The sequence below is a fragment of the Nostoc sp. DedSLP04 genome (genome assembly GCF_034530775.1).
Lineage (GTDB): Bacteria > Cyanobacteriota > Cyanobacteriia > Cyanobacteriales > Nostocaceae > Nostoc.
On record NZ_JAVRCL010000008.1, the window covers coordinates 57,672 to 114,290 of the forward strand.

58 protein-coding genes, 2 tRNA genes and 2 pseudogenes (1 of these 62 cut by a window edge) are annotated in these 56,619 nt (G+C 42.3%); 27 read left to right on the forward strand and 35 right to left on the reverse strand.

Annotated features, from left to right (window positions below):
• Both RMX89_RS06945 and rpsF read right to left on the reverse strand, forming a co-directional pair.
• On the reverse strand, positions 1-413 hold the 5' portion of the coding sequence (locus RMX89_RS06945; protein WP_322688402.1) for an Npun_F5560 family protein. It extends 148 nt beyond the left edge of the window; only the first 413 of its 561 coding nucleotides appear in the window; the start codon lies at positions 411-413; its stop codon lies beyond the left edge, outside the window.
• A gap of 227 nt (positions 414-640) precedes the next feature.
• Positions 641-997 (reverse strand): 30S ribosomal protein S6, encoded by a 357-nt coding sequence (gene rpsF, locus RMX89_RS06950; protein ID WP_322670290.1) that lies wholly within the window; start codon positions 995-997, stop codon positions 641-643.
• A 382-nt stretch (positions 998-1,379) separates the two neighbouring features.
• On the opposite strand from rpsF, the gene RMX89_RS06955 reads away from it, so the two are divergent.
• The gene (locus RMX89_RS06955) at positions 1,380-2,153 is read left to right on the forward strand and encodes a fumarylacetoacetate hydrolase family protein (RefSeq protein WP_322688403.1); all 774 of its coding nucleotides are present in this window, start codon (positions 1,380-1,382) and stop codon (positions 2,151-2,153) included.
• Between the two features lie 3 nt (positions 2,154-2,156).
• On the opposite strand, the gene RMX89_RS06960 is transcribed toward RMX89_RS06955, so the two are convergent.
• The gene (locus tag RMX89_RS06960) at positions 2,157-2,633 is read right to left on the reverse strand and encodes a Tic20 family protein (RefSeq protein ID WP_322670288.1); all 477 of its coding nucleotides are present in this window, start codon (positions 2,631-2,633) and stop codon (positions 2,157-2,159) included.
• Positions 2,634-2,713: 80 nt separating this feature from the next.
• Positions 2,714-2,911, reverse strand: coding sequence for a hypothetical protein (locus RMX89_RS06965; protein WP_094348028.1), 198 nt, complete (start codon positions 2,909-2,911; stop codon positions 2,714-2,716).
• 603 nt (positions 2,912-3,514) lie between these two features.
• Here RMX89_RS06965 and RMX89_RS06975 point away from each other — a divergent pair.
• Positions 3,515-6,922, forward strand: coding sequence for a hypothetical protein (locus RMX89_RS06975; protein WP_416211967.1), 3,408 nt, complete (start codon positions 3,515-3,517; stop codon positions 6,920-6,922).
• Positions 6,923-7,156: 234 nt separating this feature from the next.
• Positions 7,157-7,306 carry a photosystem I reaction center subunit VIII gene (psaI, locus tag RMX89_RS06980; RefSeq protein ID WP_322670286.1) on the forward strand — a complete coding sequence of 50 codons (150 nt, stop codon included), beginning with the start codon at positions 7,157-7,159 and terminating at the stop codon, positions 7,304-7,306.
• Positions 7,307-7,476: 170 nt separating this feature from the next.
• On the opposite strand, the gene RMX89_RS06985 is transcribed toward psaI, so the two are convergent.
• From RMX89_RS06985 to RMX89_RS07010, 6 genes are all read right to left on the reverse strand, one after another.
• The gene (locus tag RMX89_RS06985; protein ID WP_012411803.1) at positions 7,477-7,596 is read right to left on the reverse strand and encodes a photosystem II reaction center protein J; all 120 of its coding nucleotides are present in this window, start codon (positions 7,594-7,596) and stop codon (positions 7,477-7,479) included.
• A 69-nt stretch (positions 7,597-7,665) separates the two neighbouring features.
• The gene (locus RMX89_RS06990) at positions 7,666-7,788 is read right to left on the reverse strand and encodes a photosystem II reaction center protein L (RefSeq protein ID WP_322670285.1); all 123 of its coding nucleotides are present in this window, start codon (positions 7,786-7,788) and stop codon (positions 7,666-7,668) included.
• Positions 7,789-7,796: 8 nt separating this feature from the next.
• On the reverse strand, positions 7,797-7,934 hold the full coding sequence (psbF, locus tag RMX89_RS06995) for a cytochrome b559 subunit beta (RefSeq protein ID WP_015115279.1): 138 nt from the start codon (positions 7,932-7,934) through the stop codon (positions 7,797-7,799).
• 9 nt (positions 7,935-7,943) lie between these two features.
• Positions 7,944-8,192 carry a cytochrome b559 subunit alpha gene (gene psbE / locus RMX89_RS07000; protein ID WP_094348030.1) on the reverse strand — a complete coding sequence of 83 codons (249 nt, stop codon included), beginning with the start codon at positions 8,190-8,192 and terminating at the stop codon, positions 7,944-7,946.
• 179 nt (positions 8,193-8,371) lie between these two features.
• Positions 8,372-9,391 (reverse strand): photosynthesis system II assembly factor Ycf48, encoded by a 1,020-nt coding sequence (locus tag RMX89_RS07005; protein WP_322688404.1) that lies wholly within the window; start codon positions 9,389-9,391, stop codon positions 8,372-8,374.
• A gap of 141 nt (positions 9,392-9,532) precedes the next feature.
• Complete coding sequence (locus RMX89_RS07010; protein ID WP_094348032.1) at positions 9,533-9,868, reverse strand: rubredoxin; 336 nt, start codon at positions 9,866-9,868, stop codon at positions 9,533-9,535.
• A gap of 398 nt (positions 9,869-10,266) precedes the next feature.
• On the opposite strand from RMX89_RS07010, the gene ndhC reads away from it, so the two are divergent.
• The 3 genes from ndhC to RMX89_RS07025 are packed head-to-tail and all read left to right on the forward strand — an operon-like array spanning position 10,267 to position 11,880.
• On the forward strand, positions 10,267-10,629 hold the full coding sequence (gene ndhC / locus RMX89_RS07015) for a photosynthetic/respiratory NAD(P)H-quinone oxidoreductase subunit C (protein WP_012411797.1): 363 nt from the start codon (positions 10,267-10,269) through the stop codon (positions 10,627-10,629).
• Positions 10,620-11,357, forward strand: a complete 738-nt coding sequence (ndhK, locus tag RMX89_RS07020) for a photosynthetic/respiratory NAD(P)H-quinone oxidoreductase subunit K (protein WP_322670283.1) — start codon at positions 10,620-10,622, stop codon at positions 11,355-11,357. Before ndhC ends, ndhK begins: the two co-directional genes overlap by 10 nt.
• A complete protein-coding gene (locus RMX89_RS07025) occupies positions 11,350-11,880 on the forward strand; it encodes an NAD(P)H-quinone oxidoreductase subunit J (protein ID WP_322688405.1) in 531 nt (176 codons plus the stop codon). Before ndhK ends, RMX89_RS07025 begins: the two co-directional genes overlap by 8 nt.
• A gap of 402 nt (positions 11,881-12,282) precedes the next feature.
• Here the strand turns inward: RMX89_RS07025 and RMX89_RS07030 are convergent, their stop codons facing one another.
• Positions 12,283-12,867: a Uma2 family endonuclease gene (locus RMX89_RS07030; RefSeq protein ID WP_322688406.1), complete on the reverse strand. Its 585-nt coding sequence runs from the start codon at positions 12,865-12,867 to the stop codon at positions 12,283-12,285.
• 153 nt (positions 12,868-13,020) lie between these two features.
• Between RMX89_RS07030 and fni the strand changes: the two genes are divergently transcribed.
• From fni to RMX89_RS07045, 3 genes are all read left to right on the forward strand, one after another.
• Positions 13,021-14,070: a type 2 isopentenyl-diphosphate Delta-isomerase gene (fni, locus tag RMX89_RS07035; RefSeq protein WP_322688407.1), complete on the forward strand. Its 1,050-nt coding sequence runs from the start codon at positions 13,021-13,023 to the stop codon at positions 14,068-14,070.
• A gap of 110 nt (positions 14,071-14,180) precedes the next feature.
• Positions 14,181-16,016 carry a signal peptide peptidase SppA gene (sppA, locus tag RMX89_RS07040; RefSeq protein ID WP_322688408.1) on the forward strand — a complete coding sequence of 612 codons (1,836 nt, stop codon included), beginning with the start codon at positions 14,181-14,183 and terminating at the stop codon, positions 16,014-16,016.
• 505 nt (positions 16,017-16,521) lie between these two features.
• Positions 16,522-16,761, forward strand: coding sequence for a hypothetical protein (locus RMX89_RS07045; protein ID WP_104909601.1), 240 nt, complete (start codon positions 16,522-16,524; stop codon positions 16,759-16,761).
• A 117-nt stretch (positions 16,762-16,878) separates the two neighbouring features.
• Here the strand turns inward: RMX89_RS07045 and RMX89_RS07050 are convergent, their stop codons facing one another.
• The 5 genes and pseudogenes from RMX89_RS07050 to RMX89_RS07070 all read right to left on the reverse strand — a co-directional run.
• Positions 16,879-17,163, reverse strand: coding sequence for a WYL domain-containing protein (locus RMX89_RS07050; protein ID WP_322688409.1), 285 nt, complete (start codon positions 17,161-17,163; stop codon positions 16,879-16,881).
• 160 nt (positions 17,164-17,323) lie between these two features.
• Positions 17,324-17,539 carry a hypothetical protein gene (locus tag RMX89_RS07055; protein ID WP_322688410.1) on the reverse strand — a complete coding sequence of 72 codons (216 nt, stop codon included), beginning with the start codon at positions 17,537-17,539 and terminating at the stop codon, positions 17,324-17,326.
• A gap of 37 nt (positions 17,540-17,576) precedes the next feature.
• A complete protein-coding gene (locus RMX89_RS07060) occupies positions 17,577-18,116 on the reverse strand; it encodes a universal stress protein (RefSeq protein ID WP_322686439.1) in 540 nt (179 codons plus the stop codon).
• 58 nt (positions 18,117-18,174) lie between these two features.
• Complete coding sequence (locus RMX89_RS07065) at positions 18,175-18,327, reverse strand: hypothetical protein (RefSeq protein WP_322688411.1); 153 nt, start codon at positions 18,325-18,327, stop codon at positions 18,175-18,177.
• Positions 18,328-18,446: 119 nt separating this feature from the next.
• A pseudogene (locus RMX89_RS07070) lies at positions 18,447-18,794 on the reverse strand (transposase); the annotation flags it as partial.
• A gap of 193 nt (positions 18,795-18,987) precedes the next feature.
• Here RMX89_RS07070 and RMX89_RS07075 point away from each other — a divergent pair.
• The 3 genes from RMX89_RS07075 to RMX89_RS07085 all read left to right on the forward strand — a co-directional run bounded on the left by RMX89_RS07075 (position 18,988) and on the right by RMX89_RS07085 (position 22,558).
• On the forward strand, positions 18,988-20,433 hold the full coding sequence (locus RMX89_RS07075) for an MFS transporter (RefSeq protein ID WP_322688412.1): 1,446 nt from the start codon (positions 18,988-18,990) through the stop codon (positions 20,431-20,433).
• Between the two features lie 89 nt (positions 20,434-20,522).
• On the forward strand, positions 20,523-20,645 hold the full coding sequence (locus RMX89_RS07080) for a hypothetical protein (protein ID WP_322670270.1): 123 nt from the start codon (positions 20,523-20,525) through the stop codon (positions 20,643-20,645).
• Between the two features lie 314 nt (positions 20,646-20,959).
• Positions 20,960-22,558, forward strand: coding sequence for an Hsp70 family protein (locus RMX89_RS07085; protein ID WP_322686441.1), 1,599 nt, complete (start codon positions 20,960-20,962; stop codon positions 22,556-22,558).
• Between the two features lie 206 nt (positions 22,559-22,764).
• Here RMX89_RS07085 and RMX89_RS07090 read toward each other — a convergent pair whose 3' ends face one another.
• The 6 genes from RMX89_RS07090 to RMX89_RS07115 all read right to left on the reverse strand — a co-directional run bounded on the left by RMX89_RS07090 (position 22,765) and on the right by RMX89_RS07115 (position 26,530).
• Positions 22,765-23,109, reverse strand: coding sequence for a PIN domain-containing protein (locus tag RMX89_RS07090; RefSeq protein WP_322688413.1), 345 nt, complete (start codon positions 23,107-23,109; stop codon positions 22,765-22,767).
• Entirely contained in the window at positions 23,093-23,383 is a 291-nt protein-coding gene (locus RMX89_RS07095; protein WP_322688414.1) for a type II toxin-antitoxin system prevent-host-death family antitoxin, read from the reverse strand. The genes RMX89_RS07090 and RMX89_RS07095 overlap by 17 nt, the downstream gene beginning before the upstream one ends.
• A 131-nt stretch (positions 23,384-23,514) precedes the next feature.
• The gene (locus RMX89_RS07100) at positions 23,515-24,078 is read right to left on the reverse strand and encodes a Uma2 family endonuclease (RefSeq protein ID WP_322688415.1); all 564 of its coding nucleotides are present in this window, start codon (positions 24,076-24,078) and stop codon (positions 23,515-23,517) included.
• 177 nt (positions 24,079-24,255) lie between these two features.
• Entirely contained in the window at positions 24,256-24,780 is a 525-nt protein-coding gene (locus RMX89_RS07105) for a L,D-transpeptidase (RefSeq protein ID WP_322686444.1), read from the reverse strand.
• A gap of 489 nt (positions 24,781-25,269) precedes the next feature.
• Positions 25,270-25,785 carry a L,D-transpeptidase gene (locus RMX89_RS07110; protein WP_322688416.1) on the reverse strand — a complete coding sequence of 172 codons (516 nt, stop codon included), beginning with the start codon at positions 25,783-25,785 and terminating at the stop codon, positions 25,270-25,272.
• Positions 25,786-25,897: 112 nt separating this feature from the next.
• Positions 25,898-26,530 (reverse strand): bifunctional 4-hydroxy-2-oxoglutarate aldolase/2-dehydro-3-deoxy-phosphogluconate aldolase, encoded by a 633-nt coding sequence (locus RMX89_RS07115; protein WP_322686446.1) that lies wholly within the window; start codon positions 26,528-26,530, stop codon positions 25,898-25,900.
• A gap of 268 nt (positions 26,531-26,798) precedes the next feature.
• Between RMX89_RS07115 and RMX89_RS07120 the strand changes: the two genes are divergently transcribed.
• The 7 genes and pseudogenes from RMX89_RS07120 (at position 26,799) to RMX89_RS07150 (ending at position 33,101) form a co-directional block, all read left to right on the forward strand.
• The gene (locus tag RMX89_RS07120) at positions 26,799-27,062 is read left to right on the forward strand and encodes a hypothetical protein (protein ID WP_322688417.1); all 264 of its coding nucleotides are present in this window, start codon (positions 26,799-26,801) and stop codon (positions 27,060-27,062) included.
• A 484-nt stretch (positions 27,063-27,546) separates the two neighbouring features.
• The gene (locus RMX89_RS07125; protein ID WP_185584679.1) at positions 27,547-27,819 is read left to right on the forward strand and encodes a GlsB/YeaQ/YmgE family stress response membrane protein; all 273 of its coding nucleotides are present in this window, start codon (positions 27,547-27,549) and stop codon (positions 27,817-27,819) included.
• Between the two features lie 200 nt (positions 27,820-28,019).
• Positions 28,020-29,348, forward strand: a pseudogene (locus tag RMX89_RS07130) (IS701 family transposase).
• A gap of 324 nt (positions 29,349-29,672) precedes the next feature.
• A complete protein-coding gene (locus RMX89_RS07135; protein WP_322688418.1) occupies positions 29,673-30,101 on the forward strand; it encodes a DUF262 domain-containing protein in 429 nt (142 codons plus the stop codon).
• A complete protein-coding gene (locus RMX89_RS07140) occupies positions 30,073-30,849 on the forward strand; it encodes an HNH endonuclease family protein (protein WP_322688485.1) in 777 nt (258 codons plus the stop codon). Before RMX89_RS07135 ends, RMX89_RS07140 begins: the two co-directional genes overlap by 29 nt.
• A 358-nt stretch (positions 30,850-31,207) precedes the next feature.
• Positions 31,208-32,035: a metallophosphoesterase gene (locus RMX89_RS07145; RefSeq protein WP_322688419.1), complete on the forward strand. Its 828-nt coding sequence runs from the start codon at positions 31,208-31,210 to the stop codon at positions 32,033-32,035.
• 232 nt (positions 32,036-32,267) lie between these two features.
• Positions 32,268-33,101: a metallophosphoesterase gene (locus RMX89_RS07150; RefSeq protein WP_322686448.1), complete on the forward strand. Its 834-nt coding sequence runs from the start codon at positions 32,268-32,270 to the stop codon at positions 33,099-33,101.
• Positions 33,102-33,727: 626 nt separating this feature from the next.
• Here RMX89_RS07150 and RMX89_RS07155 read toward each other — a convergent pair.
• The 3 genes from RMX89_RS07155 to RMX89_RS07165 form a co-directional block, all read right to left on the reverse strand.
• Positions 33,728-34,483: a hypothetical protein gene (locus RMX89_RS07155; RefSeq protein WP_322688420.1), complete on the reverse strand. Its 756-nt coding sequence runs from the start codon at positions 34,481-34,483 to the stop codon at positions 33,728-33,730.
• Positions 34,484-34,800: 317 nt separating this feature from the next.
• Complete coding sequence (locus RMX89_RS07160) at positions 34,801-36,249, reverse strand: DnaJ domain-containing protein (protein WP_322688421.1); 1,449 nt, start codon at positions 36,247-36,249, stop codon at positions 34,801-34,803.
• Positions 36,250-36,358: 109 nt separating this feature from the next.
• The gene (locus RMX89_RS07165; protein WP_322688422.1) at positions 36,359-36,970 is read right to left on the reverse strand and encodes a DnaJ domain-containing protein; all 612 of its coding nucleotides are present in this window, start codon (positions 36,968-36,970) and stop codon (positions 36,359-36,361) included.
• Between the two features lie 29 nt (positions 36,971-36,999).
• Between RMX89_RS07165 and RMX89_RS07170 the strand changes: the two genes are divergently transcribed.
• From RMX89_RS07170 to trxA, 5 genes are all read left to right on the forward strand, one after another.
• Positions 37,000-38,097 (forward strand): tocopherol cyclase family protein, encoded by a 1,098-nt coding sequence (locus tag RMX89_RS07170; protein ID WP_322688423.1) that lies wholly within the window; start codon positions 37,000-37,002, stop codon positions 38,095-38,097.
• 43 nt (positions 38,098-38,140) lie between these two features.
• Positions 38,141-38,214, forward strand: a tRNA-Arg gene (locus RMX89_RS07175).
• Between the two features lie 410 nt (positions 38,215-38,624).
• On the forward strand, positions 38,625-39,155 hold the full coding sequence (locus tag RMX89_RS07180; RefSeq protein ID WP_322688424.1) for a YdcF family protein: 531 nt from the start codon (positions 38,625-38,627) through the stop codon (positions 39,153-39,155).
• A gap of 148 nt (positions 39,156-39,303) precedes the next feature.
• On the forward strand, positions 39,304-40,467 hold the full coding sequence (locus RMX89_RS07185; protein ID WP_322670253.1) for a GuaB3 family IMP dehydrogenase-related protein: 1,164 nt from the start codon (positions 39,304-39,306) through the stop codon (positions 40,465-40,467).
• Positions 40,468-40,832: 365 nt separating this feature from the next.
• Positions 40,833-41,156 (forward strand): thioredoxin, encoded by a 324-nt coding sequence (trxA, locus tag RMX89_RS07190; protein WP_094348071.1) that lies wholly within the window; start codon positions 40,833-40,835, stop codon positions 41,154-41,156.
• 295 nt (positions 41,157-41,451) lie between these two features.
• Here trxA and RMX89_RS07195 read toward each other — a convergent pair whose 3' ends face one another.
• Complete coding sequence (locus tag RMX89_RS07195; protein ID WP_322670252.1) at positions 41,452-42,045, reverse strand: MarC family protein; 594 nt, start codon at positions 42,043-42,045, stop codon at positions 41,452-41,454.
• 210 nt (positions 42,046-42,255) lie between these two features.
• Here RMX89_RS07195 and RMX89_RS07200 point away from each other — a divergent pair, with 210 nt between their 5' ends.
• Positions 42,256-43,068 (forward strand): carbon-nitrogen hydrolase family protein, encoded by an 813-nt coding sequence (locus RMX89_RS07200; RefSeq protein WP_322688425.1) that lies wholly within the window; start codon positions 42,256-42,258, stop codon positions 43,066-43,068.
• A gap of 252 nt (positions 43,069-43,320) precedes the next feature.
• Here the strand turns inward: RMX89_RS07200 and fba are convergent, their stop codons facing one another.
• From fba to pdhA, 4 genes are all read right to left on the reverse strand, one after another.
• Positions 43,321-44,400, reverse strand: a complete 1,080-nt coding sequence (fba, locus tag RMX89_RS07205) for a class II fructose-bisphosphate aldolase (RefSeq protein ID WP_229485451.1) — start codon at positions 44,398-44,400, stop codon at positions 43,321-43,323.
• 326 nt (positions 44,401-44,726) lie between these two features.
• Positions 44,727-44,798, reverse strand: a tRNA-Lys gene (locus RMX89_RS07210).
• A gap of 62 nt (positions 44,799-44,860) precedes the next feature.
• Entirely contained in the window at positions 44,861-45,730 is an 870-nt protein-coding gene (locus RMX89_RS07215) for an aldose epimerase (protein ID WP_322688426.1), read from the reverse strand.
• 102 nt (positions 45,731-45,832) lie between these two features.
• Complete coding sequence (pdhA, locus tag RMX89_RS07220) at positions 45,833-46,867, reverse strand: pyruvate dehydrogenase (acetyl-transferring) E1 component subunit alpha (protein ID WP_322688427.1); 1,035 nt, start codon at positions 46,865-46,867, stop codon at positions 45,833-45,835.
• Positions 46,868-47,631: 764 nt separating this feature from the next.
• Here pdhA and RMX89_RS07225 point away from each other — a divergent pair.
• Positions 47,632-49,923 carry an IMS domain-containing protein gene (locus RMX89_RS07225; protein ID WP_322688428.1) on the forward strand — a complete coding sequence of 764 codons (2,292 nt, stop codon included), beginning with the start codon at positions 47,632-47,634 and terminating at the stop codon, positions 49,921-49,923.
• A 10-nt stretch (positions 49,924-49,933) separates the two neighbouring features.
• Here the strand turns inward: RMX89_RS07225 and dhaL are convergent, their stop codons facing one another.
• The 3 genes from dhaL to RMX89_RS07240 all read right to left on the reverse strand — a co-directional run bounded on the left by dhaL (position 49,934) and on the right by RMX89_RS07240 (position 52,737).
• On the reverse strand, positions 49,934-50,563 hold the full coding sequence (dhaL, locus tag RMX89_RS07230) for a dihydroxyacetone kinase subunit DhaL (RefSeq protein WP_322688429.1): 630 nt from the start codon (positions 50,561-50,563) through the stop codon (positions 49,934-49,936).
• Positions 50,564-50,576: 13 nt separating this feature from the next.
• Positions 50,577-51,650, reverse strand: a complete 1,074-nt coding sequence (gene dhaK / locus RMX89_RS07235) for a dihydroxyacetone kinase subunit DhaK (protein ID WP_322688430.1) — start codon at positions 51,648-51,650, stop codon at positions 50,577-50,579.
• A 211-nt stretch (positions 51,651-51,861) separates the two neighbouring features.
• A complete protein-coding gene (locus RMX89_RS07240; protein WP_322688431.1) occupies positions 51,862-52,737 on the reverse strand; it encodes an MBL fold metallo-hydrolase in 876 nt (291 codons plus the stop codon).
• Positions 52,738-53,173: 436 nt separating this feature from the next.
• Between RMX89_RS07240 and RMX89_RS07245 the strand changes: the two genes are divergently transcribed.
• Complete coding sequence (locus tag RMX89_RS07245; RefSeq protein ID WP_322688432.1) at positions 53,174-55,063, forward strand: glycoside hydrolase family 15 protein; 1,890 nt, start codon at positions 53,174-53,176, stop codon at positions 55,061-55,063.
• 16 nt (positions 55,064-55,079) lie between these two features.
• On the opposite strand, the gene RMX89_RS07250 is transcribed toward RMX89_RS07245, so the two are convergent.
• Both RMX89_RS07250 and RMX89_RS07255 read right to left on the reverse strand, forming a co-directional pair.
• Positions 55,080-55,277, reverse strand: coding sequence for a type II toxin-antitoxin system HicB family antitoxin (locus tag RMX89_RS07250; RefSeq protein ID WP_322688433.1), 198 nt, complete (start codon positions 55,275-55,277; stop codon positions 55,080-55,082).
• Positions 55,278-55,421: 144 nt separating this feature from the next.
• Positions 55,422-56,375, reverse strand: a complete 954-nt coding sequence (locus tag RMX89_RS07255; protein WP_322688434.1) for a heme o synthase — start codon at positions 56,373-56,375, stop codon at positions 55,422-55,424.
• Positions 56,376-56,619 lie beyond the last annotated feature (244 nt).

Genomic DNA, 56,619 nt, shown 5'->3' on the forward strand with positions numbered 1-56,619 from the left:
TCCCGTTGTAGCGTTGCTACCTTTTCTCTCACTGGCGTCATCCGCTCCTCAAACTTCCGACGGTAAATTTGAGGCAACTCTTGTACTACTTGCTCCAACATCCGAGTGCGATCGGTAAGTTCTTGAACTGACTGTCGCAATTGGTAAATTTCGGAGTCACGAGTTGTAATTTGCTCTTGGTAAAACGCCACCTGCTGTTCCACAGCTTGGAGTTGTTCTTGTAAAGTGTGTAACTGAGTCAGATCGCGCTCCAATTCCGGCTGCTGAGGCATAAAACTAGTGTTACCCTTTACCAGCCGGAAAAGTTCTTGAGATAGTTGTTGCACTAATTGATCGCGAAGTTGCAACTCTTGGCGTAGCTGCGATACTTCCGTTGAGAGAACTTGAATATTAGGTGTATCAGATTGGCTCACAGTAGCTTAAAGCTCCCATTCAGAATCTTGTCCACTTTTAGGTATAACTGCGGGAGTACTACCTTTGGCAAGTATTTGTTAATTTAGCATTCCCAAACAAGTGACGAAAAAAGAAAAAGACAAAATTTTATTGAATGGGAGTGGGGATTGGGGAGTGGAGAGTTAGGAGTTAGGAATTCTTCTCCTGCTTCCCCTACTCCCTCATCTCCCTCATCCCACTCACCTCCCTACACTGTTGCAGGTGCAGCTACTTTAGTAGGCTTTTCTTTTTCCTCTTTAGGGGGTTTTTCTTCTTCAATGTCCTGCTTAATTGTCAAATAGCGAATCACTTCTTCACTCAAACGCATAGCGCGTTCAAAAGGAGCGATCGCAGTTGCAGGCGCGCTGTAGTTTAATTGGATGTAGATGCCATCCCGGTGTTTTTTGATTTCGTAAGCTAGACGGCGCTTACCACGATTTTGAATTTGGATCTCTTCAGCACCCTGTTCGCGAAGCAAATTCTGATATTTAGTAACTGCTTGCTCTACCTGTTCCTCTCCCAAGTCAGGACGGAGGATGTACATTGTTTCGTAATTTGTAGTCATATTTTTCAGTTTCCTCATGGACAAAAGTGGCTGCTGACATTAATTTATACCTGACTTTTATTTAAAATGCCAGTATTAATCAACATCTGAAGCAACAAGGAACTATAATCTTACCAGTTTTCAATTTTGTTTCATTAGCCAAATCGCCAAAGTTTGGATTTTTTGCATGTCCCTAATGAAAACTAGGTTGAGAGGCAATCCTGATATTTCTTTCACAAGATCGATCGAGCTATCAGCTTCGCTAAGGGGTATCTTTCTTTAAAGGGCATCTTATAGCGATCGCTTTTTTGCTCAAGGCTCAATCGGTTGGCTAAACAGCTAACTGACGATTGCTAGGTACTCACAGCAACTAAAAAGCAGAAAAAAGGTATTTATCAAGGTTATGGCGCAGCGCTACGTGCGAATTCAAAATCCAGAAGGACAGATTTACTATGGGTTACTACAGCTATCCCTGAATGTACAGGTGCTAGATGCTCCACCCTGGTTACAAGGACAACCCACTGATTTAACTTTGACGCCAGAAAATTACCAAATTCTGGCTCCCTGCGCTCCCTCAAAAATTGTGGCCGTGGGTAAGAATTATGCAGATCATGCAGCCGAAATGGGAACTCCAGTACCTTCTGAGCCATTAATCTTTCTTAAGCCACCTACGTCAATCATTCCATCTGAAAAAGAAATTAAGTATCCTCCCCAGTCACATAGAGTTGACTATGAAGGAGAGTTAGCTCTAGTGATTGGCGATTACGCTTTTGAATGCACGCCAGAGGTAGCCCAAACCAAAATTTGGGGCTACACCATCGCCAATGACGTAACAGCGCGGGATTTACAAAAACAGGATGGTCAGTGGACGCGAGCCAAAGGTTTTGATACTTTCTGTCCTTTGGGACCTTGGATTGTGCGGGAATTAAATCCAGGAGCGAGATTGCAGACTTTTGTGAATGACGATGCTAATCCAGTTCAATCTGCCTGTATCGATCGGATGGTGTTTTCCCCCGATGTTTTAGTTTCCTATATCAGTCAGGTGATGACGCTACTTCCTGGTGATTTGGTGCTTACAGGTACGCCGGAGGGTGTAAGTGCTTTGCATCCAGGCGATCGCGTCCGCGTAGAAATTGAAGGTATCGGTCGCCTGGAAAACACCGTAGCGTCCCGTTAACTTCTAACGCACTTGCATATACACTGCATCAGAAATCGCTGGAATTTCTGCATAACGTCCGCTCACAGACTGGATGACTGAATATGCTGCTGCTCCCACTATGCCGATAAAAATGGTTGTGGATAGAGTTTGGATTGCAAAACCACCGGAAGGAACTAGTCCCACAACATCAGTTAGGATGCTAAACAAAAAGATAATGATATCCAAAAGGATTGCTTGCATGGTGTTGAAACGAATAAAATGACTAATTTTTTCATTTCTTACTACCAGCAAAAATAAAGCAAAGAAAATAATCATTCCTGCATAACGCACGCCGTAGTAAATTCTTAATAATGGCAGAAGCGGTAAAAACAGTAGTTGTAACGGTGGAAACTCTGATAGTAAATATCTACCAAATACAAAAACTTCAATTAGAGGAAGCAAATAAGGCAAGGAAGCAAAAATCCGATCTGAAACTGTTGTAGACCCGCGCCAAGACATTATGCGTTCTCCTGTGGTTAAATTTTAATAGTTACTTGAGCATAGGATAACGCAATTGCTGGTCTTGCTGAGAAATTCAACTATTCTATATGGGCGATGCGAAAGCCCATCATACATTCATATTGGTCTGGCTGCTGTTGAGTAAGTTTGCGAATGGCTTGGCCACAGCGCAGTTGACCCCCACGCCAACGGGGTTGACCGCTCCCGTCAGCGAGTAAACAAGACTGGCAAACTTGCTCAGGGGCAAGGATTTGCTCGTCCATTAAAATGACTAGCATCGAATCCCTCCTGTAAATCCTCATTGTCAACCCACATTTCACTCCGGGGAAGACGTGTTTTGTAGCGCTTCAAAGAGCCACTTCAGATAGATTGGATGCGTTTTGCGTGGTTAAGTGTTGTAATTTGCAATCTCGCTTTGCGCCTAACTTGGGCGATCGCAGAGGACACTTAAGAACCGCATCCTACCTCTTTGTAGCAAAAATGTGGGCAATTACGATTCAATAACAATTCTCAAGCGAATTTTAATTTATTGTACGTTGTGTCTATTGCAAAGTGGAAATTCTAGTAAAAAATAATACAAAAATTTTTGCATTAAGTTGAGCAAAGACAACTAACGCTATCCATTGCATCCCTGTTAATTTAGCACTAGAATCTGTCAAACTTAATATTTAGAAAACAACAAAAGCTTTACGCACAAGCAACACGGCGACTTATCGAAATTCCCTTGAGGTGAGTAGTTAAAGTGTGAGAAGTCAAGTCAGTAAAATTGAGTTAACTTGATAGCCATTTAAGTGAGGCATTTCTAAAATACTGAGGTAAACTTGCAAGCAAGTTAATACACAATATTACTCAGCGGCTCGTCGGTCTGGGCATCACTTACAATGGAACACTGGCAATTTCTGATACAGAAACAAGGCGCTCGCTCGTGGCATATCCTAGAATCGCCAAATTTGGAAATTTTGGAAGGGCAGTATAGAGTTTTGGCTCGTTCTAACCTTCTTAATACAGACGTGGAAGTGCGGGTAACTCACTCTTCAACCGAGGAAGTTCAACCAACGCGGCGAATTTTCAAGCGATCGCGTCGCACTAATTCAGAAGGCATAATGGCGGTAATTCCTTTTACCTACTTCCAACCGGGAGTTTGGGAGTTGCGGTGTTCCGGCGATTTGATGTCGGATCTGCTCGGTAAATCTTGGCAATACAGCGTGCAAGTACAAGTCTTCTCGCTGTTAGCAGAGAGAGAGCCGAGGAAAAATTTAGGATCGAGTTCACCCGACGATGGCGTAGATACTGTTTCTGAAAACTTGGAATCTAATGCCCCAGCAGAAACTGCAATTACGTTATTTACGTTTGAGAAAGCGATCGCAGTTTCTGAAGGACTGGCAATTACTACAGATGGCAACCTCACTGTTGCACCAGATGAAGAGAACTTGGAATCTAATGCCCCAGCAGAAACTGCAATTGAGCCAGAGCAAGCGATCGCAGTTTCTGAAGGACTGGCAATTACTACAGATGGCAACCTCATTGTTGCGCCAGATGAAGAGAACTTGGAATCTCATGCCCCAGCAGAAACTGCAATTGAGCCAGATCGAGCGATCGCAGTTTCTGAAGGACTGGCAATTACTACAGATGGCAACCTCATTGTTGCGCCAGATGAAGAGAACTTGGAATCTCATGCCCCAGCAGAAACTGCAATTGAGCCAGATCGAGCGATCGCAGTTTCTGAAGGACTGGCAATTACTACAGATGGCAACCTCATTGTTGCGCCAGATGAAGAGAACTTGGAATCTCATGCCCCAGCAGAAACTGCAATTGAGCCAGATCGAGCGATCGCTGTTTCTGAACTGGCAATTACTACAGATAGCAACCTTGTTACCACTGTTGCCTCAGATGAAGAGAACTTGGAATCTAATGCCCCAGCAGAAACTACAATTGAGCTAGATCGAGCGATCGCAGTTTCTGAAGAATTGGCAATTACTACAGATGGCAACCTTGTTACAACTGTTGCGTCAGATGAAACGGAAGAAGATGAAGATATAGTTATCGATCGGCCTGTAAGTCCTGTATGGCTCAAAGGAGAGACGGCAGAGCAGATTTTACAAAATTTAATAGATTTAGCTTTACCCACCTCTGAACTGCTGCCGCAAGATGAAAAAGTTACAGATTCTTCGGCAACACAACTACCGCCACCATTACTGCTAATTTTAAGTCAGGATAATTATATTGCTCGTTGGGGACAAGCTCTTATAATCAACGGGTATATAGAATTCCAAGAAAAGACAAATCTAGATTGGGATGAAACATCATCTTCAAAAAGCTTGCGGGCGCTTGCAGTAGAAATTGAACTGCGATCGCCCAAGAACTCGAAAATATTGACCAAAGTACGGCAACCCTTATCAGATAAGGAGTTGCCCTTTACCATCAATACCTCAATTGATATTCCTGCTGATTGTGAATCTAAGCTAATTTTGGCAGATATCAGTTTGTATGGGAAATTCGCCGATGCTGGCGAAGTCATGCCGTTAGCTACCCAGTCCTTCACCATTACAGCAGATGTAACAGAATTACTGGCAATCACAGCCGCAGCAAAATCTAGTACATCTTTAAATCACCTCATAGCAACATCGGACTCATCTGCTGCTTTCACAGAAACAGAGACACCTGTTAGGCTCGATTTAAAACTATTAAATCTGGTCAAAACTCCAAAAACAGACCAGTCTCAGATAGTTAATCCATCCCCAAACACACCTTTACCACCGCAAATTAACCTGCAAGTTCTGCGAGAAGCTAACCTGCGGACATCTAAGTTCAAGAATTCAAGCATTTCGTTGCCTCAATTACCGAAACTGCCCCCTATTCAAAGTGATGCCAACCTTCCCACAGATGTTGTTGCAGAACCACAGACACCGGAGGAGCTAAAAAAGGATGCTACTATAGCCACCATAAATTTAGAGCAGTTGGTCATCAAGCAACGTCGAATGCCAATAATCGAGACTACTTTGCCATACTTGAAACGGCTACAAGCTTCACTAAATGATGCCGAAGAAAAAGTAGAAAATAATGTTCCTCCAGATACATTGGAAGTTAAAGCGGCTGAAGACTTAGCAAAATTGGACGCAACTGTGGCTGAAGATGAAAATATACTTGAATTAGGAGTAGGTGACGCACAATTCCAGGAAGAATCTGTTGCTGAAGGTGAAGCCCCGCAAAATTCACAATTCCAGGAAGAATCTGTTGCTGAAATCGAAGTCCCGCAAAATTCACAATTTCAGGAAGAATCTGTTGCTGAAATCGAAGCCCCGCAAAATGCACAATTAATTACAACCGGAAACCTTTATTCATCTCCCCTGCTCAGGAAGTGGATGCAGAGCCAAGGATACTCCTTGCCTGAATATATCAACCATCTGCAACCTCAAGATTACAATAACTATGTTCCACCGCAGCAGATACCCCTTCCTCCTAGTACAGAAAATGCGAATGTTGATGTTAACTTGCCATTAGACCTAAATGCCAACACGGAGAATAATCTGAACGAAAATTGGAGCCGTTCACAACTTATGTTGGCTGAAATGCCCAACGGACAAGAGACATGCGAAGAAGTCGAAGGATTGGCTCCTGAACTGGAGAACTTTGGGGAAGATATAGACACAGCGCAGGAAGTGGAACTAGGGATTGGAGAAAATACGGAAATAGAAAAAGTACTAGAAGAACCAACAATCTCATCGGCTCTGCTAACACAAGTACCGCCCCCTCCCCCTCCGATAAAAATAAATATAGCGTCAGCTTGGTTGGCGCAAGAAATCGTTGTAGATGATACAGATAGCGAACTGGAAGGCGATGCAAAAGAGAGTGACACCTTTGAAGAAAAGGAGCAACCACTGTTATATTCATCTTCTTCCTTACCTCTAATTGCGGCAGCCACTGAGCCTTTGCCAACTCCACATTTGTATGTGCCAGAAGGTGAATTAATTGCTGGCAAGTCTGTCATAGTGCGCGTAGTACTGCCGGAAGTACCTCTGCAAGTTGTTGTCAAGTTATGGCTTGAAGATTATCAAACTCGCTACTTACTAGATGGTCCGCATTTATTGACAAATTTACTTCCTAATGCATCGGGAGATTTGGAAGTGATGACACAATTAAACATCCCCTTTGGCTGTTTGGAAATTCGCTTAGGAGCGATCGCACTCGATCTAACAACCCAACAGGAGAGTCACAAAGTCACAATAGTGCGAACTGTGATTCCTCCAGACTTGCCAAGTTTACAACTAGATGAACTCCTGGGTATGTAACTCAGGTATGAGGGGCATTGGGCATTGGGCATGGACGAGAGACAAGGTAAACAAGGAAGAGGGCAAAGACAAAGAAGAGACTTGTTCTAATAATTCCCTCTTGTCCCCTTGTCCCCTTGTCCCCCACCTCCCAATTTCCTCTGTGTTAAAAATATGAAAGAATTTCAAAAATTTGGCAGAATTTGCAGTAAGCTCATCTTGAATTGTAGTGTGATTTCATAGGAACCTTTAACTATGGCAGCATCTTTTTTACCTACTGTCTTGGCTAGTACTTCGTACTTGTCTGCGATCTTCGTGCCCATAATTGGTTGGGTTTTGCCAGGTGTGGTCTTTGCGTTTCTGTTTTTATACATTGAAAACGACGATATCAGCGATATCAACTGATACTGATGTAGTCATTAGTCATTAGTCATTTGCAAAAAACAAAAGACAAAGGACAATTGACCAAAATTAATACCGCCCATCTCATAGAGACAGGCGGTTTTTTTAACGTTGATTTCTCAACAAATGCTAGAAAGTTCTAACTTATAGTATTCGGTTCAAACTAACTAATGTTAAATCGAAGAACCGAGTCCGGCGTAGGCACCATAAAAGAAAATGCCCAAGACTGTAATTATACCTAAACCTGCGATCGTAGCGACGACCCACAGGGGAATTCTCCCACTTCCAGACACAGCTTCTCTCCTCCCTTAACAACAAATCAACACACGTTCATAAACCAAGATTAACAACAGTACTTCTAATTAGTTAAAGAAGTAACTAGAAAACAGAATACCCAGAACGAAAATCATTAGTAATCCCAGGTATAGAGAAGTCCGGTTTAGTTCAACCGGCTGATTATTGGGATTAGGCGATCTTTCTACCATAATTGCTCCTAACGTTGAATAAATTGCATTGCGGCGATCGCGCCTAAAAAGAATACAGTTGGTACACCTAAGGTGTGTACTGCCAGCCATCTAACGGTAAAAATTGGATAGGTAACTGGTTGATTGATGTTGTTTCCGCTAGTCATGATCTCAAACTACTTTCCAATAAATTCTTCAACTTGTTTTTTAGCTTCAAAACGGTTCTTCACAATGGGCACTTCCTGCCGCGCTGGTGTGAAATACTCGTTGGGACGGGGTGTACCAAAAGCATCATAAGCCAGTCCGGTGCTGACAAATAGCCAACCAGCAATAAATAATGCCGGGATGGTGATGCTGTGGATTACCCAGTAACGAACGCTAGTAATAATGTCCGAAAACGGACGTTCTCCAGTGGTACCTGACATTTAGATCCCTACCTTATACATAGAGTGTTATTGAGTTTATTATCCTACAAAGTTAAGAAAGAGTTACAAGTTGCAAAGTTCTTCTCAGAAATAGGTATTGGGGATTGGGTACTGGGCATTGAGAAAACTCTTACCTAGTCCCTAATCCCCAGTCCCTAGTCCCTAGTCCCCAGTCCCCATTAAGCTGCTTCTGGGGAAGTTGTTTCAGGATTTGGTAGATATTTGAGCAAAACGCCGCGATCGCCAATTATAAATCCCCGCTCTGGCTCTAAAAACACAATCTTGTACAAATTAGCTGCAACTTCTTCAACCTCACGGTCTTTTTCCCAGGTTTTGCCACCGTCGGCACTGCGTAGCAAATTACCGCTACCGCCACCTACCCAAATTTCATTGGGTGTGCGATATGCCAAATCCAGTAAACCCCAACTGGTGGATAACTCTGGATATTTTGCTTCTTGCCATTCTTCAGGTTTAGTTGGGTCACTAAACTGAACTTGACCTCCTCTAGCTAGCAACCACAATTGCCCATTGTCACCAAAGCCCATGTTTTCTACTCGCCGAGAACTATTGCGGTTATGGGGAACCCAAGCATCTTGGCCTGGTTCCCAAGTCGAGTAGAAACTCCCCTTAGCGGAAACAGCAACATACTTACCATCAGCAGAACGCTCTAAGTTACGCACCACACCCACTGCTGATTCCACTTGGGCTTTCCAGTTTTTGCCGCCGTCTGTGGTCTTATATATAGCTCCAACATTAGTAGCCATTTCTGCTGTATTGCCTGCTAGCGCCTTAACTGCGATCGGACTACCTGGTAGCTTTTCGCTCAGGGGGATACGCGACCAAGAAGCACCTTCATCGGTAGTGTGTAGTAAAAGTCCAGGCTCTCCGGCAATCCAGCCTTCTTTCCCTGCAAAACTTACTGAGTCAAAGCGATACTTTTGCTCATCCAGTTGTAGTGTTATTGGTTTCCAGGTATTACCACCGTCATTGGTTTCCAATAGTGTGGCATTGCTACCGACTAAGTAGCCATGCTCAAGGTTATCAGTAAAAGCAATATCCAATAAATTTGAGTCTGTTGGCACAGAAATGACTTTCCAAGGGTTGTAGCTAACAGAGGGAACTTGGCTACAACCTATGCAGATCGCGACTACTATTAACAAGGCAAATATTCGTTGCCAACCTTTCACAATTGAATGCATCAGTATTTCTTAGTTATTTCTAAATTTTGGTAGCAGTTGGCAGCCAGGATGCTGTAAAGTCCTGGCTTTTTCATTTTGAATTTTGTTAGCGCAGTGTAAAGCCTCTGGTAGAGAGCGTTATTTGGAATTGCTTAAAGGCTGTCATTGTAAGCCGTAAAGACTGATAAAAAACAAGAAGCCAAGAGCCAAAGCACCAAAAATTAGGATATTCTTTTGGGTTGGCGTTAGGTTGTTAACACCCAAACCATAACCGAGATTTTCTTTAAAGCCGGATGCAGTACCGGCAGGGCCGATGTTGGCAAAAGCAGTCTTTTTAGCAGAACAAACTGGACAACGCCAATTTATGGGCAGTTCTGCAAAGCTTGTCCCTGAAGCAATATCATCTTTGTCGTCTCCCTTTTCGGGTTCGTAAACATAACCGCAGGCGCGACACTCGTAGCGGTCTAACACCGTAGTCTCAACAGCTGGTTCGCTCATGGCTAAGGCCTCGCAAAGGAGAAATCTTAAATATACGTTAAAAATTATGACATAATTGTTAGGCTTTTCTATCACTAGCAAAAGCGAATCAAATACCTAAAGTGCGTCTGTTTCCCAGATTTCAGAAAAACCAAACAGATATAATGTAAAAGAAAGTTACGCAGTTAAGGGATTGGGCATGGGGGCATTGGGCATGGGGCATTGGGTATGGGGTATCAAGAGGCAGAGGTGCAAAGGGGCAGAGGGGCAGAGGGGAAAGAACTTATACAAGAACTCTCCCCTGCTCCCCTGCTCCCCTGCTCCCCTGCTCCCCCACTCCTAAAATCCTTAATCTCTAGTCATCAGTACTCAATCTCCACTCACTACTTAAAATACTCCATAAGCGGTAGATACTCATTGTGTTTGTCCTCAGCGGTTACGAGTACCTTCTAGGTTTCTTCATCATCTGTAGCCTAGTACCTGCCTTAGCGCTCTCAGCTTCCAAGCTCCTACGACCCAGTGGTTACGCTCCAGAACGTCGCACCACTTATGAATCTGGCATGGAACCCATCGGGGGAGCCTGGATTCAGTTCAACATTCGCTACTACATGTTTGCTCTGGTCTTCGTCGTCTTTGATGTGGAGACTGTTTTCTTGTATCCTTGGGCGGTAGCTTTCCACCGTTTGGGGCTATTGGCTTTTATTGAAGCGCTAGTCTTTATTGCAATTCTTGTAGTCGCTTTAGTTTACGCATGGCGTAAAGGAGCTTTGGAATGGTCTTGAATTCTAACTTAACAACCCAGGGTAAAGAACGAATCATCAACCCCATTGAGCGTACCAATGTCACTCAAGACCTTTCAGAAAATGTCATTCTGACGACGGTTGATGACCTCTACGACTGGGCGCGGCTTTCTAGTTTGTGGCCGTTGCTGTTTGGTACTGCTTGCTGCTTTATTGAGTTTGCAGCCTTAATTGGCTCTCGATTTGACTTTGACCGTTTTGGGCTAATTCCCCGTTCTAGCCCCCGCCAAGCCGATTTAATTATTACGGCAGGGACTATCACGATGAAGATGGCTCCGCAACTAGTGCGTCTTTACGAACAAATGCCAGAGCCAAAGTATGTAATTGCGATGGGTGCTTGCACAATTACTGGCGGGATGTTTAGCGTTGATTCCCCCACAGCAGTACGCGGAGTCGATAAACTGATTCCTGTGGATGTGTACTTACCTGGTTGTCCTCCCCGTCCAGAAGCAATTATCGACGCAATCATTAAGCTGCGGAAGAAAATCTCCAATGAGTCGATGCAAGAGCGGGGTAAAATTAAGCAAACTCACCGCTATTACAGCACGACTCATAACCTGAAGCCAGTAGAGGAAATCTTAACTGGTAAGTATTTGCAGTCAGCAACTCGCTCTGCACCACCGAAGGAATTGGCGGAAGCGATTGGTATGCCAATACCACCTGCACTGCTGACAGAAAAGGCGCAAAAGGAGGAACAAACCCGTGGCTGAAGAAGAATCTAAACCAGTACCAGCAGCGAAAGAAGAGGCATTGGTACAAGCGGGTAAAGTTTCCCAGTGGTTGACGGAAAATGGCTTTGACCATGAGTTTTTAGCACCGGATAAGAATGGTGTAGAGATAATTAAGGTGACGGCAGATTTTTTGCTTCCTACCGCTACAGCCCTTTATGCTTATGGGTTTAATTATCTCCAGTGTCAAGGTGGTATTGACCTTGGCCCAGGACAAGAATTGGTGAGTATGTATCACTTGATTAAAGTCGGTGATAATAGCGATCGCCCCGAAGAAGTTCGAGTTAAAGTGTTCTTACCACGGGAAAATCCTGTAGTGCCTTCTGTGTACTGGATTTGGAAGACCGCAGATTGGCAAGAGCGCGAGTCTTACGATATGTTCGGCATTATCTACGAAGGACACCCAAATCTCAAGCGCCTTTTGATGCCGGAAGATTGGGTAGGTTGGCCTTTGCGGAAAGATTACGTCTCACCCGATTTCTACGAGTTACAGGACGCTTATTAGAGATTGCTGAGTTTTAGCAGTAATTAACCCCTTTCCGGTGGCGGAGAGGGGTTATGTTTTTGGTGTTTCATGTCAGGGACTTCCAAAGAATAAATTTTTTTGTCAGCTTGACCCCAATTTCATAGGTTTGAGTGACTAATTGAACAAATTGTTAGTGGCATAGTTTATTTTCTGGAAGTCCCAATTTAATCGATTGCAGCACATTAATCAAAATTTGCAGTAAGAGATATTCGGCAAGACTCAGTTGACTTTTCAGATGTGTTGGTAAAATTTAGGTAAAATTATCAATCTTATTGGTCTTATTGACAAAAGTAGACCTATCTTTTTTTACCATATATTGCTGCACTCTTTATTTGATAAGCTTTTTAGCCCATTTCGCCCCGTCAGCAAGCGGATATGATATTATTCCTCAATCAACTCAAAATTCACTCGTTCGTAAATATCACGCAAGGTAATTTGAAATTCGATAGAATCTAAGACTAAAACTGCATCTTCACCTTCATATTCCTTAAAAATCCATTGACCTTCTGCTTGCTTTGCAAATTGTTCTACAGCAAAACTATACTGGTCAATCATAATATATTCCTGAAAACCAGGAATTGAGCGATAATATTTAAACTTATCTGTTTTGTCATAATTTTTAGTTGAATTTGATAAGATTTCAACAATTAACAAGGGATTAGTAATAATTGTTGTACCTGTTCCTTCGTAAATAGGCTTACCTTTGATGACGATTAGATCAGGATAAGTATAAATGCGATGACGAGGTATTGATAATTTTACATCGCCTATGTAAATCTCATAATCTTGTCCTTGCACTGTCAAGGGAAACCTTTTATAAAAATTACCTGCAATCTTATTGTGGTTGGTTGTCCCCCCTGTCATAGGTATAATCTCTCCATCTCTGTATTCATTTTTATATTCAGCGTTCTCTTCTAATTCCAAATATTCTTCAGGGGTGTAGCGCTTTTCTGTTTGTAAAACCATATTAATTAACTCACCAAATGGGGGAATGGTTCTGTTATCAATAGCGTAACGTACCCGAAAGATAGCGAAAATAAATATTTTTGTTATATAAATACGGTTGCAGACAATGTAACAATAGCGATCGCAAGCCAATACTTTGAGCCATACCCACCAGTGAACGCCCCTACCAATATCTCTGCACAAACTCAGAATCGCAAAGCCGATCACATTCGCATCTGTTTAGAAGAAGATGTTCAATGCGATCAAATCACCAATGGACTGGAACGTTATCGCTTTACCCATTCTTGCTTACCCGAACTCAACCACAACGATATTGATATCAGTACAACTTTCCTGGGGAAACATCTTGGCGCACCCTTGTTAATTTCTTCCATGACTGGCGGAACAGAACAAGCCGCAATCATTAACCAACGTTTAGCCCAAGTCGCGCAACGCTACAAAATTGCAATGGGTGTCGGTTCCCAGCGTGTAGCGGTAGAAAAACCCCAGGTAGCTGATACTTTTGCTGTCCGCAAGTATGCCCCTGACGTTCTGCTATTTGCAAACTTGGGAGCTGTGCAACTTAACTACAAGTACGGTTTAGATGAATGTTTGCGCGTAGTTGATATTTTAGAGGCTGATGCCTTGATTTTACACATTAACCCTTTACAAGAGTGCATTCAACCCAAAGGTGATACTAATTTCCGGGGTTTGATTGACAAGATATCTGATTTGTGCAACAAACTGCCAGTACCAGTGATTGCGAAAGAAGTTGGTAACGGCATTTCAGCAGCGATCGCCAACAAACTAATCGCTGCCGGGGTAACAGCAATTGATGTCGCTGGTGCGGGGGGTACTTCTTGGGCAAAAGTGGAAAGCGAACGGGCAGAAAATCCCTTACAACGTCGTTTAGGGAGGACATTTGCCAATTGGGGTTTACCGACAGCAGAGTGCATTACAACTATTAGAGCGATTGCCAAAGATGTTCCCTTAATTGCTTCAGGAGGTTTGCGTCATGGATTGGATGTTGCAGCTGCGATCGCTTTGGGAGCAGATATAGCTGGTTTAGCAATGCCTTTCTTGCAAGCCGCAGCAATATCAGAGACAGCAGTTGCAGAACTCGCTGAGGTATTAATCGCTGAAATCACCACAGTCTTATTTTGTACTGGCAATGCCACCTTGTATCAGTTAAAGCACTCTGGCAGTTTACAGCGCATAGAATAAGTAAATAGGTCATTAGTCATTAGTCATTCGTCATTTGTCCTTTGTCATTTATAAATGCCCAATGCCCAATGCCCAATGCCCCATGCCCCATGCCCAATGACTAATAACTAATGCGTAATTTTATCAAACAAACTTTTGCTAGTTTAGTTGGCACTTTACTAGGACTAATTATTTTCGCTGGTCTGGGAACCACTGGACTGTTCTTGCTGATATTGGCTGCTAGCTCGTCTAAAGATACTGGGCCAAATGTAAAAAATAAGTCAGTGTTGGTTTTTGACTTGTCAATGAAAATTACTGATGGCGAACCTAGTTCAGGCGAACTGTTTCAAAACACAATCTCAGGTGTGGATGAAGATAGAATGGCACTCCGCAAAGTTGTGGAAACTTTGGAAAAGGCGCGGCGCGATCCGCGCATTGTCGGGATCTATGTGGATGCAACGAACACAAGCCAAACTGGTAACGTTGGCTATGCTTCTCTGAAAGAAATTCGGAAAGCGCTGGAGGAGTTTCGCGCTGCGGGGAAAAAGGTTGTCGCCTATGGCAGTGATTGGAGTGAAAAGGAATATTATGTTAGTTCAGTGGCAGATTCCATTGTCCTTAATCCTCTGGGAATGATGGAAGTCAACGGTTTGAGTTCACAACCAATGTTTTTAGCAGGAGCATTGCAGAAGTATGGCATTGGCGTTCAAGTCGTGCGAGTCGGGAAATTTAAGGGAGCTGTTGAGCCGTTTATTCTCAACAAGTTGAGTCCAGAAAACCGCGAACAAACTCAGAAATTGTTGGATGATGTTTGGGGAGAGTGGCGCACTGCTGTCGGCGCAAGTCGGAAAATTGAACCCAATAAGTTACAAGCGATCGCAGATAATCAATCGTTACTAGAAGCCACGCAAGCCAAAACTAGCGGTTTAGTCGATCGAGTCCAATACCCCGATGAAGTTGTCGCTGACCTGAAAAAGTTGACAAATAGCGATAAAGAAGACAAAACATTCCGACAAATTAGCCTGAATAGCTACGCACAAGTTTCTGGTAAATCTTTGGGTGTAGAACGTAACTCCAAAAATCAAATAGCTGTTGTTTATGCTGAGGGCGAGATTGTCGATGGTAAAGGAGAAGATGGGCAAGTAGGAGGCGATCGCTTTGCGAAAATCTTCAACAAGCTGCGACAAGATAAAGATGTGAAGGCTGTTGTATTACGAATTAATAGTCCTGGTGGTAGCGCTACCGCAGCCGAAGTCATGCAGCGAGAAGTGAAATTAACTCGTGAAGTAAAACCAGTTGTAGTGTCAATGGGTGATGTCGCCGCCTCTGGTGGTTATTGGATTGCTAGCGACTCTAATCGCATTTTTGCAGAACCAAATACCATTACAGGCTCCATAGGGGTGTTTGGGATCTTATTCAATGGGGAAAAGCTGGCCAGTAATAATGGTATTACTTGGGATTCAGTGAAAACCGCACGCTATGCTGATAGTCAAACAGTTTCGCGTCCGAAATCGCCTCAAGAGTTAGAAATTTATCAGCGCAGTGTTAACCGGATTTATAATATGTTTCTGAATAAAGTTTCTCAAGGTCGGAAACTCTCAGAACAAAAAGTAGCAGAAATTGCCCAAGGAAGGGTTTGGTCGGGTGAAGCGGCCAAAGAAATTGGTTTGGTGGATGAGATTGGTGGTTTGAATACTGCGATCGCTTATGCTGTCAAGGAGGCGAAACTAGGAGAAGACTGGGAAGTGCAAGAATATCCTCGCACTAGCAGCTTTGGAGAACGCTTTTTTGGGCGTGCAACAGAAGAGGCGCGGACTGCTTTCGGGATTGAGTCAGCGCAACTCAAATCAGCCAATCCCCTCACCACCGAATTCCAAAAATTACAACAAGAAGTTGAGATTCTGCAAAAGATGAACGATCCACAAGGGGTGTATGCCCGCTTGCCTTTCAACTTGAAGATTGAGTAGATATTTTTTTGAGCATCAATCAACAGTTCAGATCAACCCAAAACGCAGATTGTAGAGACGCGATGAATCGCGTCTTGAAAAACCAATCATCTACACCAAACCCTTAACCCAAGCCTATGAGGCAAAACTTACCGAATACTAATTTGTGAAACTAGTTTTGAGGCTTTGTAGTCAGGATTTTAGTGCTGAGAAAATAAAAACCAAAGTTCTTACTACAAAATTCTTTACCCATAATTTAAAGACAGACCAGTACGGCGAAGCCCATGAGTTTGCCTCGCCAGCCATAAACCAGCTGACATTTGCTGCTCGGATGTGTAAAGTAGTTGAGAGTCAACTACGATTTCCAACCTTTGACAGAATTTTAGATTTGGAATTTTGCTGAAACAGCCCGATTAAACAGTGGCTCAAGTATGGAAAAATCTAAAATCTTTTATCCAAAGCAAGTGTATTTACATACCGGGCTAATTTAAAGTCTAAAATACAAAATTGAGTAAAACATCCATCTATGGCTAGAAAAACACAACGTCTTTTACTGCTAATTGTTTCTTGTAGTATCACTGGTGTAATTTTAGGAGGTACTGCTGGTTGGGCAGAAAGTAGTCTCTGCCTGGAAGACAGTAAGGTTACAAGTGAGTGCCTAACTCAAGATCCATTCCAAAAAACTATCCAAGGAATGAGTACTGGATTGTTAGCTGGGGCTGGAGCAGCTTTCGGTGCAGTCTGGCAGTTACGGAATGAAGATTGAGTATGAACTACTACTAACCCGGAACTCCGGGTTAGATTAGGTTTCTGTACTAATTAGCCAGTGCCTTCACTTTGACTTTCGCCCAGCATTAAAGTCATGTGAGTCAACTATCCTAATTTATGTGGCTTTAGAAGAATAGCGATCTATTAATGCACGAGCAAATTTCTGGTGTTGTTCAGCTAGATATTGAGGAGAGATAAACTGAGCATTACCCATGAAGCGATACACCCAGCGACAAAACTCCTCCAGCGATCGCTCAGGCAATCTAATAATGTAATCTATCGCTAAGTGCGCCATCTTTGCAGAGCTAAGGAGTTCCTGAAAAGCTTGCGGCTGCAACTCTGGGCTAATCCAAGCCAAAACACTAGCAGTCTGATATGAAGAAGCTAAATCTTTGTGCAATGCTTCTTGTGCGTTTGCTCAATAATTCTATGTTCACTTTAGTTCTCCAAACAGCGTAGATCGTTAACGCAGATGGATTGACAATGAATTAATCATCCCTTGCTGTAATTTTCTTTCCTTGGCTAGCAATGCCGTTAAAGTGCATAATAATGATTTAACTTTACGCATATTCAACCTTGGGAGTCGGTTCAGTTTCGTACATTAAGCTACTTTTGTGCCTTTTATAATTGCAGGTCGAGGCAGCTAGTAGGTTATTGTCCTTGAAGCGATCGCGTCCTGCTGCCTTTGCCTGATATAATGCTCTATCCGCTACTGCAATTATTTCTTCAAAGTTAGAACCAAGCTCAGGAATTATTGTGACCAACCCAGTACTCATCCAACTCTATAGTAGTTTGAGTTTCGCTTTAATTATATTAATCCGATGCACTAACTCTGCTTGATTCGTCTTCAGCAGATTCAGTATTCATTTTTGGGTGTTGCATAGTCAGGACTGAGCAGGGAGCATTGTGGAGTACGTAATTGCTGACACTACCCAAGGCTAACTCACTCCAACCAGATAGACCCTGACGTCCAACTACGATTAGGTCAGCACCCCAAGTGGAGGCTAATTTACAAATGGTTTGACCAGGATTACCAGGGGATTGGATGAATTCTGTACTCACGCCTGTTAGAGTTGCTTCATTTGTACACGATTGTAGTAGCTCTAGACCTTGCTTTTCCAAAACCTCCCACTGCTGTTGATTGAACTCCAAAGTTTTTTTACTCATCACCGGATATGGATAGTAATCCTGCCTGGGAAGTATAGGTATATTTACTTTGGCCTGTTCTTCACCCGACAGAACATGCAACAGCATAAGGCTGCCCTTGCTCGCTTTTGCTAAGAACAAGGCTTTATCAAAGACATCCTTGGCGGATGCAGAGGTGTCGATTGCAACTAGAATCTTGTGAAACATATAGACTTCCTCCAAACTGTTGTGACTCCATATAAGAGCTGATTTATAAAGGTTCTCTTTAGGCAGCAAGGCGCTTCAACATCAAGCGCACCATTGCTGTTTCGCCCATCAACTCGCTCACGCCTGACAATAGTTCATAGTCCGTGGCTTGTGCGATGCAACCAGCGAAAGCACCCAAATGTACACTCGACAACCCAGGTTTTGGCAACACCTGAAATTATGCTTCGGTTCGCTTGATAATTTCAACTTTGGCACCACAAATCTGCAAAAATGCTTGGGTGAACTTCTCCTTACTGTAGCCCTAGTCTATCTAAATCACAACTAACATAGATCAATCTTAGTTCCTTTCTTTCTATCTCCTGTCTCATCAATAATTAAAATGATTTGTCTACCTTTTAGTATCTATAAAATTAATTAGTTCTAAACACAAAGCTCTTAACTTCTCTATATCCCAAGATGATTTGTTAAGAAATGATGTAGCCCTTAATACTTATCTAATCCAACAATCTTTGCTATTTCTAGAGGCTTTTCGTTTTAAATCAGAAATACATCCTATATTCCTATATGTAGATACTTAAATGCTTCAAAAAGCCTAACATCTAAAAACAGCTTTTTATACAACAGACAATATTCGTCCACAAAGTTGATGGTTTGTACGGGTGAGCGAGGCTCTCCCATACCCTGTATATTAATTCTATTTTATGTATATTATTATACTATTTTTGAGGTGACACAACAGGGCTAATAACCCCTCATTCCCTAACGTATCTTTCAAAAAGATTGTCTCAGTAGGCTGATGCGCGCCTACTGTTCTCTACATTAAACCAGCAATTAAGCCCGCGTTAACCTTTTTAAATTTTGGCTATTCAGTATGTTCCAGGAAGTAGAAGACGAAAGCTTACTAAAAAAGATCCCTCTCCCCATTCAGGAAATCTCAGAGGATAGGGAATTAACACAAACGGTAATTCTTCCCACAAATCTGCCTATTAAACTTTCCAAACCGCAAATTCGCACAAGTCTCAGGGCATTAACTCTCGAAAGTCTTTTTGCTGCGGTTTTTTACAGTATCATCGGTTCAGCGTTGCTCAGTAATTTCTTGCTAGAGCTGGGTGCCGGGCCAGTAGAAATTGGTCTGCTCGCCTCTATTCCTCAGCTGGTGAATCTGCTCCAACCACTGGGAGCTTATTTGGTAGAACGAAGTAGCAGCTTCAACTGGTATTGCATGAGCATTTTCATCCCGGCGCGGCTACTGTGGATAATTCTCGTGCCAGCGATTTGGTTGGTCAGCTCATCTAACCATATCACTAAGCACCAAGTGGTGCTGTTGACATTGGGAATTATGTTAGTGGCTAATATCATTGAAGCTTTCGCCCGTGCTCCCTGGATGACCTGGACGGCTGTGTTAGTACCTGGGCGGTTGCGGGGGCGGTATTTTGGCTTTCGCAATAGTGTTCTCAGTTTGATGAATCTCATCGGTGTGCCGTTGCTGGGTCTAGCAGTATCGATCTGGCCTAGTGGAACGCTCCAAGGCTACGGTGCAATCTTGGTTCTAGGAATTGTGCTTGGGCTGCTTAGTCAAGGCTGTCAGTTCTGGATGAGCGATGTGAACCCGCAGCTTTTAAAAGTCGTGGGGTCAGAGCCACCCCAACCATACCGCAGCGGGATACATCTTCGCTTCCTTAATGATGCCAATTTTTTGAAGTTACTGATTTACCTTGCCATCTGGTGCTTTGCCGTTAACCTCAGCGCTCCCTTCTTTAACCTCTATATGCTAGATAACCTGGATATAGATGTCAGCCTAGTAACAATCTATAACGGCTTAGGAGCTGGTGCTAATATGCTGCTGCTGGTTTTCTGGGGCAAACTGTCTGACCGGATTGGGAATCGTCCCATCATGTTATTAGTAGGAATCTTGGTGGCGGTGACGCCTGTATTATGGTTAGTAGCTGGCAATGATTCAATTTCCCTTTGGATATGGTTACCCTTTTTACACGTGTTGGGATCTGGGACGTGGGCGGCCATAGACCTGTGTACCAACAATCTGATGATGGGAGTGGCACCGGTGACTAATCAATCCACTTACTTTGCGATCGCCGGGGCGGTTGCTGGTGTCACTGGAGCAGTGGGAATCATAGCTGGTAGCTTTCTTGCGACTCTGCCTGGTGCCGGTGGCTTACTGGGACTGTTTGCTCTTTCAACCGTCCTACGGACAGCTGCTCTCTTGCCCTTGGTTTTTGTTCAAGAGCAAGGCTCTGTACCTCTGGGTCAGCTTTGGCGAGTCCTATTCTCAGTCAAGCAGCAAAGAGTACCGATTTAACAATATTGAACGTCAACCACTTGAGGCTTTGTTAATTGCTGTAGTTTTCATAATGAATCAGAAGATGGATTTACGCAAAAAAATATTACTTGGCAATATATAAGGAGTGGTATACAGAAAATCCAGATATTGCCAAGGAAGCTTTTAGTCAATCTGCTTGTGAGGTAATTGACATTCTCAAGAATATCGAGAAAGTTCTTGCAAAGCATTAAAAGATAACATATCACCAGAGCCGAACAGCGAGAAGTAATTGCTTGATATTCATTTGCTACTTGTGTAGGCTCAGTTCAACCGTTATGTGGCTTAGTCCGTTGATGGGAGGCTACAAATGGTACAAAACCCAGGATCATTGTCTAACTGTGCTATCCATTACAGCTAACGCTTCGCTGCAACAGACTGAATCGATATCTGGGTTGGGATGCAAAGAAGTAAGCCTATGGGTGCATTTGCTTTCTTGGTAACTTATAGAGAATAATCACAAATAAAGCAGCTTTGGCATCTTCGTGCGAGAGAATAAATATAAAATATGGCGATCGCAATCGATTTTGGTACTAGCAACACAGTCATTGCTCGTTGGAACCCTGTAACCCAGCAGCCAGAAACCCTGACTCTACCAGGTTTATCAATCAAACAAAGTCTCAATCCGCCACTGATTCCCAGCTTGGTTTATGTTGAAGACGCAGCCCAAAATAAAGTCTTAGTCGGGCAACAAGTACGCGATCGCGGTTTTGACCTCAAAGGCGAAACGCGATTTTTCCGCAGCTTCAAACGCGGTATTGGTGCAGATATTCAAGGTTTCTTACCCGAACTAGATGGGCAAATTGTCACCTTTGAACAAGTAGGGCAATGGTTCCTGACTCAAGTAATTGAAGAACTAGCACCCCTGGAAGGTGGGTTAGATTCTCTGGTGTTAACCGTACCTGTAGACAGTTTTGAAGCCTATCGTCATTGGTTGGGAACAGTATGTCAAAGCCTCCCTGTCGAACAAGTACGAATGCTGGATGAACCCACAGCCGCCGCCTTGGGTTATGGCTTGGCAGATCGAGAAAATCTTTTGGTGATTGACTTCGGCGGTGGTACTTTGGATTTGTCCCTTGTTCGGTTGGATCAAAGCGTGCAAGCAAGCACAAAGCCCTTGGGATTTCTCCTCAAATGGGGTAATAAGTCCTTGGCTGAAGATTCAAAACAAAAAGTCAAAACTGCCCGTGTTCTGGCGAAAGCAGGGCAAAATCTAGGTGGTACTGATATTGATAATTGGTTGGTAGATTACTTTGCTAAAACTCAAGAATTGGCGGTAAGTCCCTTGACAACACGATTGGCTGAACGGGTAAAAATTCAGCTATCAACTCAAAACCAAGCTAGTGAAGTTTATTTTGACGATGAGACATTTGAAAGTTATGAACTGGAACTAAACCGCGACACTTTTGACGATATCCTCAAAGAACACGCCTTTTTTGAGTTATTGGATGAGTCGATGACCACACTGTTGCAGCAAGCAAGACGGCAAGGGATAGAACTTCCAGATATTAGTGCAGTTTTGTTAGTTGGTGGCACAGTGCAATTGCCAGCAGTGCAGACATGGATCAAACAGTATTTTGAGCCAGAAAAAATCCGTTGCGAACGTCCCTTTGAAGCGATCGCTCAAGGTGCATTACAGTTAGCACAAGGGATACAAATCAAAGACTTCCTCTATCATAGTTATGGTATCCGCTACTGGGATCGTCGCAATCAGCGCCACAAATGGCATTCTTTAATTAAAGCTGGACAAGCATATCCGATGACTCAGCCAGTGGAATTAGTCTTAGGTGCTTCTGTAGAAAATCAACCCAGTATTGAACTAATTATGGGAGAATTGGGAGCAGATACAGGTAGTACTGAAGTTTATTTTGATGGCGATCGCTTGATTACTCGCCGTATGGACAATAATGAAACCAACGTCAAACCCCTCAACGATCGAGAAGGTGCGAAGACAATTGCCCAACTGACACCAACCGGATATCCTGGAAGCGATCGCATCAAAATCCTCTTTCAAGTTGATGAACAACGCTTTTTACGAATCACTGTTGAAGACTTGTTAACTAATGACACGCTGTTGGAGAATCAACTTGTGGCACAGTTGAGTTAATTAAGTAAAAGGATTTAAAAGTGGGATACCGCAGCCATCGAAATCCCAGATGTTGCCCGTTACTAAGAGGATGTCTGAAAACTTTTTGGTGTTGTATTCGAGACTTGTAGATCCCCCTAAATCCCCCTTAAAAAGGGGGACTTTGATTCCAGTTCCCCCCTTTATTAAGGGGGCTAGGGGGGATCAAGCGAAATATTGAATACTTCTCAGACGTCCTCTATGGTCAATTGATGAATTTGAGCAGTAGCAGCAATCATAATATCTGCTTGGGTGTGTGTTTTCCCACTTAATCTTAGTTGACCTCGCAATTCACCGAAGCGCTTGGCAATTTCAATGGTGATGGGCAATACTTGACAGTTATTTTCTAAAAAGTTATCAAACCATATTTGAATTCTAGGGTTGGGTTTGGATGTCAGCCTATAAAATATTTCTTCAACAGTGATGGCACTCAGAACTATCGAGAAATCTCCTTCTGCCCATTTCACTACACCAGAGTTAGGTTTAAGTTTTACTAATTCGCTGATAATATTAGTGTCACAAAGAAAAGTCATCTATGGCATCAGCGAAAGAGTTAGGACGGTCTTGGCGGGAGGGTATTTCGAGGATATAATCTTCCTCAGCAGCTATCTGACGTAGTTCTTTGAAGGCATCAGCTAAAGAAAACTTTTCGTGTTGCTTGCGCCACGTCAAGAAATCCTCAAACATTTCAGCTTCAACAACAACAGCCACCAGTTCATTTCGGTTGTAGATGAGTTGCGGTTCTTTAGTTACAGAATGAATTAATTTGGAGAATCTCTGTTTCGCTTCTGCAATTCTCCAGTTCATTCTCCTACCTCTTTTATTCATAATCATGTCTATAATAGACATGATTTATATCTATATTTGCTATTCGCCAGAGAGCTATGTCTACGATGGGGTATTTGGCGCCGCACCTTATCATTCCAGGCGAGTTATTTCTAACCACCCATCTTTAACCATCCAAAAACTTGATTGACGGTTAGTGCAAGTTGAATTTCTGGTAATACAGGCAAAAAATCTTCTCCCTGGAGTAATACTGGTTGTTGGTCCGAACGGAAAACCAAAATTGAGCGATCTGTTGGATCAATTAACCATCCTAATCGGCAACCATGTTGTAAGCAGTAAAGGATGTTGCCAATTACTCGGTTTGAACTCTGTTCTGGAGAGAGGATTTCAATTGTCCAATCTGGCCACAACAAAAAATCGTTGGGAACTTCCCCATCAACATCAAATGGAATTCGTAACCAGTTAAAAACTGCTACATCAGGCACAATTGAGCGGATACCAAAGCTACAACGCAACTCTGGAAATGCATAAGCAATTTTTTGGCTTTCTGTTACTTCGTTAATAGTATTACAGAGTCTTAGCTGCAATCGACTATGCTTCCCTTTCGGCATTGGCTTAGGAATAATCTCACCGTTAATATATTCATTTGCAGGCTTTGTTTCTGGGAGCTTCAGAAACTCATCCAAGGTAAGTAGTTGAGTCATTGGGTAGCTCATAGCTCCTAAATCCCTCGAAGATGTGTTTTTAGTCTAGCAGTGATGTAGGGTGCGTTACATTCGGTAAACGCACCTGTCAAAGGCAGAATTGCAACTCTTAATTACGTTAGCGCAGCGTTAGCGAAACCTTGAGCGTCATTACGTAGCTTGCTTCTCGCCAGAGGCGAGTATTACGAATTATTTCCGCACCACTACTAAAGTTCCATTCTTAGCCCAGTTGTAAAGATTGCGAGCTTGTTTAACAGGTAAATTTACACAACCGTGGCTGACTGGAGTGCCAAAACGATTATGCCAGTAAGCGCCGTGGATGGCGTAGCCTCTGTAGAAATACATTGTGTAAGGAACGTCAGGAATATTGTAGCCTCTGCCTCGCATCCGGTGAGTGCGATACTTAGAATTAATCCGAAATCTACCTATGGGTGTAGGAGTCGATCGCTTACCTCCAGAAATGCGATATGAATAAACAAGTTTATGACCTTCCCATGCACGTAAACGTTGCTCTGACAAATCAATTTCAATCCAGCGAGGTTGGCTAATATTATTAGTGCTGTTTTGATCGACTGAGGTGGCTGTTGCTGTAGTCGAGTTGGGTATACCTGTTAGCGGTGATGACCAAGAGAATAAAGTCACCACCATCAGCGCTACGCCTGTACAAAAAGTTCCTGAAGAACGAATGCTACCACTGCGAATCCAAGTTTGCATTATGCCTCACCTTTTAAACTACGCAAAAATTATGAAAAGAAGTAATTTTCTGGAAAACTACAAATTTCCAGAGTGACTACTTGTTTTCTGTGGAGGATTTACGCAATTCATCCGCTAAGGCTTCTCAAGACAAGTCCTAAGCTAATCCGCATTCAATTGGTATATTTGTCCTTAATTAAATGATGAGTTCTAACTAATGACCGATCGTTAATTACAAAGGACAACCTTTACAAAAAATCTGTCATTTAAATGCCTAAATACAAATTTTCCCCAAATTCATATTTGCATTTGTAATTTCACACAGGAATTGTCAGGATTTCCGCTTATTTTTTAGGCAAGTCTTTAATGCCCTTTTCTATATTTTATTTCAATTTCAGTAATTGCGACTCCGAAGATTCCCAGCATAAAATATTGCTGGGAATCACTTAATTGTCTTGATTTGTTGTTATTTATAATTTTACCAAAATTGCTTTTTGGCTGCTTAAACTATCATTTATGAATGACTATTGGTGTCCCTACCGATGCCCACTCGAATAGCCATTTAGCATGTTTAGGTGCAATATTCACACAGCCGTGGCTCACTGGAGTGCCAAACTTTTTATGCCAATAAGCTCCGTGAATAGCGTAATTACCTTGGTAAAACATCGCATAAGGAACGTTGGGAACGTTGTAGTTTTCTCCCTGCATCCGCGTAGTTTTAAATTTGGATTGAACCTTAAAAGTACCGATAAGAGTAGGAGTGGCTTTTTTACCAGAGGAAATAGCACTTCCATAAACAACTTTGTCACCTTGCCAAGCTATTAATCTTTGCTTGGAAAGATCGATTTGAATCCAGCGCTGATTTGATTGTTGTAATGTCTGGATTCTTTGTGCAATCACTTGAGTTTTGGAATTCGCCCAAACTTCAGTGGTTCCAGTAGTAGTAAAAACACTTAGGGACAGTACTGTACCAGTGAGGATTATTTGTAAGCGACGCACCCAGTCAGGAGAAATTTGTCTTTTCATTTTAGATACACTCACACTCAAATCATAAGGTCTTGAGAAACTTATCGGGTTTCACCTTTATTTCCCTATCTATTACTTTAATAGACGCGAATTTTGATGATTTGATTCTAAGTTAACCTAACTGTTGCATTAGGTTTTTTGCCTGAGTTGCGATCGCTGACCAATTTCCCTCTATGACAAGCTTTTTAGGAAATAATTCCCCGCTCAAACCAACAGCGATCGCTCCGGCTTGCAAAAATTCTTTGGCATTTTCTAGAGTCACACCACCAGTAGGAATTAAGGGAATCTCACCCAGCGGCCCTTGCAAACTTTTGATATAATCAGCCCCTCCCACTGCCTGCACGGGAAACACTTTTACACAACTAGCACCTTGACTCCAAGCGGTAACAATTTCTGTAGGAGTCAGCGCTCCTGGTATGATAGGCACATTTTTTTCTTGTGCTGCTTGAATCATTGCCGAATCGACGTGGGGTGTGAAGAGGAATTGCGCCCCAGATGCGATCGCATTTTGTAACTGCTGCACATTAAATAGCGTACCAGTGCCAATAATACAAGCTGGTAATTCCGAACGTAGTTGACTGATTAATTCCCCAGCGCGATCGCTATTCCAGGTAATCTCAATTAGCTGCACTCCCCCAGATGCTACAGCCATTGCCATTTGTTGTCCCAGTTCCATTTGAGGGGCGCGGATAACTGCGATCGCTCGGTGTTTTTCCAACTGTGATAACCAAATTTGATTAGGCATTTTGACTAGAGATTGGGGACTGGGAGTAGGGATTGAGACTAAAGAATAGTTTTCAATCTAGTAAATACTAATTTTTAATACTAATGCCCAATACCCCTCAAGAGTGCTGAGTAATGTTAGCACAACTGTTTTGCCCTATTCCCAATGCCCTTAAAACTTGCTTATTGCATCAAGCTATGAGATATTAAATATAAATAACATAAAATCTATAGTCTTACCGTAGTTTAAAATTATTATCTCAGCATTTGGGTTTAAAGGAGTAATAAAAATGACAATTGTACGAAAAAACACAACATCCTTACCAATCACCATTCACAATTCTGAAAGCGTTGATGTAGCTAACTTATGGAAGCTTATGCGACTGGGTGCAAATGACTTTGGGTGGCGTACTAAGGCATATACAACGATTCTGGGCGTTATGCTGCTAACGTTAGTAAGTCTGATTTTTCTAAGTATGCATTGGTCTTACCGCAGACTGTTCCCATTTATCAGCCATCAAGTCATTGGTAGCGATCGCGAGATAAGCAATTAAAAGTTAAAAACTAGACATGAACTTGCAAAGGGATAGGCGATCGTCTCAATCGTCTGATTTCGCTTCCTTTACATTACTTTAGAGGCAGTCTCTAAAAACTCAGCTTAATTCTTCTAGTAGAGGAGAGAGTTAATTAAAAATGCATATACTGCAATTACCAAGCAATAGTTTATATAAGCCCCTAGTTAAAGACCTACTAGGAGCTTTTTTTTAATTGACTATCTACCTCAAATGGGTTATTTAGCAGCGATCGGACAGCTTAGGACATTGGCAAATCCTAAGAGAACGGCTAGTCATACCTATCCATAGCCGACTTATCCTAAGTAGGATGGTAGCCGCAATACAATATATATATTAAAAAATCTAGTAGCAATTAAACTATTCCTAATGGATATTCATAATTAATTCTGATGGTAGATTAAGTTAGAAATGAAGATCGTTAATATGTACTTGTAAGTCAAAAACCTTTACCAACTTAACAACAATGAATATTCTTGCTTGGATTGTTTTAGGTCTAATTGCTGGTGCGATCGCAAAAGCTATCTACCCCGGTCATCAAGGTGGCGGAATTCTAGGAACCATATTGTTAGGAATCATCGGTGCTTTTGTTGGCGGTAGTTTAGGTGTATTTTTCAGTACGGGAACTTTATCTCTAGCAGCTCCTAGTCTCAGCATTCCAGGTATTGCAGTAGCAGTTCTTGGTGCAATCGTCGCAGTTTTCCTGTGGAATCTATTAACCAACCGCAGTGCTGTATAAAAAATTGCGGTAAATCAATGACAAAGATTTAGCAAATTCATTTAACTATTTTTAACTGTGAATTAAATTAAAAAAATAGCGCCAGTCTGTAATAAGTCTGGCGCTGTTTTGTAATTATAAAGGTTATCCCTCTTCTGTCACTTTCCGGGTATTCTGAATAAGAGAATAAAAAAATAAAACCCTGAAAGGTAAGTAGGTCAATGGATGTAGAATTACAAATCTTAAAACATTTGGCAAGAGATGCTCACCCAACCGTTGCCACCATAGATGAATATTGTGCAGAGTATAAAGACCTGTTTAAAGAAGTAAGAAATTATGAATGCTTCAAATATTTACACTTAGGGATAATTTCACCAATAAAAAGAAAATCATTACCAGAAATAGCCAAAGTAGTAAGTATAAACTCCGCTCAATCATTACATCATTTTCTGGCGAATTCAGATTGGTCAGTAGATGAATTAAAACAACGAAGATTAAATAAACTTAAGCAAGTTTTGAATGGTCAGGCGATTACAGTAGTAATAGATGAAACTGGAGATAGAAAAAAAGGTAAAAAGACTGATTATGTGGCGAGATAATACTTAGGAAGTGTGGGAAAAGTTGATAATGGAATAGTTTCAGTCAATGCTTATGGAGTTTACTCTAATATAACCTTTCCATTAATGGTAAAAGTGTTTAAACCAAAAGGGACGCTGAAAGAGGGAGATAAATATAAAACTAAAATAGAGTTAGCGTCAGAAATGATTACAGAGTTAATTGAAGAGGGCTTTCAGATTGAACTGGTACTGGCAGATAGTTTATATGGTGAAAGTAGCCAATTTATTAGAAAACTGGATGAATATAACTTAGCCTATGTGGTAGCAATTAGAACTAATCATGGAGTCTGGTTGCCAGCGGGGCAAAGTGTTCGAGCAAACAAGTGGTGTAAATTTGAGAGAACATTTAGTAATCAAAAATCAGAGAATAGATACATTAGAGAAATAATTTATGGTAAAAAAAGAACCATAACTTACTGGGAAATAACTACTGACCCAGAAACCATGCCGGAAAATTCTACCTCCTTCGTGATGACGAATCTTCAAGGGAATTTGAAAAAGACTTTAGGCGACTTATATGGATTAAGAACCTGGGTTGAATATGGTTTTCGACAGTGTAAACAAGAACTAGGCTGGACAGATTATCGTTTCACAAATTTTCAACATATTGAGAGGTGGTGGGAGATTATTTTTTGTGTTTACACGATGATTAGTTTGAATTCTCCAGCCTTGTTAGCCTTAAATCAATCTCGTCAAATTGAGACTGAAGGGCAAAGAACTAGTCATATTGATTTTTCTAATCATCAACAATGGAATCATGAATCTGGATGGAAGAACGTTTTAAATAATCTGCGTCTAATCGTCCAACCACTGTTACTATTTTGGTTGATTTATCCCTGGCTCGATATTTTCCCTAATTCACAGTTATTACTGGGATTCAATCATTTAATTGCAGCCATGAATCAATTTAAACCCTGTTATGCTTCTGGATGATTTAGCTTCTTTACTACTTGCTTATTCCGGAAAGTGACAGAAGAGTGATATCAGTAGAGTCCAATACATACTTAAACCCCAAGCAAGCCCCTTCAACCTCTCTATACCGTCAGATTAGAGAGGAATTTCTGTATTAGGCTCGATTTTGGGACAGATATTGGTAAAAATTTTATAGGAAGATTAGCGATCGCTAATGACAATTGCTTATTTTTCCCAAGCCCTAAAAAACCGATCAATATTACAACGCCCTGAAATATTGCAGTTTTTAATGGGAAAACTAACTTTAGTAAAGTGCAGTCTACTACGCCACTAAAGGAGGTATATATGAGCGCGGTTAAAATTCAAGCTACTGATTATCCTATCTCTAAAGTATTTAGCAATGATTTTGTCTTCACTATTCCTCTATATCAGCGTCCCTATGCGTGGACAACCGAACAAGCTGGAGAACTGCTTGAAGATTTAATTACTGCTTTGGGAGACAGTGACGATAAAATTGATGAGATAAACCCATATTTCTTAGGAAATATTGTACTCATAAAAGGAGATAAACGAGATGCCCAAGTTGTGGATGGTCAACAGCGTTTGACTACACTTACTATACTGCTAGCTGCTTTACGGACATGCGTTTCTAAAGAACACATACATATATTAACAAGATATCTTTACGAAAAAGATGATTTTGATCCTGATGATAACGTTTACCGTTTGAATTTGCGTGAGCGAGATGCACAGTTTTTTAAAGAATTTTTATGACATTAATAATCAAGCTTATCACAGTGATATTTTAGCTGAAAAAGTAAACCAATTTTTTAGATGGTTACAGCTTATTGATAATTCTGACTGGATACCTCCAGCTATTTTGTACCTTGCTCGGAATTACAGCAATCCTGAATTGTTAGTGAGGTTTTTCACAGATTTAGATCGCCTCGCTTCAGGTTTAATGATTCAACGGGCTAATATTAATGAACGCATAGAACGTTATAGCAAGTTGCTGTATGCTATCGAGATTGGAGAAGATTTGTACGCATCTCATTCACCGCTGCAATTGAAAATGGAAGAAAAGCAATATATTCTCAAAATACTGAATGATGACCTTTATTTAATGAAGAAAATTCGACTTTATGTTTTAATTCGCTTAGATACTGCATTGTCGGAAGGAAAAGCTTCGTATCACTTCCACAACATTACTATTGAGCATGTGCTCCCGCAAAATCCCATTTCTAATAGTGTGTGGGAAAATTGGTTTGCCACTCAGGAAGAACGCGAGCAATATGTCAATCGTATAGGGAATTTAGTTTTGCTCTCTTCCTATAAAAATAGTCAAGCCCAGAACTATGATTTTGAACTAAAAAAACAGAAGTATTTCACCACGAAAACAGGTATTTCAAATTTTGCGTTAACTACACAAGTGCTGATGGAAAAAGAATGGACGCCTGAAGTTATCAATAAACGCCAGGAACAATTAATTGATAAACTGACACAGGTTTGGCGTTTACAGTAGTAAATTGCAGGTGCATAGACCCATAGAGCAAAGCCGAAGACATTCTGCTTTGGAGCTTGTTGTTAGGGGAGCATCCAAAATTATACAGAAATTTGGAAAGCGATATCTTCTCTGCCATACAGCTTGCTTCCTCGTAGGGGTATAATGGGCTATGCCTACGCAGACTAACTTTAATATTAATTAGTATTTTTTTACAAAATAGTTTAGTAGTAAATTTGTTTTTGATTTGAATAAGTATAAATAAGCTAAAATCCACAGGTTTCATAAAATTTTCAACAACTTGCACTGGTCGCTGTACACGAACTGACAATGTTTCGTTAAGCTGTAAGCGCTATGATTGAAGTTTATTAAACGTCTTATGCATTGGTTGTTATCTGGGCCGTTGAGTATAGAGAAATTGACGGTTAACATTGCAGGTTTGCCTGCATTGTTACAAGGTACAACGTTAGTACAGTTGTCAGATTTTCACTACGATGGTTTGCGACTGTCGGAAGAGATGTTAGAAAAAGCGATCGCACTTACTAACGAAGCTAAACCAGATTTAATTTTATTAACTGGTGACTACGTAACTGACGATCCGACACCAATTCACCAATTGGTACTTCGACTCAAACATTTGCAAAGTCGCAGTGGTATCTATGCTATCCTTGGCAATCACGATATATATAAACACGCAAAAGCAGAAGTTACACAAGCCCTTACTAGCATTGGAATTCACGTCCTTTGGAACGAAATTGCTTATCCACTAGGAAAAGAATTACCACTCGTTGGACTGGCTGATTATTGGTCGCGGGAGTTTCACCCCGCACCAGTTATGAACCAGCTAAACCCCGACACACCCTGCATCGTTTTATCCCATAACCCAGATACTGCGGAGATATTACAAGCATGGCGAGTCGATTTACAATTATCTGGTCATACTCACGGTGGTCAAATCTTGATTCCCGGAATTGGCCCTGCGGCGTTGTTTTACGAAAAGCTTGTAGAAAAAATACCCAGAAAAGTGCGGCGTCGAGTCCCATTTTTGGAAGAAAATGTTTCTGTAGTCAGACATTGGGAATGGGCGCAGGGTTTGCATCGGCTAGGAAAAAATCAACTATATGTCAATCGTGGTTTGGGAACTTACCTCCCAGGACGCTTATTTTGCCGCCCAGAAGTTACTATAATCACCCTACAAGGTGAGTAGGTAATTACCAAATTTAACAAAAAAGAATGCAATTTTAGCAGGTACTCTGGCTAATGAGTGCCTGCAAACTCAGGCATAACCTGCTACTTTTATCGCCAAAATTTAAATCCAAAATTTAAATCAATGAATTAATTGTATCTGAAGTAGATGACATAAATTCTTGCATTTTATCAAGTTACATTCTTATTTTTGGTAAGCTGTAAGCGCTGGTATGAGGAGTATCGGTTAACTTATGCATTGGTTGTTTACAGGACATTTAAGAGTAGATAAAATAACGGTTAAGATTGCAGAACTTCCTGCATCTTTACAAGGTACAACATTAGTACAGTTGTCAGATTTTCATTACGATGGTTTGCGACTATCGGAAGAGATGTTAGAAAAAGCGATCGCACTTACTAACGAAGCTGAACCAGATTTAATTCTATTAACTGGTGACTACGTAACTGACGATCCCACACCAATCAATCAATTGGTGCTTCGACTCAAACATCTGCAAAGTCGCTGTGGTATCTACGCTGTACTTGGGAACCACGATATCTATTACAGCCACTCCAAAGCAGAAGTTACACAAGCGTTAACCAGCATTGGGGTGCATGTACTTTGGAATGAAATCGCCTATCCACTAGGAAAAGAATTACCATTGGTAGGACTAGCTGATTATTGGTCACAGGAATTTTACCCCGCACCAGTGATGAATCAACTAGACTTGCTTACACCGCGCATCGTTTTATCTCATAATCCAGATACAGCCAAGATATTGCAACAATGGCGCGTAGATTTGCAACTATCTGGTCATACCCACGGTGGTCACATCGTCATTCCGGGCATTGGCCCTCTAGTACTCTATTACAAAAAGCTACTTAAACAAATTCCCAAAAAATTGCGGCGTTGGGTAACATTTTCATTAGGAGACTGCTCGAAAGTAGTTCGATATTGGGAGTGGGCGCAAGGGTTTCACAAGGTGGAAGAAAATCAACTATATGTCAATCGTGGTTTAGGAACTTATAAACCAGGACGTTTATTTTGTCCGCCTGAAGTGACTGTAATTACTTTAATTGGTCATTAGTCATTAGTCATTGGTCATTGGTCATTGGTCATTGGTCACTTGTACTGAGCGTAGTCGAAGTATTGGTTATTAGTCTAAATAAATGACAAATGACAAAGGACAAAGGACAAATGACAAAAATGCATAAAACTCAAAGCAGAAACCGCCTGAAGCTACGATGGATAAATCTCAATAGCTTGGGGCGGTTCCTTGAAGATTGGAGAATTCAGAAATGGCTAACTTAAAATAAGGTGGACAGTATTTGCGATCGCTTTACTCAGAATTGCACATCCTTAATATTCCAACTAGGCAGGCATTTTCTGGCTGTGCGTCTTAAAACCTCCAAAACGAACTCATTGAACTTAAGGCAAAAACACATTCAATGGATGTCACAACTTCAGAGCGATCGCAATAAGATTAGAGCAGGAGGCACAGGCTCTAACTTGAAAGTTTTTGTTTAACTTTTAACCTGTTTGTACCTTGGTCTTAATCTAGCATTGTGTTTGTTTAGCTACAAGACACCTTTACTAAACTTGAATACCATTAATTTATCGCAACAATTCAGAAATATTGCTTAAAATTTGTCCCACTTGGTAATATTGGCATTCACGCCAATATTACCAAGTGGGCTGAAAGTTCAGAAAACGTTATTGACCAGAACCGCCTGCGGTAGAAGAATCGCTATTAGATGTACTGTTTGACTGGTCTACTCCTTGAGGTGTAGTACTTTTAGAGGTGTCACTTTTTGTACTAGGAGCAACAGTATTAGTAGAACTATCGTTCTGCGAAGCCGGACTATTAGTAGTTGGACTCGTCACCGGACTTTGTGTCGCTTTAGGGGCTGGCTGAGTTACAGAAGGTGCTTTTTCTGCCGCAGGCTGCTGGGGTGGAATAGTAATATTAATATCCGGTTGGCGAGGTGCAGACGGAGGTGTAACTTGCTGTTGGGGAACAGGAACAGGAACAGCAACAGGTACAGGGACTTCCTTAGTTGTTTCGATTATTTTCGTTTGTGGTTGAGGAGATGCACTGGGAGTTGGATTACTCTTACTCGGTACAGGAACCGCAACCGGCACAATATTGTTAACCGCTGCGTTATTCTGCTGGTTGAAGTACCAGACCCCACCTATAACCAAACCAAGCAGGGAAGTAATGATAATACCCAACAATAAACCACCACTAGCATTGTTTTCATCACGCTGGGCTAAATCTGCTTGCTGGTAGCTACGCTCAACATTTCGACCATGTACGTAACCGTTAGTGTAAGAGTTGGGATTAGTTGTATTGTTCTTAACTGTTTCAGTGGTTTGTGTGAAATGGGTCTGAGTATTGCCATTAATATCAGTGTAAGATTCTTGTCTAACTTCACTGTTTTTGCTTTCGCGTTCATTAGGAATAGACATAACCGTTGATTTAACTCCTCAGATACGATATTGACAAACTAAAGCTTTGTGAAAACAAGGGATTTTAATGAACTGAAAATATATGTTGCTGATAAAGATTGAGTCTTATTTGCTACTCAACTGTTGGTAATCTCAGAATAACCTCTGCGATTAAACAACTGGCTCTATCTCCAGGGAGTTAATACTTAATCTTTAGAGAGTTAATACTTAATCAAGAGAAAGAGTATCCCAAAGATGGATGTTATTTAACTGTCAGTTAATGGATAGATCAAAAAATCTAGCAATTTGCTTCAATTCTCTAAACTTTTAATTTGTTGTTAGATATCGCATCGCCAAAGCTTGATAGTCATATCTCGACTACCACTAACCAAAGTTTTGCCATCGGGACTGAAAGCGACGGAGTTAACCCAATCTGAATGGTTATCCAAAGTGTAAAGTTCTTGTCCCGTGTTAACATCCCATATCTTCACAGTACAATCTGCACTACCACTAACAAGATGCTGACCATCGGGACTAAAAGCGATTGCACAAATATAGCTGCGATGTCCAGCAAGAGTGTTAATTAGCTTACCTGTACTACTGTTCCATAGCTTGATAGTCTGGTCATAACTGCCACTAGCTAAAATTTGCCCATCAGGGTTAATAGCAACACACATCACCCAACCTGAATGTCCGTTGAGAGTTTGCAGCAGTTTGTTACTCTTCAAATTCCACAGCTTAATGGTATTATCCGCACCGCCACTGACAAAAATCTGTTGTTTTGGGCAAATAGCAAGGGAGTAAACTAAGCCAGAATGACCTTTGAGAACTTGCAATAATTGTCCCATCTCTATATGGGAAACCTTGATAGTAGTGTCTGTACCCCCACTTAGGATAGTGTGACCATCTGGACTAATGATTACAGAAAAAACTGGGGTTGAATGTACTTTGAGTGTCTTGAGTAATTTACCTGTAGATACTTGCCAAATGACTATGCTGCTGTCATCACTGCCACTAACCAGAGTTTGGCTATCTGGGCTAAAGGCTAGGCATCTTACCCATTTTGTATGTTCAGTGAGAGTATGTAGTAATTTACCTGTGTCGAGGTGCCAAATCTTGATAGTATTGTCACTACTTCCACTAGCCAAAGTTTGCCCATCTGGACTGATTGCAATTGTCAAAACCCAGTTCAGATGAGTCAGGGTGTGTACACATTTCCACGGTAAAGGTTGAGACTGTGATTCAGGTGCTGGCGGCGTTGGTGGCTTTGGCGGCGGCGATGTCGGTTTGGGTGGTGGTGGCTTTGGCGATGCTTTTTTCTGTTTCAGTTCTAGTTCTCTGGCATTTTTAATATCTGACTTGGCTCTATTTTCATATCCTAGTTTCGAGCAAGCAAGCCCTCGGTATTTGTAGGCTTCAAAGTAGTTAGGGTTGAGACGAATCGCTTGGGTAAAGTTTTCAATTGCTTCAGTATATTTTCCTTTTTGAGCTTTCTCCATGCCTAGTTTGTAGAAACTTTCAGCATTGGATGGAGTGAAATCAATTTTGGTAGAAGTGGAAGCAGCTTGATTTGTCTCATTTGGCTGATAAGACTTTAATCTTGCATAAGCTTGATTGATTTCTTTGATTTTTTCTTCTGCTTCTAGCTTTTGCTGCGGTTCAAGAAAACAATCTGGATGCCAAGTCTTAGCCATCTGGCGGTAAGCTTGCTTGACTTCATCAGCAGATGCACCTGGTTTTAACCCAAGGATATCGTAAATATAATTTATATCGAAGCGCTCGCTCATACTCAGAAATCAGCAGCAAATCTTACTACACTTAGTATTCCCAAGTATAAGTAGTATTGAACTCCAGTCTGGTGTCGCCGTCTGAAGTGTCTTAAACTATATTCGCTCCTTATCTCCAACGCCGGTTTAGCCGCAGTAAACTTTTTATCCTCTGACAAAATCTTTCTATTAGAGGTCTAGGTTTTGATACATATCTAGGCGATCGCGATCTACGTGTACTTCCCGGATTTCTTAACTCTTCTTCTATTTGTGCAGCTTTATTTAAATCTGAAGCAGCTCTATATTCGTATCCCAGTTGTGAGCAAACTAGCCCACGATATTTATACGCGTCAATATAGTGAGGATTGAGCCGAATTGCGTGGGTAAAATCTGCGATCGCATCTTCATATCTTCCTTGAGTAGCATTTTCTACTCCTAAAGTGTAGAAAGTTTCTGCATCCCAACGATTGACAGATATTTTTGGGGGATTTTTAGGCGAAGATGAAGATGGATTTTCAGCAATAGGAGGCTCAGATGGAATTTCGGATTTGAGCCTGTTGTAAGCTGCGTTGATTGATTTGATTTTTTCTTCAGCTTCCTGTTTTTGTCTTTGCTCGACAAAGCGATCGGGATGCCAAATTTTCACCAGTTTACGGTAAGTTCGCTTCACCTGTGCTTGAGATGCACCGGGTTTTAGCCCAAGAATTTCATAAGCATCATTGATATCAAAGCGATCGCGCATACTGAAAAAATCGGCAGTTAGATAAATCTATGTTAACTATTCCCAAAAATCCTCTCCAATCAACCCAAACGCCCCATTCTGGTTATCACTGGGATGGCAGTAGCCGTCGCTTCTTTGAAGGTTGGTATTACCGCGTCACGTTACCGGAAATTGGGCAAACATTCGCCTTTATGTACTCCATTGAAGATCCCATCGCCGGTAAACCTCACAGTGGCGGTGCAGCCCAAATCCTCGGCCCGGATGATGAGTATCTCTGCCGTACTTTTCCTGATGTCAACAAATTTTGGGGTAGTCGAGATGTTTTAGGTTTAGGTCATTGGGGTAAAAATAATTTGCAAGTTTCCCCCCTATACTTACTCCCAGCAGAGTTTGAGTATCACGTTCAAGAGGGATATCAAGCCACAGCCACCTTGAATCAGGGAATAATTCGCGATCGCGCCACCAATAATTATTGCCGTTGGCAGTATGAAATTCAACCTGTATACGGTTGGGGCAATCAAAATGGCATTCAGCAATCAACCGCAGGCTGGCTGTCATTCTTGCAGATTTTTGAACCTGGATGGCAAATTTTGATGGCTCACGGTTTAGCCAGTGGAAAGATTGACTGGAATGGCAAAATCTACGAATTCACTAACGCCCCAGCCTACGGCGAGAAAAATTGGGGTGGTGCTTTTCCTCAGAAATGGTTTTGGATAAACTGTAATTGCTTCGAGGGCGAACCCGACTTAGCATTAACTGCTGGTGGTGGACGGCGGGGTGTGCTGTGGTGGATGGAATCTGTAGCGATGATTGGACTGCACTATCAAGGCAAGTTTTATGAATTTGTTCCCTGGAATTCCCAAGTTGAGTGGGAAATTCAGCCTTGGGGTAGATGGCAAATGAAAGCTAGCAACACTAATTATGAAATTGAGTTAACAGGAACCACAGATTTATCTGGTACACCTCTACGTGCGCCGACAGCAGAAGGTTTAAGATACTGTTGCCGGGATACTATGCAAGGAAAACTAAACTTAGAGTTACGAGAACTAAATGGCAGAAAATCTAAAGTAATTTTAAAAGCAAAAAGTTTTCTTTGTGGTTTAGAAGTAGGCGGTGGCTCTTGGGATAATTTTTGGCAGTCTACCTAAAACTACTGCTATCTAATGCTATAATTATATATGCTTCGCAGTTGGGGTTGTAGCTCAGTTGGATAGAGCGGACGCCTCCTAAGCGTCAGGTCGTGCGTTCAAGTCGCACCAGTCCCGTTATCTTTAGACAATTCATATATACAGCAATTAATATGGTAAGAGCATTGCTGTACCCATAAAAGTAGTACGCCAGTTCTTACAAGTCGGGATATCCGCCCATGCTACTGGCTCCTGTATTCCGTGCAATTGAAAACTACTATATAAAGTGGTTAAAACCCTTTGATGAATCGTCCGATATCGGTTAGGATAATCCATCAATTAGAGGAAAAACTCCAGGCACGCTTAATCGCGCTGTTACACAAAAACCAACCAAATTTATATTTGGGCAGAATTTGTGCAGATTCTTGGGAAGTTTGCTACTCTACTATCAATTGTTTTTTCTTATAGCCAGAGAAAATTGTGTACCAAGTAAATTAAGTTATTGAGCCTTGAATAAGCTACTCTTTACAAATAAATCTTTTCGTTTTATGGCTTTTGTCCTACCAATATTTATGTGGTGGGGATACAAAGAAGTACAAAACCAATTTGTGCAGCCGCAAGCAGTCGTAGTGTTAGGTGGTTCAACGAGACATTTAGAGCGAGAAAAATTTACAGCAAAATTCGTTCGCGAGCATCCAAATATACCGATTTGGATTACAGGCGGCAGTCCACGTACATTCACCCAAAGAGTGTTTACCAAAGCTGGTGTCGATCCTCAACGTTTACACTTGGATTATGAAGCAGTAGATACAGTTACTAATTTTACTACTTTGGTAGATGATTTGCAAGCTCGCGGCATTAAGAGCGTTTATTTGATTACTTCAGACTTTCACATGCGTCGGGCTTGTGTCATTGGCGAAATTATTTTGGGTAGTCGGGGTATTTATTTAAAACCAGTGCCAGTTCCTTCCGAAAAACCCCCTGAATCTATCGAAAAATCTGTTCGTGATGGAGCTAGAGCGATAATTTGGTTAGCAACTGGTTACACTGGTGTGGGTGCCGCTAAAAATAAACGGTAAATCAAACTGATTTTGGATTTTTAATCGGTCAAAATCCGAATGACTAATGACAACCGTCACTAGTCACTTATATGGTTAGGGAAAAAACGCCCCAAATTTCCCCACAATTTGATACCCTAGCTTAAACAGATTTGAGTAAAGTTAAAGCGTGGAAATTCAACTTGGGCGGGGAAAAACAGCTCGCAGAGCTTACGGAATAGATGAAATTGCTCTAGCCCCTGGTAATAGAACACTAGATCCCAGTTTGGCAGATACTAAGTGGCGTATTGGCAATATTGAGCGAGAAATCCCGATAATTGCTAGTGCTATGGATGGCGTAGTAGATGTTCGTATGGCTGTACGTTTGTCACAGTTAGGAGCATTAGGTGTCCTCAACTTAGAGGGTATTCAAACTCGCTATGCCGACCCAGAGCCAATATTAGATCGGATTACCTCTGTGGGAAAAGATGAATTTGTTGCCCTCATGCAAGAACTCTATGCCGAACCAATAAAGCCGGAATTAATTGAACAACGTATTCAGGAAATTAAACAACAAGGTGGCATTGCAGCTGTGAGTGCAACTCCAGCCGGTGCAAGTAAATACGGTGAGGCGGTGGCCAAAGCTGGGGCAGATTTATTTTTTGTCCAGGCTACGGTAGTTTCTACTGCACATCTGTCACCAGAGTCTTTAGTACCACTCGATTTAGCAGAATTTTGTCGTTCCATGCCCATCCCCGTGGTGTTGGGGAATTGCGTGACTTACGAAGTCACGTTGAATTTGTTGAAAGCTGGGGCGGCTGGGGTACTGGTGGGAATTGGGCCTGGTGCGGCTTGTACTTCTCGTGGGGTATTGGGTGTTGGTGTGCCACAGGCAACTGCGATCGCAGATTGTGCCGCAGCACGAGATGATTACTATAACGAAACTGGCAACTATATCCCCATTATTGCTGATGGCGGTTTAATCACCGGTGGCGACATTTGCAAATGTATCGCCTGTGGCGCTGATGGTGTGATGATTGGCTCCCCCTTTGCCAGAGCCGCAGAAGCCCCTGGAAGAGGTTATCATTGGGGTATGGCGACTCCTAGCCCAGTTTTGCCCCGTGGCACCCGCATTCGCGTTGCCACCACTGGTAGCCTAGAGCAAATACTCATTGGCCCAGCAGGGCTAGATGATGGCACTCACAATCTTTTAGGAGCCTTAAAAACCAGCATGGGAACTTTAGGAGCCAAAAATATTAAAGAAATGCAACAAGTGGAAGTTGTGATTGCACCTTCTTTATTAACCGAGGGTAAAGTTTACCAAAAAGCTCAACAATTAGGTATGGGTAAATAGAATTGGGGCATAGAGCATAGGGCATAGGGCATGGGTTATTAATTCTTCTTCCCCTGCCTCCCCTGCCTCCCCTGCCTCCCCTGCTCTCTACTCCCCACTCCCAAATTCTTCAATAATTTTTCCAGCCCCTAAACAATTGCTGGAAAAATCCGATATGTCGCTTACAATAGAGATAGCGGAGACGCATGTTTCCGTTCACTCCTCACACCACACTCCGCCCGGACTACTGTTCGGGCGGTTCCTTATGTTTGTAAATAAAATAAGAGAGCTTCTTTGCAAATGTACATCCTTGCACTCCCAAGCTGAGGTTTTTGCTATGGTAGAATTTTCACCAAGTTCAGATATTATTGGCGAAGGTTTTAGGCATGTCAACAGCCGCACAAGTTACCGATTCTAGTTTCAAGCAAGAAGTACTCGACAGCGATGTACCAGTTTTAGTTGACTTTTGGGCACCCTGGTGCGGACCATGCCGTATGGTAGCTCCTGTTGTCGATGAAATCTCCGAACAGTACAAAGGTCAAATAAAGGTCGTAAAAGTCAACACAGATGAAAATCCTCAAGTTGCTAGTCAATACGGCATCCGCAGTATTCCCACATTAATGATTTTTAAGGGTGGGCAAAAAGTGGATATGGTGGTCGGCGCTGTGCCTAAAACTACATTAGCTTCCACTCTCGAAAAGCATCTTTGAAACTCAATCGGTAATAAAATCCTCTTGAGTTATCCATTTTGTTCTAACTTTAAGTTAATTTTCATAAACAAGTTTGAGAGCCGCGAATTTCTCGTTTCTCAAACTTGTTTACATTTGTATACAGTTTCAGAATATTTTAACGCAAGTTCGACAAGCCCTTTTTTGACCTCTCCCCCAACCCTCTTGGACACGGAGAGGGAAGTTAAAAACCTAATTTCTCGTTGCTCCTCCCTTTCTCCGTAGAGGGAGGTTGTCCGGGAGAGGTTCATCGAACTCACGTTATTTTAGGAGTTTTCTACCTCAAAAACAACTCCCTAATTCCCGTACTACCAATTTCCACCGCTAACGCCGCTAATAGAAAACCTAAAAGCTGAGTCACAATCACTCCACCTTCTGCACCAATCCACTGGTCAATCAGATTTGCTAAACGCAAAATCAACCAAGTGCTAAACATTGCCCCTAAGATACCCACCGCCACAGCAATATGCGGACTCTGTGATTTAGACATCAGCAACATCACCGTTGTTAAAGTCCCCGGCCCCGCTAACAGTGGTAAAGCTAGTGGAGTAATTGCGACATCGCGTCCTTCTTCAATAATTGGACTATCTAATTCTCCCCGCAGCATCTGCAAAGCAATTAACAGCAATAATATTCCTCCTGCTATTCGCAAAGAGCCGATGCTGATTTCCAAGTAATTTAAAATTATTTGCCCTGCAAAGGCAAATAGCAAAAGAACTGCGATCGCAATGATAATTGCTTTATCTATAACTTTGTTTCTTTGGTCTGGCATCATGCCTTTAGTCAAAACTAAAACAATCGGTATATTGCCCACAGCATCCGCCAAGACAAACACAGCGATAAATGTTTGAATGAGAATAGAAATATCCACAGTAGACAGTTTTTATCAAGGTTTGATCGCAATCTAATCTTTATCTTGCTCAGTTTGCTAGAACCCAGAGGAAGATTAAGATCGGTAATAAAACCAGTGTGTTAAAGAAAATCTTGGCTGACGCATTTCTAATTAAGTTCCACAAATCTTGAAGTAGCGATATATTTTGATAATCTCTTTTCCATAAATCAACTGTTCGTTGTTGAATCTATGAAGTCTTATTTAGCCGCCGCTATTCAATTGACCAGTGTGCCCGATTTACAGAAAAATTTGGCACAGGCAGAAGAATTAATAGAGCTTGCCGTGCGTCAAGGTGCTGAATTGGTGGGTTTGCCAGAAAACTTTTCCTATATGGGAGAAGAAAAAGATAAACTCGCACAAGGTGATGCGATCGCTCTTGAAAGTGAAAAATTTCTCAAAAAAATGGCTCAACGCTTTCAAATTACCATCTTGGGCGGCAGCTTTCCACTTCCTGTAGATAATACAGGCAAAGTTTATAACACTACTCTACTCATCGACCCTAACGGTCAAGAGCTTGCCCGCTACTACAAAGTCCACCTATTTGATGTTGATGTCCCTGACGGCAACACCTACCGCGAATCCAGCACGGTTGTGGCTGGTACGCAATTACCCCCCGTCCATTTCTCAGAAAAGCTCGGTAATTTAGGGCTTTCTATTTGTTATGATGTGCGATTTCCAGAACTGTATCGTCATCTGGCAGATAAGGGAGCCGATATTATCTTTATTCCCGCCGCTTTTACCGCCTTTACAGGTAAAGACCACTGGCAAGTACTACTACAAGCCAGAGCTATCGAAAATACCGCCTACGTCATTGCTCCGGCCCAAACGGGGAATAACTACGCCCGTCGTCTAACCCACGGTCACGCGGTCATTATCGACCCTTGGGGTGTAATTTTAGCCGATGCTGGAGAAAAACCGGGAATTGCGATCGCAGAAATCAAGCCCACTAGGCTAGAACAAGTCCGCCGTCAAATGCCTTCCTTACAACATCGGGTGTTCTAAGGATTGGGGAAGAGGCAGGGGAAGCAGGGGACAAGGGGACAAGGGGACAAAAGTTTAGAACTTACAACAAGTCTTTCCCCTTGTCCCCAATTCTCCTTGTCTCCAAGTCCTCTTTCCAATGCCCAATGCCCAATGCCCAATCCTTATGAATAAAACAAAAAACCGGGTAAACACCCGGTTTCTGACAACATTAAAATCCTCAGTTTTTTAGCAGCATAGAAAAACTATGCCCATATTTATTTGCTGTCAAAATTAAACTTTAGCAGCTGATTTGGTAACAACGTTAAGTTCACCTTTAGCATACTTAGCAGCAAAATCTTCCAAAGAAATTTGCTTAATTTTGCTTGCATTGCCAGCTGTGCCAAATTGCTGATAGCGTTCAGCACAAACCTTTTGCATGTATGTAATAGAAGGCTTAAGGAAGTGACGGGGGTCAAACTCCTCTGGTTTTTTAGCCAAAGCTTCACGTACAGCAGCAGTAATAGCCAAACGGTTGTCGGTGTCGATGTTTACTTTACGTACACCACTCTTAATACCTTTTTGGATTTCTTCTACAGGTACACCGTAGGTTTCAGGAATTGCACCACCATACTGGTTAATCAGTGCAAGCAAATCTTCAGGCACAGAAGAAGAACCGTGCATTACCAAGTGGGTGTTAGGCAGACGGCGGTGAATTTCTTCAATACGGCTGATAGCCAAAATTTCGCCAGTCGGCTTGCGGGTAAACTTGTAAGCACCGTGGCTTGTGCCAATGGCAACAGCCAAAGCATCTACTTGAGTTGCTTCTACGAAGTCAACAGCTTCATCGGGGTCAGTTAAAAGTTGAGAGTGGTCGAGTGTACCTTCAAATCCGTGACCATCTTCAGCTTCACCAGCACCAGTTTCTAGAGAACCCAAACAACCGAGTTCACCTTCAACACTGACACCCAAAGCATGAGCTACGTTTACAACTTCGCGGGTAACACTGACGTTGTACTCGAAGCTAGCGGGAGTTTTAGCATCAGCTTCTAAAGAACCATCCATCATCACGCTGGTGAAGTTGTTCTTAATTGCTGAGTAGCAGGTAGCAGGCGCATTACCATGATCTTGGTGCATGACAATGGGAATGTGAGGATAGGTTTCTACCGCTGCCAAAATCAGGTGGCGGAGAAAGTTTTCTCCTGCATAATTACGAGCGCCGCGAGAAGCTTGTAAAATTACGGGGCTATCTGTCTCGACAGCAGCTTTCAGGATCGCCTGAATCTGCTCCAAATTGTTAACGTTGAAAGCTGGGATGCCGTAACCGTTTTCAGCTGCGTGATCCAACAGCAGCCGCAGTGGTACAAGCGCCATAGATAGTCCTCCTAATGTGGTTGTCAGCTAGTCGGTCTGAGAGAAGCGCAATTATTACGCTAAATCTTAAGAGTTTTTTCAACTTACTTATAGGAAATTATAACTAGTGTGGTGTATCTATGTTGAAAAAGTTTACGCCATAGTTATTAGAAATATGTTCTATACTTGTTCTCTACTGCTGTACTATGCCCTATAGTTGCTCTGTACTGCTGTACATTTAGCTACCCTATAATTAGTAGCTATGGTAGCCCATTATCCCAAATGCTTGTTTGTGCAATTACAAAGAGGAGCGATCGCTTCTTTACATCATTTAATAAACTTCTATATGGGTCGCCCGGGATTCGAACCCGGAACTAATCGGTTAAAAGCCGAGTACTCTACCGTTGAGTTAGCGACCCTTTCGCTTGCATTTCGCAACTTTGCAATCATAGCATACACATCTATAGATTTGTAAAGGGGTTTAGAAAAAATTAGCCCTTAACCTTATAGATGCTGTATGGCTAGCTCCTGGTGCTAACACAGTCAGGTTATCGCCAGTATTGAGAGAGTTACGGGTGGCACTCCAAGGTTCTAAACAGTAGAATTCTTTGCCTTTGACTGTCCAAAATACTAGGTAGGTAGAGAAATTATCATAATCCAAAGTGAGTTTTAACTTCCGGCTGCGGTCTATTGCAGTGGCCGATTGACTTGTTAGCTGTCCAAAGGCAAAATCAATTTCATCACGGCTAAAGTCAAAATTGCCGTCAAAAGAGTGAATTTCTTTAGTTTGATTATCTTGATACTGCTTAGAAGGAATTTCCACCTCTAACTGAGTTTTATCACCACACAGAAAGTAGGGATGGAAACCAGCCGAAAAGGGCATTGGTCTAGATGACAAGTTTTTATATTGTTGGCGGACTTCAAGGGTATTACCTTGAAGTTCGTAGGTGAAAGCCATCTGAAAATCAAAAGGATACACAGCCTTGGTTTGCTCGTTGCTATCAAGAACGACAGTGAGACTAGCTTTATCTCCAGTTTCTTGTTCTGTTACTTTCCACGGCAATTCACGAGCGAAACCGTGTTGCTTGAGAGTATATTTTTGACCGTTGTAAATGTAAGTATTATCTGGTAAATTACCACAAATAGGAAACAAAATTGGATTCCCACCTCTGACACTCAACTCAGGATGAGTAAAGCGTTCAGTATCTAGGTAGAAAACTTCTTGCCCTTGAATGCGCCAACGGGTGATGATACCGCCGCGTTCTGGTACGACTTCCAACTGAGAACCAGCGCCTTCGTCAGAAAGAATATAAGTCTTGTACTGTTGCTGTTGAACTGCAATGCTAAACACAAATTTTATTCCTGGGTATATGGATAGTTAGAAGTTAGGAGTTGTGAGTTAGGAGTTAAAAATTCATAACTCCTAACTTTTAACTCCTAACTCCTAAATTTGTTATTCGTCTTCTGCAAACACGAAACGATATAACTCGCTGGGGTCTGGTTCGGGGCTGCTTTCGGCGAATTTAACGGCTTCGTCGATTACATCCTGAATTTTACGGTCAATGGCTTTAATTTCTCCCTCATCTGCGAGATTTTGCTCTACCAAATAAGCTGCCAACTTTTTAATTGGGTCTCGGGCGAACCAAAATTCTTTCTCCGCTTTGCTCCGCATTTCATCTGGGTCTGCCAAGGAGTGACCCCGGAAGCGGTAGGTAAGCGCCTCAATTAATGTTGGGCCTTCACCTGCACGGGCACGGGCTACAGCTTCTTGAGCCACGGCTCGAACTGCTAGTACATCCATGCCATCTACTTCCACGCCCACCATGTTAAACACGCTGGCTTTTTTATAAATCTCTGGCTGGGAAGTGGCTCGTTCGTGAGACATCCCAATGGCCCACTTATTATTTTCGACTACAAACAGAATTGGCAGTTTCCATAGGGCTGCCATATTTAGCGTCTCGAAAAACTGACCGTTATTAGCTGCACCGTCACCAAAAAAGCAAGCTGTCACTTGGTCAGCGTTTTTATCTCCCAGCACTTCGCGGCGATATTTGGTTTGAAAAGCCGCCCCAGCTGCTACAGGAATTCCCTCAGCCACAAAAGCATAGCCACCCAACAAGCGATGTTGAGCAGAAAACATGTGCATGGAACCACCGCGCCCTTTGCTGCAACCTGTGGCTTTACCAAATAATTCTGCCATCACCTCTTTTGCTGGTACACCGGCACTGAGAGCATGAACGTGGTCGCGGTAAGTACTACAAACGTAATCTTCACCCGGTCGCATTGACTGCACAACACCACTGCAAACGGCTTCTTGACCGTTGTACAAATGGACAAAACCAAACATTTTGCCTCTGTAGTACATTTCAGCGCACTTGTCTTCAAACAAGCGCCCTAACACCATATCCTCATACAACCGTAACCCTTCTTCTTTTGTAATTTGCGTAGTAGCAGGATTAAAAGTGGGTAAAGTACGCTCTTGAACCATTATTTTTGAGTATCCCTGTTGTACAACTTAAAGTTACAGTCTTAAATAAGTTGGTCTAATAACACCTCAGCTTTTAACAGGCTAGCGTTTGTAAGACTCAACAATCAAACTTTATTTATGCACCAAAAAAGGGTCTTAGGGAATAGCTGAATTTTTAATTTTTGATTTTTAACTTTTCAGCTCATGCCCCGTGAGGATTTGACTCTAAGGGCAATATCTGCCACTTTAGGTTGTCTCTCTCTATTCCCCTTCACAGACTAGCAATCAAGATAGACTGCTTTCTGCATATCCATTAACAATTTTAAAAAAAGCAGGCAAAAATCTATAATACCCAAATAGGTAATTGTAATGAAGGGTAAATTATGATATGATTTTTGTCTCCTGTTATCAGGGTAAAACCCTCAATAGTGGTATTTTTGTTACTGCCTAGTAGGAAAGTACCAAAAAAATCAATCATCAATAGATTCTTCCAGCCACAACAATTATGCCGTGATTAAAAGCGGTAGTTGTGGTTTGTGGTATCGAAGGCTGATAATAGTTGTGTTAAACAAAAATACTAAGAATTAAAACAAACAATTGAGGCTTTCTAGGCGAAAGCAAAAAATTAGTACTAAAATGTGACTCAAAATTTCGGGAAGGTACAAAACAAGTTGTTGCAATATACACTTGTAGAGTAAATTCTATACGGCATTTTTATGGCACGGTTTTACGGCCTGGAACGCTCTAGGTAAATTATGTTGATCGCGGTGCAGGGGAAGTAGGCTGTGCGAATTCCGCTAGATTACTACCGAATTTTAGGACTACCGTTAGCGGCAAGTGATGAACAATTGCGACAGGCATACAGCGATCGCATTGTACAATTGCCGCGACGTGAGTATTCTCAGGCAGCAATTTCTTCTCGTAAACAACTCATAGAAGAAGCTTACGTGGTTTTATCAGATCCAAAACAACGCAGTACCTACGATCATCTGTATCTTGCCCACGCCTACGATCCTGATAACCTTGCTGCTGCCGCAGTAGCACTGGAAAATTCTCCAGAAAGCACCAAAAGGGGTAGCAATACCCAGAGTCTGGGTATCGAAATTACTCAAGACGAATTAGTGGGCGCTTTATTAATTTTGCAAGAGTTAGGGGAATACGAACTTGTACTAAAACTAGGTCGTCCGTACCTGGTAAATAAAAATGGTGCTACAAGTCCAAGAAAGGGTAATAATTTAGCAGAGGAAGAAATACACGAAAGTGCTGAACACCCAGATGTTGTTCTGACTGTTGCCCTTGCTTGTCTAGAATTAGGTCGCGAACAGTGGCAACAAGGTCACTATGAAAATGCCGCTATATCCCTAGAAACTGGTCAAGAACTGTTAGTACGCGAAGGGTTGTTCGCCAGCGTCCAGGCGGAAATTCAGGCGGATCTTTATAAATTGCGACCATATCGAATTTTGGAGTTGTTGGCACTACCTCAAGAAAAGACTGCCGAACGAAGCCAAGGTTTGGAATTATTACAAAATCTTTTAGAAGATCGTGGCGGAATTGATGGCACGAATAATGATGATTCTGGTTTAAACATAGATGACTTTCTGCGGTTTATTCAGCAGTTACGCAACCACTTAACAGTCGCCGAACAGCACAAGTTATTTGAAGCCCAAAGCAAACGTCCTTCTGCTGTTGCCACTTACTTAGCTGTTTATGCCTTAATAGCGCGGGGATTTGCTCAACGGCAACCTGCTTTAATTCGTCAAGCAAGGCAAATGCTCATGCGTCTGGGCAAACGCCAAGATGTACATTTAGAACAGTCGTTATGTGCTTTACTTTTGGGACAAACTGAAGAAGCAACTCGGGTTTTAGAACTTAGTCAGGAGTACGAAGCTTTAGCTTTTATTAGAGAAAAATCTCAAGACTCTCCCGATTTGTTACCAGGGCTGTGTCTATATGCAGAACAATGGTTACAACACGAAGTATTTCCTCATTTTCGAGATTTAGCAAACCAGCAAGCGTTTCTAAAAGATTACTTTGCTAACCAACAGGTACAAGCTTATTTAGAAGCACTGCCAACTGATGCAGAAACAACTAATGAGTGGGCTGTAATTAACCCCCAAAATTTTCCCCAGCCACAGACAAATAATTTGCCTTTCCCTAAAAATTTAACTAGGACTCCAAAGCAATTTAACCACAACAGAACACCTGACCTAGATTTGCCAGACACACCAGAATATTCAAACTTCTCACCACCGATGTGGAATTCATCTGGAAACGTAAAATCAGAGGTTCCTGCTGCTGAACGAACGAGCAGAGGCACAAAGGAGCATTTGAACGGTTCAGTTAAAAGTGCTACACCTGCTCATAACCAAAAGCGTCGGCGGAGAAAACCTGCTCCATCTCCTATCCGAGAGCGTTTACCGGACAATCGCCCCCATTCTCGTCGTCCTCGGCGGCGGCGAACTTTTGCTAATACCATTGAAGGGAAAACACGGCTGGTATGGAGAGTGTTTATTTCTTTGGTGAGTATTTTAGTTTTTTGGGTGTTAGCCACAACAACTTTTGGATGGTTAAAAAATCTGTTTTTTCCCACACGACCTGCACCTGTTTCACAGTTGTTTGTACAAATAAATCAACCACCAATATCTATTCCCGATCCAAATAGTCCACCACAAGGACTAGATGGCTCTTTAACAGATGCAGCAGCAGAGGAAATTATTCGCACTTGGCTATCTACTAAAGCCGAAGCTTTAGGGCCGAATCATGAGATTGATAACTTAGAGCAGATTTTAACTGGTTCAGCTTTGTCTCAATGGCGGGCGATCGCTCAACAGGCTAGGTCAGACAACCGCTACCGCAAGTACGAACATAGCGTAAAGGTGGAATCTGTAGAGAAAATTGATTTATTCGCAGATCGTGCCGCAGTGGTAGCTACGGTGAAGGAAGCGACGCAGTTATATGAAAATGGTCAGTTTAAAAACTCTTCTAACGAGAATTTGCGGGTTCGGTATGATTTGATTCGACAACGAGGTAAATGGCGTATTCAGAGTGCATCTGTTGTGAATCAGATAATTAGATAAGTTGTAATGTTTAGGTTTCCAATACCCCTAACAAAGTTTTCAACATCAAATAAGCAGAAGTCCCTCCCGGATCTGGATGTCCGATACTCCGTTCCCCCAGGTAGCTAGCCCGTCCCTTTTTCGCCTGCATTGGTATAGTTTCCTGTAACCCTTTGTGGGCTGCTACTACAGCCTGTTGCATAGCTTCCAGCGTTCCCTTACTTTCTTTTACAGCTTGCCCAAAAGTGGCTACAGCCGGAGACAGCACATCCACCATTGTTTTGTCTCCTAGTTGCGCTTTACCACGTTGCAGCACCCCATCTAAGCCTGCTTGCAGTATTCCTAAAACATCTTGTTCTGTTAATTCTTGCTTACCAACTACTGCTGTACTGGCTCTTAAAAACCAAGTGCCATAAAGAGGGCCACTAGCACCGCCAATAGAAGAAATTAAGGTCATACTCACGGCTTTGAGAATGCTGCTGATATCCTTGTCTGTAAAAGTTGGTAACTGAGCGCTTACTTTTTTGAAGCCGCGATCCATATTGATCCCGTGGTCAGCATCTCCGATCGCAGCATCTAATTCTGTCAAATAGGCTTTATTCTGCTCTATCTCCGTTGCATAAGCCTGCAACCATTGCAATATCTGCGCTTGAGTCAACATAATTCGTAATTAGTTAAATTCCCCAACGCCAACTTGGCGTTTTTACTGGTGCATCCCATAGCCCGATCATTTCATCATCTAATTTCAGCAGGGTAATGGAGCAACCTTGCATTTCTAGAGATGTAATGTAAGGGCCTATCAAGTTTCGCACAATTTGCAATCCTTGCAGTTCGCAGATTTGGGCGAGTTTGCGGTAAACAATATACAGTTCGGAAATTGGGGTTCCACCCATACTATTGACGAAAGCTAATAAGCGATCGCCTTTGGCAAATGGTAGACTTGTTAGCTCTACATCTACCCATTCTTCTTTATCTTCGTCCCATTCGCGGAGCGTGCGGGTGTATGCTGCATCCTCAATGAGCGATCGCGTTAAAATTTCGGTAATCTCATCTACTGATTTTATGCTTGTGCGTTCTGTTCCTGGTTCACCGTGAATACCGATACCTAATTCAATTTCGCGATCGCTCAATTCAAATGTTGGCGTTCCATTCGCGGGCACTGTACAAGATGTTAGAGCAATTCCCATACTCCGCCCATTCAAATTTACTCGGCGACACAAATTTGCTATTTGTGCTAAATCATACCCTGCCTCAGCCGCCGCACCACAAATTTTCTCCGCCAGGATTGTTGTTCCTACACCCCGGCGTCCTTGGGTATAGAGACTGTCTTTCACTGCTACATCGTCATCAATCAAAATATTTAGCGATCGAATGCCTTCACTACGAGCTAACTCTGTTGCCATTTCAAAGTTCATCACATCGCCACTGTAATTTTTGACGATATAAAGGATACCAGAGCCTCCATCTACAAGCTTTGCTGCTTCTAGCATTTGGTCGGGAGTTGGTGAAGTGAAAACCTGACCGGGACAAGCTGCATCCAGCATTCCTTTGCCCACGAAGCCAGCGTGCATTGGTTCATGTCCACTGCCACCACCTGAAATAATTGCTACTTTACCCGGAATAGGTGCATTGGCTCGATAGACAAAGACAGGATCGTAGTTCAGTTTAATTAAATCGGAATGAGCCGCCGCCATACCTTCTAGACTTTCTTGCACAAAGTCTTCTGGCTTGTTGATCAGCTTTTTCATAATCCGTGTTTGGTTAAAAGGTTGCTAAAACCCAGGTTATAGCGCTTATGGTTTGTATGCAATAGAGGCTGACCTCTCTCTAAATCTCTCTCCTAAAAGGAGAGAGACTTTGAAATTTCCCCCTTCCCGCGACGTGTTGGGGGTTAGGGGGTTAGGGGGTTAGGTTTTTCGTGGGTTTTGCCATATAACCGAATAATTATAAATTATTTGGTCAATTCACAGATTCCATCCACTCAATACACTTGTGCATCTGCTGGCGTATGGTTTCCTTATCAGCATGAAACCTTCGTCCATGACCTGGTAGCACCCACTCAAAAGAATAATTAGCCAAGTTACGCATTGATTTAATCTGTTCTGACCAAGAATACCAGCAGAAATCGCGGAATGCAGCCAGTTGGTGCAAGCTTTCTGACCAAGCGAGATGGTCGCCAGTGAACAGAAACTTATTTTTGTAGAGTAGTACGGTTTGTCCTTTGGTGTGACCGGGAACCGGGATAATTAATAAATCTGGTGTCAAAGTAAATGCTTCAGAACCAGTTAGCTGTATTTCTACATTGCGAGTACCCGCAGTAATATCATCAACGTGGAGGATGCGATCGCACTGAAAATGCTCGGCAAACTTTTGATGATCTGCCACATCATCTTTGTGAGTTAAGTACATATAACGAATTGGCCCCAGTTCTTCTAAACGCTTAATTAAAGGCGGCGTAAACCGGGGAGAATCCACCAAAATGTTACCTTCTGGAAGTTGAATTAAATAGCTAGCAGCACCATAAGATTTTTCCGAATGATAGCCGCAGTGGTAAACATTTTCCGCTACTAATATAGGAAACTTTTCTTGAGCAACTTTGATATCTTTTGGTTTCTCAACAGTACCAATAGAACTAGTAGGACAAGCTAAAAGTGCTTCCAGCGCGGCTAATCTTTCCGCTTCATTGGTTGGTTGATGATAAACAGCCGATTGGTCATCAACATCATAAAATACTTCAGGAGCCATCCAACGACAGGTATCACAATCAATACAGGTAGTATCTACATAAAAATCGCCGTTGACATTTTGAGAGCGACGCTGATTTAAATGAGCCATATTAATCCTTTTGCTTCCAGGTGCTTCCTGGAGAGCGATAAATCCTATATCACTACGCTAGCAAAAGTGGCTTGAGATTGTAGACACCCTAGAAATAAATCTAGTTAAAAATAGAGAGTGGTGAAACTGCAACACCCCAAATTCCCCGCTTGATTGCTTAGGTAATAAAAACCCTTACATACCTATATCAATACTATGAAGGCTAGCTTAAATACAATAAATTTAGAAATTTTAAAGTGTTTGCCGTCCTAATTAGATAATCCCAAGATATATGTTTTTCTACTCCTCTAGATAGATTCGCTGGAAAAATTTACTTCTGCCAAATAACTTTCAAGATTGTAATTTAACGATTAACATTTAAAAGAATAAAGTTTGTCAAAAATTTGTAACTCGAAATAATATTTTTGTAAAAGGTTATCAGCAACTAAAGACGGTAATGAGTATTACATCCGATCCCAATAGCAACTCAACAGTTCCTACTCGATCTTTTCTCCCCATAGAAGATTATGGGGTGATTGGCAATTGCCATACCGCAGCTCTTGTCAGTAGTTGTGGTTCGATTGACTGGCTTTGCCTACCTCGCTTCGATTCTCCATCTTTGTTTGCTCAGATTTTGGATCTCGAACGTGGTGGGAGCTGGAGTATTCAGCCAGCCACTGCTTGGGAAAGCGATCATCAGTACTTGAACGAAACTAATGTACTAGAAACTATTTTTACGTGTGAGTCAGGACGAATTTCGCTGCTAGATTTTATGGATATCACTAATAATGAGCAGCAGCAACGCCTTCCTGCGCCTGGTAGACTGATCCGAATTGTCGAGGTTAGCGAAGGAACAGTTGAAATTATTAGCACTTGCTCTCCTCGCCCTGATTATGGGTGTACAATTCCCGATTTACTCAAATTTGGTAACGAAGTCAGGTTTGGTTCATTCACAGTTACTGGCCCCGTTGAATGGCATCTAGACACAACAAGCAATACATTTATGTGCCAGATTATCCTCCACGCCGGAGAGCAAGCCGTATTCACGCTTTTGACTGAGGAGGATGCACAACTGCCAAACCTAGCCCCTACCGATGCCCTGGCATCAACGATCGCCTTCTGGCGGCGTTGGGCGAATAAGTGTACTTATCAAGGAGCGTACCGAGATGCAGTTGTCCGCAGTGCGCTCACTTTACAGTTGATGACTTACGCTCCTTCAGGAGCAATTGTGGCTGCACCTACAACCTCGTTACCTGAAGAAATTGGTGGAGAGCGGAACTGGGATTATCGCTTCACCTGGATTCGCGACTCATCATTTACTCTTTATGCATTGCTATTAGCAGGTTACATTGATGATGAGTATCAATACTTTAATTGGCTGGCGCAGACTCTGAAGATAGAAGGAACTGGAATCAAAATCCTTTACCCGATCGCATCAAGTGGACAGGTGGTTGAGCAAACCTTAGATCGCTTTCGGGGATACCGGGAATCGCAGCCAGTTCGGATTGGCAATGGTGCATCTGAGCAAGTTCAGCTTGATGTCTATGGTGAGGTGCTTAGTGCCTTACATTTCGCTTGGAAGATTGGAAAGTACGATCCAACTGCAATTTGGGAACACATTTGCCCACTAGTAGATTGGGCTGCTGAACACTGGCGCGAACCGGATAGCGGCATCTGGGAAGTGCGCGGGGGGTTGCGGCATTTTGTTTACGGTAAAGTTATGCTGTGGGTGGCGTTAGACTGTGGCATCGAAATGGCTGAAGCGCTTGAGCTAGCTGGTGATACTACCCGTTGGCGACAGGAACGCGAACTAATCCGCAATGAGGTGTTTGAAAAAGGATGGAGCGAAAAACTTGGTGCGTTCAAGCAATCCTACGAGGACGAAACTCTTGATGCCTCGAATTTGCTCATGTCTAGTGTCGGCTTCATTGATGGAACTGACCCGCGTATGGTTTCAACTATTGATGCTACTATTAAGCATTTAGTTGACAATGGACTGTGTTATCGTTACCGAGATGCACCAGAAGGAGTGAGCGGTAAAGAGGCATCCTTTGTTCTTTGTACCTTCTGGCTGATCGACGCACTGATCTTGGCTCAAAGGACAACAGAGGCTCGTGTTTGGTTTGAGCAAATGTTGGCACGAAGCAGTTCGCTGGGACTGTTTGCAGAAGAAATCGACTTGGAGACAGGGGCGCATCTTGGTAACTTTCCCCAAGCCTTTTCGCACATTGGCGTCATTAACGTTGCCGTTTCCTTAGCACACGCATGTAATACCGGAACAGTTGAGCCTCAGCATATTGATGCAGCAAATGCTGCCAGAAGAGGTGGCGGTGGTATTCAAACCTGAGTTTGATGTAAGAAGCCTATAGAGTATGACCCAAACGCAATCCTAGTACAATCCATCCTTCAAGAGTATCTTGCAAATCCTCCCGGCAAGCTTCTAGTGTTGTTGCGTTTGCCCACACACCTTGACATTCTAGAATTTCGCCGTAGAAAGTTCCATCCTCAAGCAACTCATAAGTTGCTTTATGCATTGCTGTACGAATGTAATTTGTCAACATTCAGCTTTTTAATCAATTTGGTTACAACTGAAATTTTATTTTTAATCGCAAATCCGCCAAACTCTAATTATTATGTATAATTTTTAATTTCCGAAAATGCGATCGCGCCCCTTTACCAAACGCGATCGCTAAATTTTCCATCCCCTATCCAATAAAATGCAGATGACTACTCACCGCACTAATTAAATTATGGGTAACGGGAAGACTATCAACTACCATCCCCAGACACAACAGCATCATGTAGGAGATGGAAAACAGAAACAACTCTTTAGCTACAGCGCGATCCTCTGGATTTTGCAACAACCGCCAAGATTTGTGGATAAATAATCCTCCCAGAATTACAGCGATCGCAGCATAAAGAATTCCACTCGCGCCCAAAGGATATACCAATAACACGGTTGCAAATACTGTTACCAGCGTATAGTACCAAATCTGCTTCACGGTTGCCGTATCACCTTCAATCACAGGTAGCATTGGTATCCCAACTTTTGCGTAATCATCCCGAATCATCAGAGCTAAAGCCCAGAAATGGGGCGGTGTCCACAAAAAGACGATGGCAAAAATTAACCATGCTGACCAGCTTAATGTGCCTGTGACAGCAGCCCAACCCACTAACGCCGGAATTGCCCCAGCAGCTCCACCAATAACGATATTCTGGGTACTGTGGCGTTTTAGCCAGTGGGTATAAACCAAAATATAAAAAACGATCCCAGAAAATGCTAGCAGGGCGGCTAACAGGTTGGCAAATACTGCTAGGAGTGTAAAGGAAATTGTCGCTAGTGCGATCGCAAAAATTAGAGCATCACGCGGCTGAACCTTACCGGATGGCATCGGACGATGGCGCGTCCGCTCCATATCATAATCAATATCTCGGTCATAGACACAGTTAATCGTCTGGGCGCTTGCAGCAGCCAAGGTGCCACCAGTGAGAGTTACTAGCAACAGCAATGGGTCTACTTCACCCTTAGCAGCAATCCACATACTCCCAGCCGTAGTAATCAAAAGCAACGGAATAATCCGAGGCTTGGTTAGCTGGTAGTAACTTTGAATTACCTGTAAAAATGTTCCGTGGTGGCGAGAGACATTAGTCTCAATCATTTTGGCTCTGGTTCCTTATTTTTCAACAACTTATATGCAGCCCCCGCTCAAGCTGGCTCTTATTAAGCAAACGAAAACACAGATTTTCTGCACCTGCATAGGTCGCAATACTCGCCGTTGCGGCTTTCGTCGTTTAGTGGAGAGTGGGGAGCAGGGGAAGATGAGGGAGCAGGGGGAGATTAAGGAGAAGAACCAATGCTCAATGACGGCAGTTGCTCTACTTGGGGAGACCCCATCGCCCTTG

Excerpts from the sequence above, each read along its gene's own strand:
- rpsF (WP_322670290.1), bottom strand. The coding sequence starts at position 997 with ATGACTACAAATTACGAAACAATGTACATCCTCCGTCCTGACTTGGGA.
- RMX89_RS06955 (WP_322688403.1), top strand. The coding sequence starts at position 1,380 with ATGGCGCAGCGCTACGTGCGAATTCAAAATCCAGAAGGACAGATTTAC.
- RMX89_RS06960 (WP_322670288.1), bottom strand. The coding sequence starts at position 2,633 with ATGTCTTGGCGCGGGTCTACAACAGTTTCAGATCGGATTTTTGCTTCC.
- RMX89_RS06965 (WP_094348028.1), bottom strand. The coding sequence starts at position 2,911 with ATGCTAGTCATTTTAATGGACGAGCAAATCCTTGCCCCTGAGCAAGTT.
- RMX89_RS06975 (WP_416211967.1), top strand. The coding sequence starts at position 3,515 with ATGGAACACTGGCAATTTCTGATACAGAAACAAGGCGCTCGCTCGTGG.
- psaI (WP_322670286.1), top strand. The coding sequence starts at position 7,157 with ATGGCAGCATCTTTTTTACCTACTGTCTTGGCTAGTACTTCGTACTTG.
- RMX89_RS06990 (WP_322670285.1), bottom strand. The coding sequence starts at position 7,788 with ATGGTAGAAAGATCGCCTAATCCCAATAATCAGCCGGTTGAACTAAAC.
- psbF (WP_015115279.1), bottom strand. The coding sequence starts at position 7,934 with ATGACTAGCGGAAACAACATCAATCAACCAGTTACCTATCCAATTTTT.
- psbE (WP_094348030.1), bottom strand. The coding sequence starts at position 8,192 with ATGTCAGGTACCACTGGAGAACGTCCGTTTTCGGACATTATTACTAGC.
- RMX89_RS07005 (WP_322688404.1), bottom strand. The coding sequence starts at position 9,391 with ATGCATTCAATTGTGAAAGGTTGGCAACGAATATTTGCCTTGTTAATA.
- RMX89_RS07010 (WP_094348032.1), bottom strand. The coding sequence starts at position 9,868 with ATGAGCGAACCAGCTGTTGAGACTACGGTGTTAGACCGCTACGAGTGT.
- ndhK (WP_322670283.1), top strand. The coding sequence starts at position 10,620 with ATGGTCTTGAATTCTAACTTAACAACCCAGGGTAAAGAACGAATCATC.
- RMX89_RS07030 (WP_322688406.1), bottom strand. The coding sequence starts at position 12,867 with ATGGTTTTACAAACAGAAAAGCGCTACACCCCTGAAGAATATTTGGAA.
- sppA (WP_322688408.1), top strand. The coding sequence starts at position 14,181 with ATGCGTAATTTTATCAAACAAACTTTTGCTAGTTTAGTTGGCACTTTA.
- RMX89_RS07045 (WP_104909601.1), top strand. The coding sequence starts at position 16,522 with ATGGCTAGAAAAACACAACGTCTTTTACTGCTAATTGTTTCTTGTAGT.
- RMX89_RS07055 (WP_322688410.1), bottom strand. The coding sequence starts at position 17,539 with ATGAGTACTGGGTTGGTCACAATAATTCCTGAGCTTGGTTCTAACTTT.
- RMX89_RS07060 (WP_322686439.1), bottom strand. The coding sequence starts at position 18,116 with ATGTTTCACAAGATTCTAGTTGCAATCGACACCTCTGCATCCGCCAAG.
- RMX89_RS07075 (WP_322688412.1), top strand. The coding sequence starts at position 18,988 with ATGTTCCAGGAAGTAGAAGACGAAAGCTTACTAAAAAAGATCCCTCTC.
- RMX89_RS07085 (WP_322686441.1), top strand. The coding sequence starts at position 20,960 with ATGGCGATCGCAATCGATTTTGGTACTAGCAACACAGTCATTGCTCGT.
- RMX89_RS07090 (WP_322688413.1), bottom strand. The coding sequence starts at position 23,109 with ATGACTTTTCTTTGTGACACTAATATTATCAGCGAATTAGTAAAACTT.
- RMX89_RS07095 (WP_322688414.1), bottom strand. The coding sequence starts at position 23,383 with ATGAACTGGAGAATTGCAGAAGCGAAACAGAGATTCTCCAAATTAATT.
- RMX89_RS07100 (WP_322688415.1), bottom strand. The coding sequence starts at position 24,078 with ATGAGCTACCCAATGACTCAACTACTTACCTTGGATGAGTTTCTGAAG.
- RMX89_RS07105 (WP_322686444.1), bottom strand. The coding sequence starts at position 24,780 with ATGCAAACTTGGATTCGCAGTGGTAGCATTCGTTCTTCAGGAACTTTT.
- RMX89_RS07110 (WP_322688416.1), bottom strand. The coding sequence starts at position 25,785 with ATGAAAAGACAAATTTCTCCTGACTGGGTGCGTCGCTTACAAATAATC.
- RMX89_RS07115 (WP_322686446.1), bottom strand. The coding sequence starts at position 26,530 with ATGCCTAATCAAATTTGGTTATCACAGTTGGAAAAACACCGAGCGATC.
- RMX89_RS07120 (WP_322688417.1), top strand. The coding sequence starts at position 26,799 with ATGACAATTGTACGAAAAAACACAACATCCTTACCAATCACCATTCAC.
- RMX89_RS07125 (WP_185584679.1), top strand. The coding sequence starts at position 27,547 with ATGAATATTCTTGCTTGGATTGTTTTAGGTCTAATTGCTGGTGCGATC.
- RMX89_RS07135 (WP_322688418.1), top strand. The coding sequence starts at position 29,673 with ATGAGCGCGGTTAAAATTCAAGCTACTGATTATCCTATCTCTAAAGTA.
- RMX89_RS07140 (WP_322688485.1), top strand. The coding sequence starts at position 30,073 with ATGCACAGTTTTTTAAAGAATTTTTATGACATTAATAATCAAGCTTAT.
- RMX89_RS07145 (WP_322688419.1), top strand. The coding sequence starts at position 31,208 with ATGCATTGGTTGTTATCTGGGCCGTTGAGTATAGAGAAATTGACGGTT.
- RMX89_RS07150 (WP_322686448.1), top strand. The coding sequence starts at position 32,268 with ATGCATTGGTTGTTTACAGGACATTTAAGAGTAGATAAAATAACGGTT.
- RMX89_RS07155 (WP_322688420.1), bottom strand. The coding sequence starts at position 34,483 with ATGTCTATTCCTAATGAACGCGAAAGCAAAAACAGTGAAGTTAGACAA.
- RMX89_RS07160 (WP_322688421.1), bottom strand. The coding sequence starts at position 36,249 with ATGAGCGAGCGCTTCGATATAAATTATATTTACGATATCCTTGGGTTA.
- RMX89_RS07165 (WP_322688422.1), bottom strand. The coding sequence starts at position 36,970 with ATGCGCGATCGCTTTGATATCAATGATGCTTATGAAATTCTTGGGCTA.
- RMX89_RS07170 (WP_322688423.1), top strand. The coding sequence starts at position 37,000 with ATGTTAACTATTCCCAAAAATCCTCTCCAATCAACCCAAACGCCCCAT.
- RMX89_RS07180 (WP_322688424.1), top strand. The coding sequence starts at position 38,625 with ATGGCTTTTGTCCTACCAATATTTATGTGGTGGGGATACAAAGAAGTA.
- trxA (WP_094348071.1), top strand. The coding sequence starts at position 40,833 with ATGTCAACAGCCGCACAAGTTACCGATTCTAGTTTCAAGCAAGAAGTA.
- RMX89_RS07200 (WP_322688425.1), top strand. The coding sequence starts at position 42,256 with ATGAAGTCTTATTTAGCCGCCGCTATTCAATTGACCAGTGTGCCCGAT.
- fba (WP_229485451.1), bottom strand. The coding sequence starts at position 44,400 with ATGGCGCTTGTACCACTGCGGCTGCTGTTGGATCACGCAGCTGAAAAC.
- pdhA (WP_322688427.1), bottom strand. The coding sequence starts at position 46,867 with ATGGTTCAAGAGCGTACTTTACCCACTTTTAATCCTGCTACTACGCAA.
- dhaL (WP_322688429.1), bottom strand. The coding sequence starts at position 50,563 with ATGTTGACTCAAGCGCAGATATTGCAATGGTTGCAGGCTTATGCAACG.
- dhaK (WP_322688430.1), bottom strand. The coding sequence starts at position 51,650 with ATGAAAAAGCTGATCAACAAGCCAGAAGACTTTGTGCAAGAAAGTCTA.
- RMX89_RS07240 (WP_322688431.1), bottom strand. The coding sequence starts at position 52,737 with ATGGCTCATTTAAATCAGCGTCGCTCTCAAAATGTCAACGGCGATTTT.
- RMX89_RS07245 (WP_322688432.1), top strand. The coding sequence starts at position 53,174 with ATGAGTATTACATCCGATCCCAATAGCAACTCAACAGTTCCTACTCGA.
- RMX89_RS07250 (WP_322688433.1), bottom strand. The coding sequence starts at position 55,277 with ATGTTGACAAATTACATTCGTACAGCAATGCATAAAGCAACTTATGAG.
- RMX89_RS07255 (WP_322688434.1), bottom strand. The coding sequence starts at position 56,375 with ATGATTGAGACTAATGTCTCTCGCCACCACGGAACATTTTTACAGGTA.